Here is a 52,604-nt window from a genome sequence, read left to right on the forward strand (position 1 = left end):
AAGTGGTTATGGACATACAACAACGAACGGCCCAACATGGCCATCGGCGGCATAACGCCAAAACAGAAACTGGCTATGATAAGCATAGCCGCTTAAACGATTCTATTTATGCGGCCCTCTGAAAATGGGGGTATTACCGCAGTGTCAGAGCAAACTGACTTGTGTCGGCGTAGCGGGTTGCGTAGCGTCTGTGAATGAAAAACCTTTTCCGATATTTCAAGACTTCACCAGACATCATCCGCCTGGCGGTCATGATGTATATTCGTTTTCCTCTCTCGTTGCGGCAAGTCGAAGACCTGCTCCACGAACGGGGTATCGACATTAGCTATGAAACCGTTCGTTTTTGGTGGAATCGATTTGGTCTGATGTTTGCAGCCGAAATAAGAAAAAATCGGTCAGCATCTTTGCGGATCTCGCCTCAATGGAGATGGCATCTGGACGAGGTTTTCGTGCGGATCAACGGCGAAACCCATTACCTCTGGCGGGCCGTCGATCACGAAGGTGAAATCCTGGAATCATTTGTCACAAAAAAGCGGGACCACAAGGCTGCACTTAGGTTTTTGAAGAAAACGATGAAACGTTACGGTCGCCCGGAAATCTTCGTGACAGACAAGCTTCGATCATACCGGGCGGCAATGAAAGTGATCGGTAATGAGTCACGCCAAAAGACAGGGCGATGGCTTAACAACCGGGCCGAAAATTCACATCAACCTTTTCGGCGACGAGAGAAAGCGATGTCCAAGTTTCGAAGTCCCGCCACACTTCAGAAGTTCGCTTCGGTCCATGCCTCAATTCACAATCATTTCAATCAGGAACGTCATCTCCTTAATCGACAAAACTTCAAATTTAACCGCGCAACAGCCTTGGCAGAGTAGCGGTTGCTTGCGGTTTGAATATCAGCTCACCTATGTCTTCTCCGGTCTGTACACTTTCCTCTGACACAGCCGTTGTGGATGCCCTAGATAGGCCATAGGTCGTGCCTGCCGATAGTCTGTGCGGTTAACGTGACAATGCCGACGAGGTGTTTCTGAAGATTGGCGGCAAGCAAATGTACCTCTGGCGCGCAGTTGATAATGAAGGCGAAGTGCTGGATATCTTACTCCAATCGCGCCGCAATACAGCGGCAGCAACCAAGTTTCTCCGGCGCCTCATAAAGAGACATCAGGCAATACCACAGGTCGTCGTGACGGATAAGTGGCGGCCTTCAATGTCAGCTGTCCGAGATAATCTGCCGAGCGTGAGGCATCTGGTCGGAAAGCGCTTGAATAATCGCGCCGAAAACTCACATCAACCAACACGACGACGTGAACGAAAACAGCAACGCTTCAAGTCCGTAAAATCTGCGCAGCGTTTTCTCTCAACCTTCACCGCCTTCTATAACCACTTCAATATTCAACGGCACCTAGTTTCGAGAGCAACGATGAAGAAGTTTCGCGCCGATGCAAGCGCCGTATGGCTGGACGTAACTGCCACTGTGTGAGCTTGCAGCCGTATTGGAATTTCGTGCCTAGACCGCGGTTAACGTGACAATACCAATGTGACAATGCCTCACGAAGAACCTGCCGTCTCTTTGTAATTAGACTGGTCAGAACTCCGCCGAACCTGCAAGACAGTCGGCACGGCGACAAGCATAAACAAAGCCACCGTCAACATGACGAATTTTGGGTCACCCCGATCCAGCAACCAACCCAACAGCACTGGCATGGTCAGGGAACCCAAATCAAGGCCGGCATAAACGAAGCCGAAGACACGACCAGTCTTGTTGTGCGGTGTCACTTTACGGACGATCAAATCGCGGGATGGCGTCGTCAGACCGAGAAAAAATCCCGACACGATCATTAGCACCATCACGGTCAAGCCCGAAACGGTAACGGTGGCTACTGCGAACATAAACACGCTGGCCAGAAGCGTTCCCGTCATCGCCAAAATATGGTGGCGCGGCGTGCGGTCAGCAATTATCCCGCCAAGCAAAACACCAACGGCTGAGGCCACTAGAAAAGCCGTCAAGGCAGTTGTCGCAGAAACAAAAGACAAGCTGTGCAATTCCATTAAGCTCAATGCGCCGAAACTTTGAATACCGACGATGGCCATCGCGAAAAAGGTAAAGTAACAAAAACAAAGGACAATCGGCGCCGATGCCAGGAGCCGTAAATCGATTGCCAATGAATCAACTTTTGATCCATTTTGCCCGGTCTCCTCGGTAGGTTCGCTGGTTAAATCCTTACCGAAAAATAATAGCAAGGTCGCATAAACCAAACCGATTATGCCCGCAATGGCAACCCCCGTACGCCAATCGAAAAGTGCGGTTAACCCCACCACGACAGGAGGTGCCACAGCCCAACCCAGATTGCCGCACAGCGCATGAATTGCATAAGCGCGTCCCAGACGGTTGGCATCGATTTTCTGCGTTAAGATCGATAGATCGGCAGGATGGAAAACGCTAAGACCAATGCCTACGACAACCGCTAGCAGGATCATTGCTTCATAACTTTGCACTAAGGAAAACGCCAGAGTTGCGCCGCCGCAAAGCGCCAGTCCGCTGAGCAATATCTGTCGAGCCCCAAACCGGTCAACCAAGAATCCGGAAATCATCTGACAGATTCCGGACGCTGCAAACATCAACGTTATAATAAGGCCCAGGGCCGTGAACGACACATCGAACTCAATCTTCAAAATAGCGAAGATCGGCGGAAGGATCATTTGATAGAAATGACTGAATCCATGCGCGATGCTGACCATTGAGGCAACCTTGATGTCGTGGTTCATTTTCGACGTTGCGCCACTCATACCCAATCTCAAATTTGATTATTCCATCTTGTATTTATGCTCGTAAGTGCTTGTTTATCCTAAGATTAATTGAAACAACAAGAGTAAAAAAATACGCCGGCAGGATGATTGACCGATACTGACAAAACCCAATTGCTCGTTGCCGGCTTACGTCACACAGCGTCTAACTGGTGACGAAAGTAAGCGACGTTGGTAATAAGGCCGGGTAGTAGCCACTGGAACAGTCGACACACTTCAATGACTTCTTCAAGGTTGGCATCTTCTGCGGCGGCCTGGCGCAGGGCATCTGCGGAAAGATTGCCGGGATTGGGCAGGATTTCGGCGGCCAGTTCCGCGACCTGGTCGTGGCATGCTTGGCAGATAGCCTCATGCTCTGGCTTTCCAGCGATCTCTCTCAGGTCTGCCCAAGCCAGTGCGAAGTAGCTCGGCCAGCGGGCGAAGGCCCGATAATCTGTGTTGACGAAAGGCAGATTCAAAACCGCCTCGACGTCTTTATAAACAGCCCTTGTCGGATCATCGGCGTGGTGTGCTTCCATCAACAGGAAGGGGACATCGTAGTCGGGGGCGTGACGACCCTCAAAAAGAGCAGCCTCATTTCCACCCGTCTCATTTCCACCTGCCATGTCGCCAACTTCAAGCAGGTGGCGAACAATGGCGGCGATCAATACGTAAGGTTGGTTGCCGTGTGAGAACACCGTGTTCATCTCACGGATGTTATCAATTTCGCGCGGTGCGTAACCGATTTCCGTTAAGGGGGCTATGAGCGATCTTGGTTCCAGTTTGGCCGTTTGTTCTTCGACAAATTTCCTTAAGTCCTGTGACGCCTCAACGAAGGGGCGGCTTTCGCACAGGGGTCTCAAACCACGCCACAACTCCCCGAAAAAAGTTGGGTAATGTGCATATGCCATGGTGATAACGCCCATCCATGGCACCTGAAGGACCCGTTGGGTGTCCAGGTACCATTCTAGGCGCTGACCAGTGGCGAGGTATTCGGGAAGCGGGTGAATAGCCGGAATGGGATCGGGGCGAAAACGTTCAATACCGGTCATAGGGGACCTCACTTAAGATGTTGCAGAATATTCTTTCACGGCATCGGCCACCGCCTTGACGTTGGCCATCGGTGCGTTCAGGGGGACGGCGCATTCCGGGGCGATGATGTCGACACCGGCGTCGAGTACATTGTGAACTTCGCGACGTACATCTTCGGGCGTACCACCGAAGATGATGTCGGGGTTGTTGATGTTTCCGACAAGAACCATGTTGGCCTTGGCTTTCATCTCCGCCGGGTCGTTCTGACTTTCAAAATGAAAAGCAGTCTGGCCGTTGGCGTTGAAATATTCGATGCGATCCATGGTTTTTCCGCAGCAATGGAAAATCAGGGGGGCGCCGATGGCGGCTTCCATCTCGCTGTCGATGCTCTCAAGAAATTTTGGATAGGCATCAGGGCGAATAAGGTCGCCAGTGATGTGAGCGCCGTAACAAAGCGCATCGGCACCCGCTTCCACCTGGGCGCGACCGAAACGAATGGCGACTTCTTTCAGGCCATGCAGGATCGCGCTGACCATGTCCGGGTCTTTTATTGTCATCTTCAGGAAATGACTGAGGCCGAAACAGTGATAGGCCATCGACCAGGGGCCGTAGACCTTGCCGATAATGCCGACTTCGTCACCAACCTCGCGCTTCAGGATGCGGATCGCTTCAATGGGGGTGGTGATGGCGGGGTGTTCAAGGAAGTCATCGGGAATGACGATGTCGTCCGCGGTTTTCCAGATCGCTTGTTCGCACGCGGGCATATGGCCTTGATCGCCCCACCTAACGGGTACGCCCAGAGACTCGGCTTCGTGGGTGCCACCGGCGAACACCGGAAAGACAACGTCATATCCCAGTATTGTGTGTCCGGCCATGGCTAGGGCGGCCATTTTTTCAGCATCGTGATGGGCTTCGGGAAAATAAATGCCGAGCTTTTCCTGCAAGTCGGTGGTGATGATAGAAGTCGGATTGGCGATGGCCGGGCGATCTACGGGTTGGCGATTGAGGGCCGCAAGGAAACGTTGGCGTGGTGTCATGTCTTCAATTCCTTAAAGAAAATCTTCAATCGGTCTTGTCCCATTAACGAAGAGGGCCCCCTTGACCCATTGTCTGTCCCGGACTTAATATCTTAGACTAATATATCACAAGAACATCAGATTATCTTAGCGAGTTGTTTCAGGAGAAAAATAGTGACCGATGCACCCGCGCGCAAAAAACGCACGATAACCGAAATTCGCGCCTCCAAAACAACCGGCGAAAAGATGGTCTATATGTCCGTGCCCGATTACACCTCGGCCCAATGGGGCGAGATGGCGGGTATCGATGTCGCGGTGGTTGGCGACAGCTTGGCGATGATTGCCCACGGTCATGCAAACACGATCCCTGCGACCATGGATATGATGATCATGCACAGTCAGGCCGTGCGGCGTGGCGCACCAAACACTTTCGTTCTGGGGTGCATGCCTTATCAAAGCTACAACACGACTGAGCGCGCCCTGACCAATGCGACGCGCTTTATGCAGGACGCGGGTTGTGATGCGGTTAAACCACAGGGTGGTAAAAGCCAGGCTCATATTTTAAAGGCCTTAATTGATGCAGGCATCCCCACGGCCTCGCATATTGGGTTGACCCCGCACACGGTCGCCATGTTCGGTGGCTTCAAAATTCAGGGCAAAACATCCGAGGCGGCGATGAAAATTCTGGAAGATGCTTTGGCCATTCAGGATGCCGGATGTTTTATGCTGGAGTTCGAAGCCGTTCCCGGAAAAATTGCCAAACTGATATCCGAGCAGCTTGATATTCCGACCATCGGCATTGGTGCAGGCGTTGGTACCGACGGGCAAATTCTGCTCGGATACGATCTATTGGGCGTGTTTACTGATTTCAAACCGAAGTTCACCAAACGATACGCCAAACTGACCGAAGTTGCCGTTGGCGGCATCATGGAGTATGTCAAGGAGGTCAAGGAAGGAAGCTTCCCTGACGATGATCATACCTATGGTGTCGATGACAAGATTTTCGAGGAATTTGCGACTTTGGTGGAGAAGCGAAAACAGATATAAGAGTGGCAACTTTGACAACTGGATGAGTAAAGAATGTCTCCAAAATCGGCTCAACACAAGGCGGTTAGCGAAAAGATTGGTAGCCTGACAGACAAAGCCTATCAGGAATTGGAAGAGCGTATCGTTACGCTGCGCCTTCGTCCCGGTGAGGTGTTGTCGGAAACGGCTCTTTCAGAACAATTGGGAATTGGCCGCACACCGATCCGCGAAGCCCTGCAACGTTTGGCGCTCGAGGGACTGGTTGTCATCCTTCCGCGCAAGGGGATTTTGGTGTCCGACATCAATCCCGGTAAACAATTGCTGGTTCTTGAGGTGCGCCGGGAATTGGATGGCCTGATGGCACGAGCCGGTTCCGTGCGCCGAACCGAAGAAGAACGCGACCACTTCCTGGAAATCGCCGCCGGTATGGAGCAGGCTGCTTCGGAAAATGATGCTATTAAATTCATGCGTTACGATAATGAATATAACGTATTGGTCGCTACCGCCGCCCACAATGAATACGTTGTTAGGGCCATCGGCCTGATGAACTCCTTATCCAGACGGTTTTGGTATGTTCACTATAAGGAAACCGCTGATTTGCCTCATTGCGCCCGTTTGCATGCGGCCGTGGCGCGTTGCATTGCCGAAGGTGATACGGAAGGAGCTTCTGAAGCCTCTGACCGCCTGATCGATTATGTGGAAACCTTCACCCGTGCGACTGTCAATACCACGCCGGTGCGTTAACGTGTCGATCACCCTGGAGAACGTCAACCAAACTTTTCTAAGGGCTGGCCTAACCCCGCGCGGGGCCTTTCATCCAGGGCCGGATGACGGTGTGCCGGAAGTTGGCCCAGACCAACCCGCTTTGACCATCGTTCTGGCCGGTAATGCCGGACCCGACATGTGGGAAGCCTTTAGTGCGGCCCGGGATACATCTGTAACCCTGATGGATGATTGGTCACGCGATGTCTTTGAGCCTTTGGCGCATTCATTTCAGGCGTTGGCTGTCTATCCTTTTCAAAAACCATACCTGCCATTTCAAAGATGGGCGCAAAAGGCGGAACCGTGTCAGGCCTCGCCGCTGGGTATGTTTATCCATCCCGACCACGGACTATGGCATGGTTATCGAGGCGGTCTTGCTTTCGGCGAGCGCCTGGAATTACCGCCCGCAGATAATCGTCCCCGCGCCTGTGACAATTGCGAGGACCAATCCTGCCTGTCTAAGTGTCCTGTGAATGCATTCAGCTCAGCAGGATATGACGTGCCCGCCTGCATTCGCCACCTGAATTGTTCGGACGGTTCCGACTGCATGGAACTGGGGTGTCGGGCGCGCCGTGCGTGTCCTGAAGGGCAGGCGGCGCACTACCAGCCCGAGCAAGCACAATTTCATATGCGCGCATTTTTGAAATCTCACTTGAAAGATATCGCACCCGGCTGAGATGGTTTTCGGGGTGTTGAAATGCCATTGGGCCCATGGCCCTAAAAAAAATAGTGACTATTTGCCGTCTTCTCACTAATATATCACAAAAATATCAGCAGATAAGTCTGACACGCTTATGCATAACAGAAGTTCGGGGCGCATTGCACCGGGAGCGCAAGGCGGGTTAGGAGGCTTCCACGGCGCGGGGTGCGCCACGGTATTGCGCCGTTAGAGCGTATAAATCGGATCGAAAAAGGAGACCGAGATGTCCATTCAGGAAATTTACGATGCGGTAATGGAGTACGAGGAAGAAGACGTTGCCGAACTTGTGCAGGCGGAAGTCGATGCCGGTACAGACATCGAAAAAATTCTCAATGAAGGCATGATCAGCGCCTTGGACGTCATTGGAGAGAAATTCAGCGCCGGAACGCTTTTCGTGCCGGAAATGCTTATGGCAGCCGAGGCTGTGCAGGCCGGACTGGAAATCATCAGACCGCTATTGATCGATTCAAATGCCAAATCTGCCGGAACCGTGATCCTGGGAACGGTTAAGGGCGACCTTCACGATATCGGAAAGAACCTTGTCGGCATGATGTTCGAAGGCAGCGGTTTCAAATTGATTGACCTTGGCGTCGATGTCGATCCGGAACAATTTATCTCGGCAGCTCAGGAAAATGATGCTGACATCATCGCACTTTCCGCTTTGCTGACGACATCCATGCCCGAGATGGAAAAAGCTGTCGCGGCGATTGGCAAAGCCAATGAAAGCCGCAACATCAATGTCAAAATTCTGGTTGGTGGACCGCCGGTCAACGTAGAATTCGCTGATAGAATTGGTGCCGATGGCTATAGCATTGATGCCCCAACGGCGGTCGATGATGCCCGTGCCCTGATGGCGGCTGGAATTTAAACCCTAAGAAAGAAATGTAAGGAACAGGATTATGGCCTGGACACATCGCGAACGAATTCTGGCAGCTCTTAACCACGAAGAGCCGGATCGTGTACCGATCGATTTCGGGGGTGCCGAATTCACCTCAATCACAATTGCTGGTTATGAAAAATTAAAAAAATATATGGGCGTCGACAAACCAACAGACGTGATGTCGATCATTCACACCTGTGCCCATCCAGCCGAAGAAATTCTCAATAAGTTCGGCGTCGATACGCGCAATGTACAACCAAGTGCTTACGAAGGTGGCGTTGATCACTGGGTCGATGATAACACCTACTACGATACCTTTAACGTGAAGTGGAAGCGCACGGAAAAGGCCGTCGATCAGCACTTCTTGCATACGGATGGACCATTTCATGATGGCAAGCTGACCGTCGAGCAAGTCGAAGCTTATGATTGGCCCGATGGAAAGAACCCCGGATTGACCAAGGGCGTCAAGGAACGGGTTCAACACATCAAGGCCAACGGCGACCATGCTGTCTGCGTGTACATACCGGGTGGAATCATTCACCGCGGTTACGCCATGCGTGGATTTGAGTCTTACCTGAAAGATCTCTATAAAAGGCCGGAAGCCTTACAACGCATGATGGACAAGCTGTGTGATTTCTGGTGCGACAACGCGACAGAGATGATCAAGGCGGCCGGGCCTGAAAACGTCGACATTATCTACTTCGGCGAAGACTTGGGAACCCAGGACAGTTGCATGTTCGATCCCGGCACCATCTACGCGGAATATATGAAGCCGCGCCATCGTCGCATGATCGAGACGGTCAAAGGGCTGACCAATAACAAGGCCAAGGTCTGTTATCATTGTTGTGGTTCAGCCTATCACTTCATTCCGCATCTACTGGATGTTGGTATTGACGCCCTGAATCCGGTTCAGGTCACCGCCAAAAATATGGAACCCGAACGCCTTAAAGAAGAGTTTGGCGACCGTCTGACCTTCTGGGGTGGGATCAATACACAGGAAACCCTGCCTTTTGGAACCCCTGAAGAAGTCGTTGAAGAAACCAAGCGGATTATCAGCATCCTTGGCAAGGGTGGCGGATACATTTTGAACAGCGTCCATAACATTCAGGCGGAAGTGCCGCCTGAAAATATCGTCGCAATGTTCGAAACCGGCGTTAATCACCGTTATTAGTTTAGGTGTTGTCATGGAAAGCCCGGCCGACAGGCCATCGACCCTTGTGATTTGTTGTGGAGCGATCGCAAACGAGATCGTCACCATCGTCCGTGAAAACGGATGGGATCACATGAAGGTCGAATGCCTGCCTGCCAAGCTTCACAACGACCCCGGCGGTCTGCCCGAAGGCGTCCGCGCAAAAATCCATGCCGGCCGCGCCCGTGGTGAAGAAGTAATGGTGCTGTATAGCGATTGCGGCACCGGTGGCGGCATGGCCAAGGTACTTGAAGAAGAAGGCGTCGAGAATATTGGCGGGTCTCACTGTTATGAAATCTTCACGGGCTCCGAACAATTCAAACAATTGATGGAAGATGAACCGGGTAGTTTTTTCGTCACCGATTTCCTGGCCCGACATTTCGAGAAACTGGTGTTTAACGGCCTTGGTCTGGATCGCTTCCCCAAGTTGCGTAACGCCTATTTCGGCAAATACCGCAAGATGGTTTACCTGGTGCAACGCGAAAACACAGATACGCTGGCCCGTGCAGAAGCCGCAGCCGAAAGTGTTGGATTGGAATTGGAAGTTCGACACACCGGCTACGGTGGGTTTCAAAAATTCCTGGAAACCAAATAGCGGAGCCATAAATCATGTACATCATTCGCCGTTGGGCGACGCGAAATTCACGCCCTCTTGAAATCCTCTACCGGTTGACCGGCAGTGTCTTTCACGCGTTTGATCCTGTCTGGCACTTCATCGGCGCGGCTCGCCTGGAACGCCCCTTTGCCGCTATTGAGGGTTGGGCAAAGGGTGTGGTGTTCGATTGCAGTATGTGTGGTCGCTGTCAGTTATCCGTCACCGGTATGACGTGTGTGATGAATTGCCCAAAGACAATCCACAATGGCCCTTGCGGCGGTGTGCGGGCCAACGGTAATTGTGAAGTGAAGGCGGAAATGCGCTGCGTCTGGGTCGAGGCATGGGACGGCGCCCAGCGCATGCATCACGGTATGGCCATTCGCACGCCCCAACCACCCCGCGATCATGCCATAAAAGGAACATCGGCCTGGCTTCGCTTAAGTGCAGAAAACATGGAACGCCGGCGCGCCCTTGGCGAACAGGCCCGGGAAAGCGCATCATGATCAGTTCTGCTGCTGTGTTCTCTGCCTATCCCATACTGGATGACTATTCATCGGCTGGACGGCTGGAACGGGTCTTGCGTTCTGGTCGCTTTGCTGTCACCGCCGAACTAAACCCGCCTGACTCGGCCGATCCCGAAGATACATTCCGCCAGGCTCTGGTGTTATCGCACGCTTGTGACGCCATCAACGCCACCGATGCCTCGGGTGCAAACTGCCATATGTCCAGCATGGGCATCTGCGCCTTGCTGACCCGGGCCGGATATTCGCCGGTGCTGCAGATTTCATGCCGCGACCGAAATCGCATCGCCATTCAGGGCGATGTGCTGGGCGCGGCCGCAATGGGTGTGCACAACATCCTTTGCCTGTCAGGAGACGGCGTTGAATCCGGCGATCAACCGGGGGCGAAACCGGTTTTCGACCTGGACTCAACGTCACTGTTGAACACGGTTCGCGGCATGCGTGATGACTGCGTGTTCCTGTCAGGACGCAAAATCACCACACCCCCCAGTGTCTTTTTGGGCGCAGCAGCCAATCCCTTCGCACCACCTTATGACTGGCGACCGTTACGCTTGGCTAAAAAAATCGAGGCCGGGGCCCAATTTATTCAAACTCAATATTGCTACGACATCGACATGCTGGAACGCTACATGGCTGCCGTCAGGAAATTAGGCCTGCATGAGCAATGTTTCATTTTAGTTGGTGTGGGGCCCTTGGCATCGGCCAAGGCGGCGCGCTGGATCAGGGCTTATATTCCCGGCGTACATATTCCCGATGCAGTAATTGATCGCCTTGCCGGAGCCGAGGATCAAAAGCTTGAAGGCAAGCGGATCTGCATCGAGTTGATTCAGCAAATTCGCGAGATCGAAGGCGTGTCGGGTGTTCATGTCATGGCCTATCGGCAGGAACATCTGGTGACCGAAATCATCATGGAATCCGGGGTTTTGAAAAACCGAATAATCAACCAAGAGGCGGCTGATAGGGCCGATCAAATGAAGGAGGCTAGCGTAGCATCATGACCGAGACTGTACTGAGTTCACCAAACAAGGAAGTGGTGATCGGATTTGATCGACCTTTTGTCGTCATAGGTGAAAGGATCAACCCGACCGGCCGCAAGAAACTGGCTGCGGAAATTGCTGCAGGGGATTATTCCACTGTTGAAAGCGACGTTGCAGACCAGATGGCAGCGGGTGCTCATGTTCTGGACGTCAATGCGGGTGTCCCTGATGCCGATGAGCCCCAGATAATGACCGATATGATCAAGTTGGTGCAGGGACTGACAGATGCACCGTTGTGCATCGATTCATCGATGGTAGCGGCGCTGGAATCCGGCCTTGCCGCCTATGACGGAAAGGCGCTGATTAATTCAGTTACCGGGGAAGAAGAAAGCCTTGAAAGTGTTTTGCCGCTGGCCAAAAAACATGGAGCGGCAGTCGTTGCGATCTGCAACGACGAAGCGGGAATTTCCGAAGACCCGGACGTACGTTTCGCCGTCGCTCAAAAAATCAAACAACGGGCCATCGATCATGGCATTCCCGGAGGTGACGTGGTGGTTGATCCGCTGGTAATGCCAGTTGGGGCGGTTGGCAGTTCGGGGCGTTCGGTACTTTATTTGGTGCGTCGAATTCGTGAAGAACTGGAACTCAACACGATATGCGGCGCATCAAATGTCAGCTTTGGCTTGCCTGATCGGCAAGGCTTGAACGCTGCGTTCATGGCGATGCTGATTGGCGCCGGAATGACATCGGCCATTGTCAATCCAATGCACGAACAAGTCATGACAGGGATAACAGGCGGGGAAGTATTGGCTGGCCTTGATAACAGGTGTAAACGATGGATGAAGCGGTGCCGCGCCCTGAATCAAACACGGGCAGCGTAAACAAAGACGTTCTGGCGGTATTTCTGCCGTCGGGAAAGCGTGGCCGGTTTCCACTTGGGACACCGGTGCTCTCTGCAGCGCGTGTGCTGGGTGTAGATATTGATTCCATTTGTGGTGGCCGGGGTATTTGCGGCCGTTGTCAGATAGAGGTTGGAAAAGGGGAGTTCCCCAAATTCGGCATCGACTCGCGGCCGGAACATCTGACCCCGTGGACGTCGTTGGAAGAACACTATGCCGAGCGTCATCCTGTTTCCAGCGGGCGACGCTTGTCGTGCGCAACCCGCCTGACCGGAGATGCGGTGATTGACGTGCCAGCCGAAAGTCAGCTGCACAAGCAGATCATTCGCAAGGACGCAGAATCCAGAAGCGTTGAAATTGATCGGGTGGTGCGCTTGCACTATATCGATATGCCCGCACCAAGCCTGGACGACCAGCGAAGCGATGTAGCACGGGTTAAGGAGGCTCTTGATTCATCTTGGGGGCTAGAAGACCTGACAATTGCGCCCCATTTGTTGTTGGAGCTTTCTAAAATTTTGCGCCAGGGCGACTGGCAAGTAACAGTCGCGGTTCGAGAGGGAACGCAGGTTATCGCCATGTGGCCCGGTTTCCATGGCCACGCGTATGGTCTGGCCGTTGACATCGGCACGACGACCATAGCCGCTCATTTGAATGATTTGGAAACCGGCGAGGTTGTTTCATCCGCCGGTATCATGAACCCGCAAATTCGCTTTGGTGAAGACCTGATCAGCCGGGTTTCGTTCATCCAGCAGAACCCGGGCAGCCAAACGGACCTGATTGATACGGTTCGTCAGGCCGTTGATGAGCTGGCCCGTGAAACTGCAACGGATGTCGGTATTGATGTTTCGAGCATTATCGACATGACGGTGGTCGGCAATCCGATTATGCATCATATCTTCCTTGGTCTTGATCCCCAGCAACTGGGACAGGCCCCTTTCCCCCTGATCGTTAATGAAGCGGTGATAATATCCGTTAGCGAGTTAGGGCTTGAGGCGGTCAATAAGGGAGCCCAAGCTTACTTGTTACCCTGTATTGCGGGACACGTTGGAGCCGATACCGCCGGTGTGGTGCTGGCGGAGGCCCCGCATCAAAGTTCCGAAATGACATTGTTGATCGACGTCGGCACCAATGCCGAGATCGTCTTGGGTAACAAAGATCGTATTCTTGCCTGTTCCAGCCCGACCGGCCCGGCTTTCGAGGGAGCCCAGATCAGTTGCGGGCAACGTGCCGCACTAGGGGCCATCGAACGGGTGCGTATTGATTCCGATACTTTGTCGCCCAAGTTCCGCATTATTGGCAGCGATTTGTGGTCCGACGATCCTGGTTTTGTCGAGGCGACCGCAGATTTCGGAGTCACAGGCATCTGCGGTTCGGGCATCATTGAAGCGGTCGCTGAAATGTTCCTCGCTGGCCTTGTCACGCCCGCAGGCTTGATTGACGGCAAGCGGTTCCCCGATTGTCCGTGGCTCATGCCTGACGGTGAGGTTTATAGCTACAGATTGCATGAAGGTCACACTCCAGTGGTAATTTCGCAAACTGACATTCGCGCCATTCAACTGGCTAAGGCTGCACTATATGCCGGGGCCCGCCTTCTGATGGATACTCTTGGGGTGCAAACTCCGGACCGCATCGTTCTTGCCGGTGCCTTTGGCAGTTATATCGACCCAAAGCACGCCATGATCATCGGCATGATTCCCGATTGTCCCATTGAGCATGTTCGCGCAGCCGGTAACGCCGCTGGAACCGGTGCCCGCATCGCCCTGTTGAACCGTACGGCCCGCGCAGAGATCGAGGAATTGGTCAGGAATATCGAGAAAATTGAAACGGCCGTTGATCCCGGGTTTCAGGATTCTTTCGTGGCCGCCATGAGTTTACCCCATTCCAAACACCGCTTTTCATCTCTTGAGAAGTTGCTGGAACTGCCCGTTAAAAAGAAAACCAGTAAACGAACCGAGCGTCCCGCAGAGGACATATCTGATCAAGGGAAAATGAAATGACCACTCATCGCCAGCGTGTTCTTGATGCACTCAATCACAAGGAAACAGACCGGGTTCCGATTGACTTTGGTGGAACCTACACCACCACCTGTTTCTATGCCGTCTATGAGCGCCTGAAGGAAGAGCTGGGGATCGAGGGGCTGGAAACACAGATTTATTCAAAAACCCGCCGCCTGGCCATTCCAGATGAAGTTGTTTTGCAGCGCTTTGACATTGATACGCGATTTGTGGGTTTAAGCGCCTATGAAGGCGATCAACGGGAAATAGACGAGGACACCTATCTGGATGAATGGGGCACGACCTGGAAAAAGGCGAATGATGGACACTATCTGTACGTTGACGGGCCTTTTTTCGATCAGAAAAAGCCGAATCCGGCCTTGCTCGATACGGGCAATTGGCCTGATCCTGATAACCCCGGTTATTACAAAGGCTTGTTAGAGCGGGCGGAAAAACAACACGCCACCGGGGCCGCGGTCATTTTGAACATGCCCATTGGGGTTATTCACCAGGGGCAATTCCTGCGTGGTTTTGGTGATTGGTTAAAGGACCTGTACAAGAATCCTGCTTTCGCCCAGCGGACGTTTGACATTATCAGCGAGCGCTGGATTGCTGTGGCCGAAAATGCCCTCGACATTTGTGGTGATAACATCGACATCGTCTTTTTTGGCGATGATTTGGCTGGTCAGATGGCGCCTTTGTTCGATCCGGTGAAATACCGTGAACTGATAAAACCGTATCACGCGCGTATGATCGAGGCTGTGAAACGCAAGGCCGATGTCAAAGTTCTGTATCACAGTTGTGGTTCTGTAACCTCGTTGATTGATGATCTTGTTGATATTGGCGTCGATGCCATTAATCCGGTTCAGGTGGCGGCGGGGGATATGGAGCCTGCATCCCTGAAAAAGCGTTTTGGCGACCGAATTTCATTCTGGGGCGGTATTGATACGCAACATGTTTTGCCGTTTGGCAGCGCCGATGAGGTAAGCGCCGAGGTTGACCGCGTTATTGATATTTTGGGCGAGGGTGGCGGTTTCGTGCTGAACAGCGTCCACAATATCCAGAACGATATTCCCATCGCCAACATTATTGCCATGTTCGACACGGGCCGGGCCCATGGGCCTGCTGGCCATGAAGTGGGGTAAAAGACATTTTGGATTCCTTTACAAAACCCGGACATGCCATTAACATACTTGAGATATATCAGAGCGATTATAATCTGGTCAGGGAGTTGCCATGAAGACCTACTCGGGTTCGCGCACCATTGATGGCATCAAGGTTACTGTCGATGAACAGCCGCTCGACGAACGATATGACATTCACCGTTTTACCAATAGCGGGTTTGAGTGGACCTACGAAGGCGACTCACCTCATCAACTGGCTCTCGCTCTTCTTGCCGATCATCTGGATGACGATGCCAGGGCGCTGGAATTAAGCGAAGGACTGATGAAGGTGAAAATTTCTGATCTGGATAACGACTGGATACTTACGAGTGACGACATCGAGGAGTCATTAAAAAAACTGAATTGAATTCGATGATGCGAATTGTGCCCGCCGTGCGGTCTCGTGGACGGTGGTTATGAAAAATAATATCCGGATAACCGGAAAAATCGATCGCGGGACGCCCATAAGCCTTAACTGATAACAGGGAGTAACATTAGATGACGATGATTAAAAAAATAAACATGTTAGGCGCTGCTGCCGCAATGACAGTAGGCCTTTCATTATCCGGCAATGCGATTGCTGCCGAGACCAATTGGAAAATGGCGGCCAGTTGGGGTGGTGGGCCGCTGATGGAAATTGGCGCTCAGGCTTTTGCCGAAAAAGTCAAATTTCTGACGGATGGGCGTATTGAAATTAAAGTTTTCCCATCAGGTCAGCTTTCCAAAGGGCTTGAAGTTCGTGCAGCCGTCGCCAAAGGCGTTGCTGAAGTCGGTCATACCTGGATGGGTTACGATTGGGGCAAGGACAAAACCACCGTTCTGTTCGGCGGATATGCCGGTTCCATGGACAGTGAACGTATGCTGCACTGGATCTATGAAGGTGGCGGGCTGGAACTGCAACGCCAGTTCAATGAAGAAAAATTCGGTATTATTTCAATGCCTCTTTTCACCAGAACGGCTGAAGCTTTCCTTCATTCACGCAAACCCGTACGCACTCTGGACGATCTTAATGGCCTGAAGTTCCGCACCGCGGGTGCCTGGCTGGATATCTCCAAGGGCCTGGGCGCGGCACCGGTGACGATGCCGGGTGGCGAAGTTTACACCTCTTTGGAACGTGGCGCGATTGATGCCACCGAATGGGGTACGCTTTATGAAAACATGTCGACCGGTTTCCATAAAATTGCAAAATATGTGATCATCCCCGGTATCCATCAACCAACGGCTCCGTTCGAACTTGCGATCAACCCCAAAGCCTGGGGCAAGCTTTCAAAGCGTGATCAGGAACTGGTTTCCCTGGCCGCCAAGATGGTGACCTTCGAAAGCTGGACCCGTATCGGTCATGAAGACGCCAAGGCACTTGATTTCTATAAGAAGCAAGGCAACGAAATCATCGTTCTGGACGCTGCTGTACAGTCGAAAGCCAAGAAACTGGGTATCGCCTGGGCTCAAGAACAGGCCAAAAGCAACGCTTGGTTTGACAAGGTGCTGAAAAGCCAAATCGCTTTTGAAGAACTTTGGAAAGACGCTTCACACTACCGGAACGTGATTTCCGAGTAGTTTCGAAGATAAGTTGACCAGGGAGCACGTATACCGTGCTCCCTGTGTCTTATCTAGCTTCATTCTAGTGGCCCGTGCCGGATAATTCCGTCATCATTGTTACACCTTGAATGAGATTGTGTTTACTGGACGGAAAGCATTTCGCCATGGCGGCACTCGTGCGATTGATCGAACGAATTACCTGCAGCATGGGCATGTTGGTTGCCTGGGTCGTGTTCCCCTTAATTTTAGCCAGCTGTTACGAAGTCTTTGCTCGCTACCTTTTCAACGCACCGACCATCTGGGCCTTCGAGTTGGGCTATATGGCCATGGGCATCCATGCGCTGATTGGTGCGGCCTATACACTGCGCGAGCACGGCCATATTCGCATTGATGTTCTTTACTCGCGTTTTAATCCAAAGACACAGGCCATCATCGATACGTTCGGCTATGTGCTGCTGTTCATGCCGGTCGTATGTTGGGTCAGTTTCGGTTTGTGGGAATATTGGATCGAAGCTTATGTCCGCGATGAACACTCTGGTCAGTCAGCCTGGAACCCCATCATCTGGCCATTCCGGCTGGCATTCTTCACTGGTTTTTTTCTGTTGGCACTACAGGGCCTGGCTGAATTGATTAAATGTTTCCGATTTCTCACCGGGCGGACGACGGATTGGAAAGCCTGATGGGTGACTACCTCGCCTTACTAATGTTCCCCTGCCTTCTGGTTGCCTTGTTCATGGGCTTTCACGTGGCCTTTTCGATGATGGGTGTGGCTCTTGTCTTCGGCTTGGTAACATTTGACACGGCCGTGATTTTTCAGTTCGTACAGAAAATTGATGCGGTGGCGTCAAATTTTGTTCTTGCTGCTGTACCTCTATTTGTCTTCATGGGGGCGATGTTGGAGCGTTCCGGCATCGCCGAAAATCTGTTTGAAGCGATTCACCTCTGGACACGACGGCTTCCCGGCGGGTTGGCTATCGGCACCATTGTCATGTGTGTCATCTTTGCCGCCTCGACCGGCGTTATTGGCGCGACGGAAACTGTTGTCGGATTGCTCGCCATTCCAGTGATGATGAAATACCAATACGAAAAAGGACTGATATCCGGCACCATCTGCGCCGGTGGATCCCTTGGCACGATCATCCCGCCATCCGTTGTCGTCGTGATTTTAGGCCCGGTGGCCGATGTATCTGTTGGTGATTTATTCGTCGGTATGATCTTCCCCGGGTTGATTATGGCCGGTTGCTACGTCGCCTATATTCTGATCCGGTGTACGTTGAAACCGGAAGATGGTCCCAGACTGCCAAAGTCCGACGATGATCCACCGCTGATCGAAAAGCTGAGGGTTACCCTGTTTGCGTTGGCCCCACCGGTGGCCATGATCGCCGCTGTTCTAGGTTCCATTATGTTCGGTTTCGCCGCCCCGACTGAAGCCGCAGCACTCGGCGCTATGGGGGCTATGTTGTTGGCCATCATTTACAAGAAATTCAGCCTCGCTATTTTGAACGAAGCCGTGCAGAAGACTTTAAAGGTCACTTGCATGATTATCCTTATCCTGTTGGGTGGAAACATGTTTGCCGGTGTGTTCGTGGCTACCGGTGGGGTTTCTGTTGCCGAGGAGATAATCAGAAACGCTAATTTGACTCCCTGGCTGACATTGGCCGTGTTTTTGGGAATTTGCTTTGTTGCAGGCTTTGTCCTCGACTGGATATCGGTGCTGCTTATTTTTATTCCGGTGTTTATTCCAATCATCAAAGTACTTGGTTATGACCCGGTCTGGTTCTGCGTTATGTTCCTGGTGGTTATTCAGACCAGCTATCTGACACCACCGATGGCACCGGCGATCTTCTATCTGCGCGGGATCAGCCCACCAGAAATCACCCTGCCGCACATGTTTAAGGGCGTCGTGCCCTTCATCATCCTGCAGCTTATAGTTCTTGTAATTGTCGGCTGGTTCCCACAGTTAGTATTGTGGCTACCGGCACAATTATTGGGCTTCAGATAGCCTATTCTTTTCCTTTTGTGAAGGAGACTAAACATGACCCCTGAAGAAGTTCTGGCCACTGAACCCAAGGTGCTGACCCAGGCCCAACGCGAGTCATACTTCGAAGATGGCTATCTTGTGTTGGAGAGGTTCCTATCGGACGAATGGCTGGAGAAACTGCGCGCCGCCACCGACGAAGTGATCGAGGAAAGCCGCGCTATCACGGAGTCTGACGCCAAATGGGATTTGGAACCGGAACATAGCGCCGATGCGCCACGGCTGCGTCGATTATCGAGCCCGAATGATCATCACCAGACGTATTGGAACTATGCTTCGAATTCCCAGGTGCCGGATGTCATTGCCGACCTGGTCGGACCGGACGTCAAGTTCCACCATTCGAAGCTGAACTTTAAATGGGCCCAGGGAGGCGAAGAAGTGAAGTGGCATCAGGACATTCAGTTCTGGCCTCATACCAACTACAGCCCTTGTACGGTTGGGACCTATATGTACGATTGTGGGCTGGAGCAGGGGCCGTTGATGGTTTTGCCCGGAGCTCACGAAGGGCCGCTGTACAATCAATACAACGCGAACGGGGATTGGATCGGCTGTCTAAACCCGGAAGACGTTGACAAACTTGATCAGAAAAAAGCGCTGGAACTGGATGGCCCCGCGGGTTCGTTGACCATTCATAATTGCCGTATGCCCCATGCCTCAAAGCCGAACCATTCTGATATAGGGCGGCCGCTTTTGCTCAACATCTATTCTGCCGCCGATGCCATGCCCTACATGCCAAACGCAATGTATTCCAAATATGATCAGGAAATTGTGCGAGGGCAGGCGGCCCGCTGGGCCCATCATGATCCGCGCCCCTGTCAATTGCCGCCAGATTGGTCGAAGGGCTATACCTCGATCTTCGCTGTGCAACAGGAAGAAGACTGGAGTGATAAAGCAGCCAGGTAATTGGCCTGTATTCAAGGTTTTATCAACCCGTTTAACCGCAAATTTACGGCTTGGAATTATTTCAAATAGTTGACAGGAGGAGCCCCCCTGATGTATTCCTGATATATCAGTTCAATTGAGGCATCCCGTGACTTTGGGGGTCATAGGAAAGTGAGCAATAGGAGCCCTCTCACGATGATGAACGAACGACAGGCTGGGTTTAGAAAAGAATACCGTTCGCGAATTGCCGGTTGGTATAACGGCTACATCCACGTTGTGATTATCTACGCCATCGGATTGACGGCATTCTACATTTATACACAGCACATTGATAACGTCCTTTGGTGGGAATGGCTGACCATTCCGGTCGTGGTTACCCTGTGCAATATGTTCGAATGGTTCTTGCACATGCATGTCATGCACCGGCCGATCAATGTTACGGGCCTGCGGGCGATTTATGTGCGCCACACGCTAAACCATCACCAGTTTTTCACAGACCGTGAAATGCGCTTCCAGAACGAGAAAGACTGGCGAGTCACTTTTTTCCCGCCCTATGCGATGGTTGTGTTTATCTTGATGTCGACTCCAGGAGGCCTGCTTCTGGGGTATCTGATTTCGCCCAACGTTGGCTGGCTGGTCATGTGCTCGACAACGGCTGTGTACCTGACTTACGAGTTCATGCACTTCTGCTGTCATGTCGATGAGAACGCTTTCGTTCGCAATTGCCCGCTGGTCAACACGATCCGCCGCCATCACACGGCCCACCATAACGACCGCCTGATGATGGAGGTCAACATGAACCTGTCCCTACCGATTTCAGATTGGATGTTTGGCACCTCGGACCTGGATCGCGGATTGTTGGGACACATGTTCAATGGCTATTCGACAAAGTATTTGAAGAGCGATCTTAAAAGCGTTCCTGGAACTCCTTTTGATGGGGCCTCCGGGCCCATCCCGGCGGAGTGACCCCGCATGCCTAGTGGCATCAAAGCAATCCTTTCGCTGATCGTGCTTATCGTTGGTGGGGTTATTTATTGGTATGACAGCCAATCCGGCAACGAGCAATTGGGTTTGGTCAGTGTCGGTCTATCAGTCTTCATGGTGCTTGCAATGTGGATATTCCCGGAAACAGGAAGCCGCAAAGGAAGTAAGTAAAAAATTATCCTCCCCTAACTTGATGCCGCCGGCAGGACAATCATCCTGCTGGTGGATTTTTTTTGCTCCTGTTGGTTCAATTTCAATTGTTAAATATCAGTGGTCGGATAGTTGAAAACTGAAATTCTCAAATGAAAAAGACCAGTCTGCTTTTACCCCTATAGCAGACCTTATTCAGCAAAGTTCTAAACGGCCGCTATTAGCCAAAAGCGGCTGTATAGAGAAATCTAATATTTTGTATCCTGTGGGACTGATGGGGGCGTTTTGGCGCATCGCTATGCCGTTAGGTGGGAGCCGTCCACGGCATCAGGAGCGGAATGTTTGAGCGTTGTCGTACGCGGCAACTAGGTTGTTGCAATTGGAACATTTCTTGTTGCCGTACACGACAAGAATAGATGAGCAAACCAAATGCTGAGATACCCAAAGTAGAATCTGATCGGGTCGTCAAGCGTCATCCCCTGGGGTACCCTCTTAGTATAAAGCCCTCTATATGACCACAAGGAGAGAGAGCATTCTCATTTCTTAACAAGCCCGTGAATCCGTGAATAATAACCGGCCAGATCATTGCCAAATACTTATTATTAGAGTTGACAGATGTAATTTGTAACCATTACAAGCTATTATAGATAAAGGGGTTTGATTCTTGCCACGCCTATTTGTGAAATCCTCCAAAGCATCTCTTCACCTATGCAGTGCCGTCATGGCTTGCTCTGTGGCTGTCTGTCTGTCTACAAGCCTGCAAGCTGAGACCCTGCCGGAGTTGCTTCCAGAGTTTCTCGGCAATCACAATCTGATCATGGCAGCAAAGTCTGACGTCACGGCTGCCAAAGAGACGGCACTGGCCGCCAAAGGCGGCTGGTACCCGGCCTTAAGCGTGACAGTAACGGGTGGCAGTGAACGCCAAAACAAGCCAACCGGAACCGATCCTGCCAACATGGTCTCCCGGGAAGCCGATTTTACCATCACCCAACGTCTTTGGGACGGCGGTGCCACTAACAGTGCCGTTCGCACAGCTAACCTGTCTCAACTACAGTCTGAAGCAATTCTGACGTCAACCAAGTCGAGCCTTCTTTTAAGGGGCTTCACTGCCTATATGAATGTTATTCGCGCAGCCGAAGGCCTTGATTATGCCAAACGCTCCGAAGCCAATATCAAAAAGCAAACCGAACTTGAGGATGCGCTGGTTCAACGCGGCGCCGGTTTAACAACAGATGTCTTACAGGCAAAAGTTCAGTTTGCCGGTGCCCAGGCACGCAGGGTTCGTGCCGAAGGTGGCTTGGCTGTCGCCAAAAATGCCTACCGCGGGGTCTTTCTTAAAAACCCAGGGCCCGCAGACACTTTGCTCAAGCCGAAGTTACCCGTTGACCTCGTCCCGGCCACCGTTGAAGAAGCCGTCAAGCTAGCCATTAGCAACAATGCCTTTCTGGTTGCCAATAACATCACCAGTGAGATCGCCATGGAGGCCGTAAACGCCACCAGGGCAAGCAGCTACAGGCCAACGATTGACGGCATCGTCGATTGGAAACATAAAAAAGATGTCAGCGCCACAGCAGGTTACCAACAAGAAGTGTTTGCCAAAGTGCAATTAAGCTTCCCCTTCAACTTGGGCTTCACTGCCACCAACACCTTAAAGGCAACATCAAAGGCACACGACGCTGCCAACTATCGTTACGCGGACGCCAAGACCTCGATCGAAGAAGCCACCCGCAATGCTTGGGAACAACTACTAACAGCAAAACTCAATGCCGATATGCTTGGCAACCAAGCCAATATTGCCGCCGAGTTCCTGGTGTTTGCCCGTAAAGAACGCACCCTTGGTCGACGTTCACTCCTTGATGTCTTAGGGGGAGAGACGGCGCTGATTAATTCTAGCTCTGACGCCGCCTCCGCTGAGATTGATATCGCCGTCGCCAGCATGACCCTGCTTGATGCCATGGGTGAACTCAATGAAGAGGCGCTTTCTCGTTAACACTGGCCCTCTTTTAAATGTAGGCGATCTCTGACTGGCTCTTCTTAGTTCAACCGGAACAATATTAAAGAATTTTGATTTTCTTATTGGAATGTCTAGTATATGTGACAGCTTGATGTACACGACAATAAATCTACTGCCGACCTAAAGTTTGAACTTTAAGCCTTAAGTGGAAGTATAGTTTTTGGTCCAGTCAGCGACCCTATCAAATCAGGTGGACACAGGCAGCATCCAAGTGCTGCAGGCTTACAATGGCGAAACCTTAACCATCCCAGGCGATTCCTGGCTCCTCAAAGCAGACTTCACCCCACAAGGCAGCGATCTTTTACTAACCGGCCCTGACGGATCTCAAGTTTTGATCCGTGATTACTTTAATCTAGATATCCCCCCAGATTTGATGACGGACGCCGGCGGTGTGATCCCGGCACAGCTTGCTTTAAAGCTTGCTGGCCCTGCTGCACCCGGACAGTTTGCCTTACTTGAGAACGGCCCTTTTGCAGAGCTGGCCCAGGCAGCTGAATCCATTGGCCGGGTTGAGGCAACAGATGGTGTGGTTGAAGCGATCCGTGTTGACGGCACCAAGGTCGAACTAGCCAAGGGCGACGACATCTTCCAAGGTGACACGCTGGTAACGGCCAAGGGCGCCGCCATTGGTATTACCTTCGTCGACGACACCACCTTCTCTCTGGGTGAAGAAGGCCGCATGGTCATTGACGAGATGGTCTATGACGCAGACACCCAGTCGGCGATGCATTATGTCGATCTGCCTAATTTTACCGAGCAATATCAGTATATTATCTAGCAAAACGAGATAGTTATTTATCAACTGAAAAATAAATTGCCACGTTCCTTGCCGCTATTGATGTCGCCAATCACCTATTCCCGCTGTCATAACCAAACCAAAAACGAAAACGGCATCATCTAAGCCGTTCCCGTAATCACGTATTTTCCTCTCTCGCTACAACTCGTGAAGTTGCAGCAGTAGCAAGAGAGGCCACGATGACAAAGAACCACACATTCCCGAATTCAAAGTGCATCCCTGACGCTTCGGGCATTTCTCCCACCTTCATCAGCATGAACAAGTTATCAAAACGGCTCGACCGTGCTGAATCAACACTTTACCGCTGGTCTGCCGAGGGGTTGTTTCCCGCCAGCGTCAAGGTCGGCCCTCATGCAAGTGCATGGCGAGTTGCCGAGGTTGAAGAATGGGAACGAGACCCTCCGAGCTGGCGCAAAAGCCATGCCGTGGTGGCTTTAACATAAATGCCTGGTTCTCCCCTCCCCCAAAAACCCCTCGTTTAGTGGTCGGCACGAAAATGCCCCCGCACTGCACCAACAGATACGAGGGCAATAGTAAAGACGTGATAGATGAACTTAGTCGAAAAGCCCTCTAATTTCAATCCTGACCAGCCTCTAACTAAGGCTGATAGCCACTCCCCGACAGTTATGCCTGTGGCAACTGGACGCCGCCCGACGACCAAGACCATTGGCAAAAATGCTGATGGTGTTTTGGCGGTAATTCAAGGATTTGAGAAGCAATGGAAATGGCGGCTGTCGTTTCGAGATGTTCCTGACATCCAATCTCTGTTCGAGGTGCTGGAAGAGGATAGCAAAAACCCAAAAGCCGCAGTTGTGCGAGGCGCGTTGCGCGGCCATGTGGACCCTGACGGCATTATCCACTTGCGGAAGGATGTCTCCAGATGGGGCGACACAGCGCATTTTGAGGAATGTCCGCGCAATTGGTTGATGATTGACATCGACAAGCAACCGCTCGACGGCATTGACCTGATAAATACTCCTGTAAAAACCGTCAAACGTGCTATCGGCAAGTTTTTACCTGATTGTTATCAGGATGTCAGTTTTGTGTGGCAACTGTCATCGAGTGCGGGGCTTAAAGATGATGGCCTCCTGAGCATCCATATCTGGTTCATTCTGGACAGGCCCGTCTGGCAAGATGAGTTGAAGACGTACCATGTGCTAAAAGCACCCGCCGTTGATCCACGCCCCTTCCAAACTGTTCAAGTTCACTATATTGCCGCCCCTATCTTCGAGGATGGCATTAAAGATCATCTTTCAAAGCGAATAGGACTGGTCAGGCTGGATAAGGCCGAGGTTTCGTTACCCGTGTTGCCGCCGGAGGCTGTTGCGTCAGCTTATAGAACCATCGGCAAAGGGCCGACAGGGTCAGTTCACGGATTTGAAGAAAAACTCAAATTCCTGGGCGACGGCGAAGGGCTATCTCGCTTTCACGATGTTCTTATCGCGGCGGCCTCTAGTTATGTCTACGGAAAATTCGAGTGGGAAATCGACACTGAATGGCTCAAGGCGCGTTTACGGGATGCCATTAATAATGCTCCGAAGCATGCAGGTCGAACCAACATTCCTCACTACCTGAGCGACGGCTATCTCGACCAAAACATCGACACGGCGATGAGTAAGTTCTGCCAAGCCGTCACGACGCCAAAATATCCAACCCCGACTATGACACCAGAAGAGGCACGGGGTGAAATAAAGGCGCACATGTGGGACGCCGCTGACCAGCATTTCGAAGCGTTGGCCGAATGGGAGCGGGTGAACAAGCATTACCAAACCGAGTATCAAAAGACCTTTGAAAAGCTGGAAGCTGTTGCAAAAAAATCCGCTAAGAGAAAAGGCGTCGAATATGACCCAGCAGCGGGCGAAGCAGAAATTCGTGGATTGGTTTGGCGAGATTTGGAATTCGGCGAGCTGGATGCGCCCGGCCAGCTGCCTAAAGCAGTATTAAGTTTGGCCGTCGGTGTTGGTCTTGGCAAAACCGAACAGGCGTTCAAGCTGATTAAATACATCCGTGATACGGCTCTGGTCTTGCTCAAGGCCGATAAGAGCGCCGCCGAGGCTAACAAGCTGTCAGATACCACCCGAATTGCCTATCAGCGTCTCACCAGGGCCGTGTTGGCAGTACCGACGCACAAGTTAGCGGATGAGGCTGTCGAACGTGCGCGAGGGGCTGGGCTGTCAGCAGGGCCGTTTCGAGGCCGGTTGTACGAGGATAAGGAAACCGGCGAACATCCTATGTGCGAAGAGGTTGACAGTGTCCAGCGGTGTGTTGACGCTGGTCTCCCGGTGGAGGCGTCAATGTGTCGGACGCCATACCAAAAGTGTGAGTTCTTCTTTACCTGTGGGTACTATGACCAATTGCACGTGTTGAGCGGTTGCGATGTCGTTGTCGTTCCGCACAAGTCGCTGTTCCACCTGATGCAGGCTATCAATTCGCGGGGATTGCTGATCATTGATGAGCAGTTTGCTTTTGATGGGGAGCAGCCGCGTCGGGCGTTGCGGATGTCGGAACTCAGGAAGAATAAGGATGAGGTTTATGCAAAAGAGGTTCTTGGCAAATTGCGTCCTGATGAAAAGTTGACCAAAAAGCTGCATCAGTATCGTGAAATTGCAGCTGCCGCGGTTATCGAAAGCCCTGACGGGAATTTGAGTGGTCGGTCAATGTGGGAACTCTCAGCTAGCGAGGTTGCCGAGGCCATTCGGCTTGAATGGCAAACGGTTGTTCGTTCGCCGGTCTATCCAGGGATGCCCCGAGGGAAACTCCTCGCAGTGTTAGGCTCTGCGGCTGCGTTGAAGCGGATGAGGTTGCGGGTTGATTTCTGGAAGGCACTTCTGGCGCTGGTTAGCAGTGATTGGAAACAAAAATCCGGTTGGTTGGTTCGAGACACCAACGCAGATGGTGACGCCATCGTTCGCGTCGGTGGACGGGCGTCGATTAAGGATGGTTGGTTTGACGGTTTAGCCGTTTGTCTGGACGCGACATCGTCACCTGAATTGGTGCAATTGTATTTCCCTAAGCATGAGATCGTCGCGCCGCCTGCTATTGAGGCTATTCAGCCCAATGTGACGGTGATGCAAACCATCGACAAAGCATTCTCGGCGTCCATGTGTATCCCTGTCGAGGGCTTGGAGCCTGACGAGCTTAAACGTCGTGAGAACCGCGCCAGGGAGGTGTATCGGTTCATTCTGTTGCGGGCGTCCGAGTTTCGCGATCAAGGGGCTGATGGCATCGACGTGTTGGTTATCTGCCAGCAAGCCCTAGAGCAGTATCTTCTGGATTTAGGTTTGCCTGACAACGTCGAGGTTGCCCACTTTAACGCGACACGCGGAATTGACCGCTGGGGCGATGTCAGGTGTTTGATGTTGATTGGGCGCACATTGCCGCCGCCAGTTGATGTTGAGGTGCTGACGGAGAACCTGACCGGCTGGGCCGTTGAGAAGGTCAGAGACGGCAACTGGTATCCCCGTCAATCGGCTGGCGTTGATGTTGGTAACGGCGTCGGATTGTCGGTCCAGGGCGAGCAACATTCTGACCCGATGGTCGAGGCCGTGCGCTGGCAGATATGCGAGGCTGAGTTAATCCAATGCGGAGGTCGTGGCCGCGGCGTTAATCGGTCGGCGGAGACGCCCTTGCAACTGGATGTTCTGAGCAATGTCTGTTTGCCGATGGAAGTGAGCCAGCCAGTGCGCTGGGATGATAACGCGCCGGGCCGGATTGAGGAGATGGTGGCCCTTGGGCTTTTACCTGACGGACCCGCAGCCGCAGCCATTATTTACTCTGATTTATGGCCGACACTGAAAACGGTAAAGATGGCAGCCAGAAACGCACGGGCAAAATGCCCAAAGGCCAATATGCTCAATGAAAACTCAAAAGATCAGCTAAATGGCCTCAGTTCCCTATTAAATATATATAGTAGGGATTTGAGGCCATTTAGCAGCAAAGCGACGACCTCTCCACTGGTCGGTTCAATTGAGACCCTTGTTAATGTGTGGGGTTTGAAGCCTCTAGCCTTCGGCGCTCTGTCGAGAATGGTATTCGCCCAGGCCAGGGTCGAACGACCCGACAAACGGGCATTGAAGTTCAAGTTCCTGTTTGATCCTCATCTCATCCATGACCCTGAAAGCTGGCTTTCTGAGCGTACAGGCTTGAGTGTTGCGGTTGAGATATTCCCCATAGACGTTGCATCGCAGGCAGATAGTAGTTCTCAAACTACAAAATATAATAATGTTGCGGTTACGACTTACGAGGCAACGCCTCAATAAAAAGCGCCAATTCTTTATAAAAAATATATGCGAGCAGTCCGATACTCTCTACCACACGTACAACTCAAGGCGGCAATCGCCGATGCCGCCCCGACCGGCACCCCCGGCCTCGACTTTTCCTGATCTTAACAAACGACTTTTACGCTCAGGTAGTCAGTTATCTACTTCCTGTTACATGCACAACCAACATTGACAATTGTCACACGCATCCTATATCTTGATCTCACACCGATATAGGAGCCATCGCCATGAAACGGTATGTGACTTACAAGCGCGTCAGCACCAAGGAACAGGGCAAGAGCGGTTTGGGCTTGAGCGCCCAAGAGCGCGACATAAAGCTGTTCCTCGACAACTACAGCGAGGAACCTTGGGAGATCGTCGGTGACTTTGTTGAGGTGGAGACTGGAACCAACGCCGACCGGCCAATTCTGAAAGAAGCCATTGCCCTGGCGAAGAAACACAAAGCGACATTGCTGGTCGCCAAGCTGGATCGCCTGAGCCGAAAGGTGTCGTTCATATCCACATTGATGGACGACAAGGCATTGAAATTAACCGTCGCCAGCATGCCAACCGCTGACAAGTTTTCGCTTCACATATACGCAGCCCTGGCGGAGCAGGAGCGTGATTTCATATCTATTAGAACCAAAGGCGCACTGGCAGAAGCCAAGGCCCGTGGCGTCAAGCTGGGTGGCCTACGCGACAAGACAATGAAACGAAATATCGCCCTGAAAAAGAACGCCCAGGACCGTGCGGAAAAACTGCGGAACCTAGTCGAGCCAATGGTCAAGGATGATATGTCGCTCAGGGACATGGCAAAGGCGCTTAACGAGGCTGGCATTGTGACGGCCAGGGGCGGAGCGTGGGGTGCCGTTCAAGTTTCACGGTTAGTGAGCCGATTAGCCTGATGACATGATATAACTAGTAAGTTTCATTACGCGTTGAGAACCTACTCCTACGGAGGCTAGAAAGTGGCCAAACTAACATCTGAAATTCTTGATGAAATCAAAGCATCGTTTGAACGAGTTGGCGGGGAAGCCTATTTGGACGAGTTGGCAATGCGCGATCCGCCAACTTTTTGCCGGCTCTTGGGCCTTGTCGTCCAATCAGAAATCAAAGCTGAGATGGCAACGAAAATCAATCACTTCAACCTGGGCGGTGAGATGGCCAAGGCAAATTTTCGGTTGGCCAAACCGGAAGATGACAAATGACCAATATTGATCTGCACCCTGTCCGCAACAATCCGGACCTGCCGAACTTCTTCAAGCTGCACATCATCAAACGCATAGACGAACAAAACGGCCAGTACGGTCTGGCCTGGAAGCTCATCCGCCGTTACCGTGAAGGAAAATACTGCTTGGCTGAAAAGGCTGGAGGGAAACTATGCCTCAATACCGCCAAAGTTCCAGGTGACGGCCCCCGTGGGCGTTGCGGTTGGCATGGTGGCACTGGGAACACTGGGCCAAAGACAGTGGCTGGGAAAAAACGGATAGGTGATGCTCAGAGATTGAGGTGGGCTAGGTATCGGCGTGCCGATAGGATTGAAAAGGCAGCGACATAGAACCAGCAGTCCATGAGGCCGTGAGCTTACGATCCTAAGGATTTGCCGGCCCCGTTGGGGCCGATCAAGCCGGTGATCGTACCCTTGCGGATATCAAAACTGGTTCCATCGACGGCGCGCACGCCGCCCAAATGAAGCGCGACATCTTTCAAGTTAATCATGAAAGTAGGCTAGCATTTAATTATCCCTGTGCAAAACAGGGAAATGTCTAAAAAGACATGAAATTTGGGAGAAATGTTCTTTTTATTCGCCTGGTTCTGCGCAGAAAAAAACCCATTGTCCGCCTGTCGCCTAATGGGGTGATTAAACGTAACCTGTGATGTCAGCTGATGTAATAGTTGCATCAAGATCGGCGATTTCCAGAACGGTCGCGACTGCTGCATCGCTACCGTCGGCGTCATAGCGCACGATGCCAGTGTCTGTATCTTGGAAGAAAAATACTGCCGCCCCGTTTGAAGTCGTCAATCCAGAACCACTCGCGAAAGAGCCTGCGCTTAGCAGGACGCCGCCACCGTCGAAGAGTCCTGCAGCGTCACCTATGTAGCTGCTTGCTTCGAAAGCCAGAGCATCGGTAGAGGAGTCCCAACCGGTGATGGTTTCAAATGTTCCGGCTAGAGTTGAAGCATCCGCATATTGAATCGTGTGGTTCCCCGTTCCGTTCAGGGCATAGGTGTCGCCGACACCGGCACTCTCGGTAATTGTTACATTCGCTGCTCCGGTGATTGTCAGGCCATCAGCGCCACTGGCCGTCGTAATGTTATCGACATTGGATACCGTGATGCCCGAACCTGCGGCGGTGCTTAGTATCAGGGTATCGGTGCCGGCGCTGCCAGTGACCGTATTCACATCGGTCATGTCGGCACCATCAACCGTCAGCGAATTACCACTGGAATGGAAGACAATCGTCTCGACCGCGCTAAGAGTTGTATTTGCCAGACTGTAGGTACCCGTTTCCCCAAGAGTCAGGGTATCAGTGTTCGCACCACCGGTGATGGCCGTGATTTCGCTTGATGAGTCCAGCTGTGAGGCTGCGACTGTCAGGTTATCGCCACCGGACCCGAGTTGGATTTCAACACTGGCGGTAAAAGTTTTCATATCGGATGTCAGGTCAAGGGTTGTACTTGAATCGGCCAGTTGCAGGATATCAGTTGAAGCGCTGCCGGTGATCGTGGTGATATCGACCATGTCGTTTGTATCCACTGTCAGTGTATTACCCGAGCTGTTGAAGACGATCGTTTCGATGTCCGTTACTGCTGTGTTGGCCAAGGTAAATGCACCCGAAGCACCCAAGGTCAGTATGTCGGTCCCGGAGCCCCCGGTGATTACTGTAAGTTCCGTTGCCGAGTCGAGTTGAGCAGCGGCTACTGTCAGGTTATCGCCACCGGTTCCAAGCTGAATGCCGACGGCGCCGGTGATGGCCTTAGATCCGATTGTAAGATCAAGGGCGGTGCTGGCATCGGACAGTTGTAGTAAGTCTGTTCCAGAGTTTCCGGTTAGTGTAGTGACGTCAGCCATGTCGGCCGTATCCACGGTCACCGTGTTTCCACCGGAATTAAAAATGATCGTTTCAATGGTTGTCATGGTTACGGCGGCAAAAGTGTATGCGCCAGAAGTATTCAAGGTCAGAGAATCAGTATTTGCACCACCAGTAAGGGTATATAATTTAGCAGTTGAACCGAGCACAATGTTGTCATCGCCGGTACCGCCTTCCAGGGTGTTCAGGCTGCCGGAATTGAAGTTGATTTCGTCGTCGCCCTTCGATCCGATGAAATGGCCGATATCCCAGATCATGTTGTTCAAGGAAGTCGCTGAATTGTTAACTACGGCACTGGTCTCGGTCTCGGTGACGTTGCTGCTGCCATTCCAATAGGTCGATGTGTAACCGGCAATGGTGGCGCTGACGCCGGTGGTGCCTTGGCCGGTGAACATGGCTGAATAGCTAAACGTGTTGATGCCGTCGTCGGGAATGCCGTCACCTGAAGGCTTTCCACCGGTTCCATCATCCTGATTATCTGTATTGGTAATGCCGCCGATCAGCAGGCCGTCAAACGAGGCCGCAATATTAAAGGTGTCACCGCCGCCCTTGCCGAAGACGATAATGCCGTCCATTCCGCCCGTACCTGACGTTATATCATTCAGGGTGAATACATCATTGCCGGAGCCCCCGGCAACGACATATCCGACATCTCCGACATCCAATGACGGCATGACGATAATATCGCCTTGATCATCTGCCTCAGTCGCCGCCGACGGATCGACCTCGGTTTGGGCGGAATAATCCCCCTGAAGGGAGGGAACGTCATCATCGGCGAAAAGGTACTGGCTGACATTGGTGAAATCGATGGTCGAGGCCGTCCCACCTGGGTCTCCAACGTCTCCTCCATAACTGGTATCCAAGTTATAGGTGGTGCCCGACGCGGTCCATACTTCAACATTGCCCTTTGTCGCATCGCTTCCGTTGATGGTGAATTTTAGGACGGTGCTGTCCAGGCCATCAAAGGCCATCTGGTTGGAACCGCCGGCATCGGTGATGACATCGTCGCTGCCCAGTGCCGCCTTGGCGAAATAGAAGTTTGTATTCAGGCTGGTGCCAGCGAAATTGTCGATCGACGATGTCCCGGTGAAAAATTCGGCAAAGTCGGTCTGGGTGACAACCTGTTGCTGCTCCTGATTATCATCATGGATAATATCAAAGGTCTGTCCCAGGTCGAAGAATTCGCCCAGCAGCGGATCGAAGACATCGCCGCCGAACGGATCGCCATAGGGGTCGCCGAAGTAATCTCCACCGCCTCCGCCGTATAAAGTATCACCATAGAAACCGCCGCCGCCGTCATCGTAGAAGCCACCGCCATCATAGAAGTCGCCACCGCCGCCGAAGAAATCGCCACCGCCGCCGAAGAAGTCGCCGCCTCCACCAAAGAAGTCACCGCCGCCGTCATTGAAGCCCCCGCCATCGTTCGTGCCACTGCTATCGTTTGTGCCGCCGCCATCAAACGTGCCGCCGCCATCCGGTGCATTGGGGTCGCCACCAAAACCATCCTGTGCATTGGGGTCGTCACCGGGACCGGGACCGCCGGGGCCAGGACCACCGTCATCGAAGCCATCATCGCCACCAAATTGGTCCTCAGTCGCCTGCATCGCCAGCGCCATCGCCTCTTCTGGGCTGGCGCCTGCGGCCAGGGCGTCATTGAAGGCCTGCTCTGCCACTGCCCGTTCCTCGGCTATATCTTCCGGGCTGTCGCCTTCTGCCGCTAATTGGGCGGCTGCGGCGTCTGCTGCAGCTTCAAAAACTTCTTCCGCCGACGCGCCTTCGGCGATGGCCTGACGGGCGGCTTCCTCTGCCGCCGCGGTTATGGCGTCGTCGTCACCTTCGGGGCCAACCGCTTCCGGGCCTTCACCTTCGCCTTCGCCGCCTTCGCCACCATCGGCCTGTTGTTCGCCGTCTGGTGGGGCGTCGCCATCACCGGCCTGAGGCTCGCCGTCGGGTGGTCCCTCGCCATCGGGCGGTGCGTCACCCTCGGCACCGGGGGGAGGCCCGCCGCCGAACTGCGCGAACGCCTCGCTCTGGGCCTGCATTTCGTTGGCGGCGTGTTCTGCTTCGGCCTGCGCCACTTGGGCTTCGGCTTCAGCCGCTTGCGCCTCGGCTTCCGCCGCTTCGGCTTCTGCTACCTGGGCTTCGGCCTCGGCGATCTGAGCTTCGGCCTCGGCCGCCTTGGTTTCCGCTTCCTCCTGGGCCGCCTGGGCTTCGGCTTCCGCCGCTTCCGCCGCCGCTATGGCTTCTTCGTCGCCAGCCGCTTCGGCTTCCGCCCGCGCCGTCTCGGCTTCCTCAAGCGCTGCATCGGCTTCGTTCTGTGCATCCTGGGCTTCGGCTGCCGCCGCTTCCGCCTCGGCTTCCGCAGCCTCGGCTTCCGCACCTGCCTGTTCGGCCTCTGCGGCGGCCTGTTCGGCTTCCTGGGCATTTTCAACCGCGTCGTTGGTCGCTTTGGCGGCCACCGTCGTTGCCTGCATGGTCAGGGTTGAACCAAAATTCTGCTGAATCTGTTGCGGGCTGAACACCACCGGTGGTGGCGGGGCCTGGAAGGAACTGGTCATTTGTACCGTCGCGCCGACACTGCTCAATGTCACCGTACCGCCCTGGTTGGTGACCGACAACTGGCCCACAGACTGGACGCCCTGAGCATCGGTTTCGGGCAGCAGCGAGATAGTGTTTTCGGCCCCTTCCTGGGCCGCCCGTCCGGCGACCTTGGTGCCGCGAATGCCGATGGTGGCCACCGGGGTGGTTACCGTCATTCCGTCGGGGCTCGTCTTGGCGATCTGGCCGCTGACAAACGAGAACACGCCCTGGACCAGATTGGCGCTGAACTGGCCTTCCTGGGTCCCCGGGTCATAAACCATCTCGTCGATGACCATGCGGCCTTCTTCGCCCAGCGAAAACGTCGTGTCATCGCTGAAGGTAATACCAATCGCCGCGCCCTTGGCGGTGACCAGGGTGTCGCCCTGGAAAATATCGTCGCCCTTGGCCAGGGACACCTTGGAACCGTCAATGCGAATGGCCTCGACCAGACCATCGGTGGCTTCGACCCGACCGATGGATTCGGCGGCCTGGGCCAGTTCGGCAAAGGGACCGTTCTGTAACAGGGCGTACTGCCCCGGCGCGCTGGGACCGGCCAGACTGATGGCCAGGTCGGCGGGGATGATGCCACCGGCCTCGGTGATCAGGTCGGGCGGAGTGTCAAGATTGAAAAAGTCGCGGATCAGAATTTGTGAGCCGTCCGGGCCGGTCAGCAGCAGATCGAAACCCTGGGGCGAGAAATCAGCCTTCAGCAGCCAGGCGTCACCGGGAATGGTTATTGTACCGCCATTGTCAGCCTGCAAGACCTGGACCGAACCAACCTCGGGTGTGTCGAAGATCGAACCATCATCAGAGGTGTCAAATAAAGCGGTGGATTGTGCCATGACTGGTGCCTGTATGTTTTCTCAGTTTCTACCGAACGGTAAGCATAATCTGTTTTAGGTACCGACATCAACTCTTATGGACATTAGCTTCAGTGCTGGAATCTTATTAAAAAATAAGTTTGAAAGCACTGCCCCGGTGTAGCGGTAGTTGGCGGAACTGCGCGCGCATTGCGCTGGCTACTATTCTTTCCAGTCGTTGAGGTAGTAACTTGCCAGCCTCTTCCCGTTCATCTGCCCTTTGACTTTCTCTCCCTCAACAGATTCAATTAATTCGTTGAGGTAAGCCACAAACCCCTCCTCATCGCCGTCAACAATCCCGTTGTTTTTTTCATAAATCCATGCGGCTGTTATGACGATATCCATACGGGACAGAGTTTTGTTACCCTCATGGCTCATGACGATCACTGATTTGCCGGCAATTCCTTTCGCTCCTAGTCGCTTTTTATATGAAGCAGCATCGCCCTGTTCAACGATCCCGATGTTGTTGATAGCTGCTCTAAGACGGTCTATGGCAGTTCTTTCGGCGTGTTTGATGCCTTCTGCCGCTCTTAAGAGATTGAAAATTTCCTCCGGGATGTTTTCGAGGTATGCGTCGAGCGCTTTAAGTTTCTTCTCAACTTTTGAGGGTTTCATTGGATTGGGCTGTTCGCGAAGCCATTTGTTATACCAAACAAGAATTTCTGAATTGGTTGAGAAGTCGTCTTTGTCACCACCATCAGGGCAAAATAAAGAGAGGTCACTCTGGCCAGGCCTGAATGGGGGAATGTCGCTCACACGATTTTCTCCTCGTTATTAGAAGAAGCAACGAGTTCACCAAGCCAGACGGCCCAGCGATCCATAGCATGGCGTTTTTCTGGCAGGTAACCCCAGCGGTCATAATGCCTGGACCCCACGTCTGTCATTGCGTGTCCCTGGATTCGATTTCGGATTTCCAGATCGACACCGATGGACCCCGCCAGCGTCTTCCATGTGCGACGCAGGTCTCTCGGGGTGAAACTGACGATTTTTAACTTCACACATAGACGAGCCACGGCACCATTGAAGCCGCCGTGGCCTCGCGGTCCCCGCCCACTTCTGCCAGGAAAAAGCCATTTAGATCGACCGGAAATCATTTTAATGCATTTTAATATATCAATGTGGAGCTTGGAGAGAGGAACAATGTGCGGTTCACTCTCCGTATTTCGAGTCTTGCCGCGTCTGTCGGGTGGCATCGCCCAGATTTTCTCATCAAAGTCGAACTCGCTCCACTCAGCATGCAACACCTCTTGAACACGCTGTCCAGAGGCGAGTAGAAACTTAACGGCCAAGGCTGTGTGAAGGGTTACCTCGCCCGCACCCAGTCCCTTCCAAACGGCTTTCACCTCATCCCGTGAAAGGGCGCGATTTCCCACGCTCTCTTTCACAATCCTCTTAGTCAACGCAACAGGATTGAACTGCAGACCAAATTCGGGGAGTTTGCCGTGCCATTGCGCCATGCCCTTTGCGTGGATGCCGAATTCAAAAGCCGCCCTAAGATACGATCTGACACGGTTGGCCTGCTTAAAGGCACCCCTATCAGCGACGACCTTAAGAACGTCCAGTATATCGTCGAATCCTACATCAGCGACCCGCTTGGCACCGATAATTGGCCGAATATCCTTCTCGAAGCATCTAGCAGTCTCTCCCGCTGAAACTTTCCCGTCCATCTGGAGATTCTGAATGTAAAATCGAAATAGATCGGCCACAGACCCGAGATTCTCGGTTTCCTTTTGGGCTTTCTCTTCAACGGGGTCAGCACCGCCATCAACGACCATGCGGGCTGCACGTGCCCTTTCCCTAGCTGCCTTGAGGGACACGCCGGGGTATTTGCCGAGGCCGATCTGCCTACGCCGTCCCGTAGTCGGGGAGGTGTAAGAGATGAAAAAGCTAATTGAACCGTTCGGGGCAACTGTCGCGCCGAATCCTTTTGATGCGGCGTCTCCGCTTACGTCGCGAATACGGTAAACTGTTTTTTTCGGCTTTGCAGTTTTCAAGCTTCGTTCTGACAGGGCCATTGATGACTATTCCATTTGCCGCAATAATTGCTACGTTGTGCATGAGATCCAATGATATTTCCTGAGAAGCATGATAGTCTGTGAGAATTGTATTTTGCAAGTTAATTGGCTAAATATATAAGGTTATCGAGTAATTTCCGAGACTCTACGCGGGCCTTGAGAATAGATACGTTCCCGACACCCAGGAAGGGGCGTTTAGCGCCAATCTTGTTCAGGGTGTCTTCTCCTTTGTCAGTGGCGAGATCGCCAAGACCGGCGCTGATGCCATGACGGTGACGACACCTGTCGCCACTATTGGTATTCGTGGCACCAAGGTCGCCGGCCGGGCCGCCCAGGAAGGAGCCCAGAACACGATTTCACTACTCCCTGAGACGGACGCCCAGGGTAACCAGTCTGTTGGTCAACTGGCCATATCCAATCAATCCGGTGGCCCGCCGGTGGTGATGAGCGTGGCCGGGGCAACGGTACAGATGACCAGCGCCTTCCAGCCGCCGCCCCCGCCGGTGGTATTTAGTCAACAACAGATCCAGGAAAACTTCGGCTCTACCCTGACCATGCAAGCCAACACGGTCGCCGCCAAGGCGACCAATGATGCTGCAGAGGGTGCAGCGGCTGCTGACCAGGCAGAAGCTGATGCCCAGGCGGCCGGTGAGGAAGCCGACGCGGCTGAAGCTGAAGCGGCAGCGGCCGAGGCTGATGCTGAGGCGGCCCAAGCGGAAGCCGAGGCTGCAGCCGCAGAAGCAGAAACAGCAGCGGCTGAAGCGGAGGCCGCCATTGCCGAGGCTGAAGCGGCTGGCGATGAAGCGGCTCTAGCTGAAGCCGAAGCGCAAGCCGCAGAAGCCGAAGCTCTGGCAGGAGAAGCTGAAACAGCCCAGGCAGAAGCTGAAGCCCAAGCCGCGGAAGCGGAAGCTCAGGTAGCGGCGGCTGAAGTCGCTCAGGCGGAAGCGGAGACTGCACAAGCGGAAGCGGAAACAGCGGCAGCAGAGGCAGAGACGACTGCAGCAGAAGCCGAGCACGCTAATAGCGAAGTGCAGGCTCAGGCTCAGGCTCAGGCCTTTGCCCAGTTTGGTGGACCACCTCCCCCGGGAGCTGATGGCGACGCACCCCCGGATGGCGAGGCACCTGCGGACGGTGAAGCCCCGCCCGATGGCGGGCAACAAGGTGATGGCGGTGACGGAAACCCCGATGGCGAACAGCAGGCAGGTGATGGGCAAGGCGACGCCGTTGACCAGGCAGCTGAGGAAGCCGCCCGCGAGGCTATTGCAGAAGGCGCTTCGGCAGAGGAAGTCTTTGCCGCTGCCGCAGACGCTGCTGCCGCGCAGTTAGCCGCAGAGGGCGATAGCCCCGAAGATATCGCTGCTGAACGGGCTGTAGCGGAACAAGCATTCAATGACGCCCTTGCTAGTGGTGCCAGCCCCGAAGAAGCGATGGCGGCAGCCATGCAGGCGACGGAAGACCAGTTTGGCGATAATTTCAACGACGGCGGCGGCGACCCCAATCAACAAGGCGGAAACTTTGGCGGCGATCCAAACGCCCCTGACGGCGGTTTCGGCGGCGATCCCAACGCACCGGGGGGCACTGGCGGCGATCCCAATGCGCCGGGCGGTTTTGACGGTGGTGGCAATACGGGTGGTGGCGACGGCACGAACTTTGGCGGCGGCGACCCATTCTTTGGTGGTGGCGACCCCTTCTTCGGTGGTGGTGACCCCTTCTTCGGCGGCGGCGACCCGTTTGGTGGTGGCGATCCGTTTGGCGGTGGTGACCCATTCTTTGGCGGTGGCGGCGACCCGTTCTTCGATGGCGGCAACAATCTTTATGGCGGTGCCGGGGATGATTTCTTCAACGATCCCTTCGGCGGCGACACCTTCGATCCGCTGATCGGTGAAATTTTCGACCTGGGAAATGTTTTTGACATTATCGATCACGGCGATGACCCCAACGCGCCACCCCCACAAGAAGTTGAATCCCAATCGTCGTTTACCGATCAGGTAACCTTTACCACTGGCGATGACACGGAAGAGGGAACTTCTGAAAATACCAATTTTTATTATTCCTATGCCTCCCTCGGCGGGGTCGACACCATCACCGACCTTGGCGGCAGCAATCAGATGTCGTTCGACGCGCTTGATAACATCAAGATAAAAGTAACCACAGACGCCACCACCCTGGGCACTGGAACGGTCGATATATGGAATGGCTTTAGCGCCGCCGAAGGTTCCGCACCAGCCACCGGCTCCCCACCTAACCAGACCATCACATTCTCGGATGTCACCCAGTATCTGTTCGCAGATTCCACTGTTTCCTCCCTTACCGGCGGTTATTCCAGCCAGAGCTCAGCGGATTTATCGGCAACACCGACAGACGCTGATTCCGGGGACATCATCGTCATGCCCGCACTTGAAACGAATGATATTGGCTACGTCATTGCCGGCACCAGCAGTGGCGACACTATCAACCTGTCCCAAAGCATGGACGGAGCCATCGTCTTTGGTAAGGGCGGTGGCGATACCTTTAATATTTCAGTGAACATGGATGCTCTTCTGATTGGCGGAATTACGGGGACAGACAATGTTGATGACGGAACCGGGGCGGGGGTTGCCAACGATGGGATACCTGATGATGGCATTAACCTCTTTGACTATAGCTCGTTGATTAGTGGCACGACGACCACCGGCATTGCTGCGACACTGTTCAGTTTCTATGACAGTTTTGACGAGAAGTATGAAACCACGGCTCTTGTATCTGGCGGCTCCGGACTTTTAAACAACAACCTTTGGGATGTTGGTTCCTTCACCGCAACGGATGGTGTTGATACGATCAATCTTTATGGTGCAAGACTAAATACTCTTAACGGAGGGACCGGGGTCGATACGATAACAGGGGATGCCAACACACGAATAATGACCCTTGATGCCGGTGCCGGAGATGACATCGTAAGCCTGTATACCAATACCTTTGTGGATACGACGGCTTCTACCGTCAAGGCCACCATCTCAGGTGGCGCTGATTCAGATACTTTAAATCTCCTTGGTGGAGGCACGCTGACAGTCTCTCAGCTGGCTAATGTGTCAGGCTGGGAAACCTGGTCGCTGGGAACAAATGCGGCATATAACATAACCCTTGGCGCCAACAATGATCCAACCAGTGGGGCACTGACAATCAGCGCCACGAGCGTAACAAGTGCAGCCGTAACAATTGATGCATCTGCTGAAACAAGTACCAGTATATCCTACTTTGGGGGTGGAGGTGTCGACACCATCACCGGTGGTCAAGGCGCTGATGCCATGGTCGGTGGAACAGGTGCCGATGTTTATATGTCCAGAGCATCCGGAACCGACAACTCCAACGCTACAGCGTCAAACCTGGATGCCATCCATATAGATGTTTCTCAAGGTGACGTCCTTGATATATCTGCCTTCACCGCCATTACCGAAGCGGAAATGGATGCCGACACCTTTACTGTCACCGACGATGGCGCCGAGACCTTTGCCGATTCTCTGGCATTAACACTCGCCGACGCAGGAGACGTATCCTTCTTCACCTCCGGGGGTGAGGCTTTCCTCGTTATTGAAGATGGAACCAACCTTAACCAGTTTAACGCCGGTGAGGACTTCATCATAAAGATGGTTCAAAGCAACGGCAGCACGGCTTCCATCTTCACCAATATCTCGAGCCTGGCCGACGCCAACATATTGGGCTTTGGTTTTACGGCCACGGCTTCCAGCGCCACCTTAACCCTGACTGGCGATCCTGGCGGGGCCATCATTGTCGATATGACACAAACTGTGTTTGCAAGTGTGTTTTCCGGTGGGGCCACCCCGGTACTAAGTGGCACCTTTACCAATGGCACGACGATACACTTAAATGCTCAAGCCATGTCCTCCTCCGTCACCCTGACCACGGTGACAACGTCTTCAGCCATTACAGTTGATACGGGTACCGGCACCACCACCATCACCGGTGCCGCCACGGGTGGCGTTACCATCGATGCCTCCAGCACTTCCAACGGTGCGGCCCTGACACTTGGTGGCTCACAAGACTATGTTGTTACGGGCCTCATTGGGGACATAGGAACCAACAGTAACACCGGTACTTTGAATGTGACGACTGGTGACGCTTCCGATAACACGATAGCCATTGCTGCCGGCTCTCAGGGTATGACGCTGAAAGCCACAACATCGGGCGACACAGTTTCAATCGATGCGGCTGGCACGGACGAGGCATCATCGTTCACGATTACTGCTGGCAGTGCTGCCAATGTCGCTGTCGCAAACCTGAAAAGCGACTTTAATGCTGCTAATCTCAGTGGTTCTCTTACAATTGCGTCAACCACGGACCTTGCTGACAATGCTCTTACGGTTACTGCTGGTAGCGGTAACTTGGCTTTTACCACTAGCCTGGGTTCTGACACGATCACTATAAACGCCGCCGCCATGACGGGTGCCCAAACAATCACCCTCACCGGCAACACCTTTACAGATTTTGTCGTCACCAATTTCAACTCAACTGGACTTTTGGATGCATCCGCCGCTCAAGATGGTTTGACGATCACGGGTTCAGGAGGTACGGGAGATCGCAGTTACACAGTAGGCGACTTGTCAGCCACGACCTCGATTACCACATCCGCTACAGGTGCCGTGACGGTTAATGCCTTAGCGGCAAACCATGGCAATAGTGGAAATGGTAACTTTACCCTGACGGCGGCGAGTGCATCTTCCAAAACAATGAACATCACGGGTGATGGCACCATTTACACTACAACGGTAGATACATACGTAATTGGAGATGACAGCACTGACACACGCACTATTAACCTCAATGTCGATTCCTCTTCCATTATAACCGCCTCATCTGCCAGTGACGCTATTAGTTTTGTCACCGGATCAACCACTTTTACCGGAACGCTTACTGGAGATGCAAATGCCAGTGACAACATTTGGCTAAGTGACGGCGCTAACATCTCAGGTGCCACCCTTAACAATATTGTAGATTTAACGGTGTTCCAGAATTCCACCGTTACCATGACGGCTGTGCAACATGAGGCCTTCACCGGTACCATCACAGGGGCCGGAGCCGAAACCATAAATATTACTGGCGATGGCAATGTGTCTGCGAAATCTGTTTTTGGCACTTATGTCATAGGAGATTCAAGCACTGACGCTCGTCAGGTTACCCTTACCTCCACCTCGTATACAACCACCGCAAACTCAACCACCGACGCCGTGACCTTCCTCGTAAGTGGGTCTTTTACCCGAGATATTGTTGGAGAAGGGACGGTGAACGATGTTCTTTCATTGGCAAATGGCGCGTCACTGAGCACTGGTGTCGCTCTTACTGAGATCGAAGATCTGACCATAGCCACTGGAGGCACGGTTACCATCCAAAATACCCACCATGCCGGCTTCACAGGGGCCATCACCGCCGCAGGAACTGAGACATTGCATGTTGATGGTGGGGGTTCACTTTCGACCCTGGCTAATATTGAGAATTACGTTCTGGATTCCGATTCAGGGTGGGGCACATTGACAGTAGCTAACAACGCTAACAATATTTCCATTGACGCGACAGCCCTTGGCACGACCACATTTGCGGTCAATGCCAATGCAGAAACCAACAACGTTGTAACCCTCACGATGGATAGCGACACGCTGTACAATGAGTTGGGGGCGTATGCACTTACAGGTGGCCAGGGATCCAGTGATGTTCTTATTTTTGATGGAGCTTTAGATGCTACATCAGTAAGCGCGGCTGACATGGGTGGCGTTACCGGGTTTGAGACATTAAAATTTACCGACGGATATAGTTCGGTTATTAACCTTGCGGACATCAACAACGGCTCGACACAACTTACTATTGATGCGTCTTTACTTACGACGAGCCGGGCGAGCGTTAACGGCCAACTCGATACCAATGGAACTTTCGTATTTGTTGGAGGTACTCAAAACGATGTTTTCGTGGGGGGTGCCGGGGATGATACATTCACTGGCGGCGCAGGGGCTGACTATCTGAGTGGACAGGCTGGCGCAAATACCTTCATATACACAGCGACGACGCAATCTACATCCACAAGCATCGACGAAATTATTTCTTTTAATGTTGGTGTCAGTGCCTCTGTCATTGATTTAAGTGGAATTGCCGGAATAACCGAAGCGGAGCTCGACTCCGGCGGCGGCTATACCTTCGATAGTACGGTGCACTCAGACCTGGCAACCGCATTAGGAGATGCAACGTTCATCACTAATAATTTGACGACCGCGGGTGATATTACTTCATTTGTCACAGGCGACAGTAAAAGGTATTTGGTTATAGAAAGTGGCGATGCTGCCGGCTATGACAGTGGTAATGATATTGTATTTGAAACAAGCGCTAGTCTGACCGGGTTTGTCGACGCCAATATTCTTGGAGCCTAATTATTTCTTTTACCATTTCTTTAGGCGATAAGAGCAATCCCGTAATTTCTTAAATAATGGATATCACAATTACATCCCCTAAAGCGCGACCCAGCATCCATGTTTAAAAACCTTGAAACCTTAGACGCAGAAAATCATAAGAACTTGCGCTTCGCGCCAGCAAATGATTTCAGCTTCGCAGCCGAACTTTCCTCTGCACCGCTAAGCGCGTCTGAAGTAATGGAAGCAGCACGCGCCTTTCCCATTGTATTTACCACCGATGGCCCGTTGCTTCCGATGGCATTGATGTCAGTCGAAGAAGGTAAAAACGTCTTCATAAATGAAAACGGCGAATGGCAGGCTTCCTATGTGCCTGCACATATTCGTCGCTACCCGTTTATTCTTGGCGACACGGACACGCCAGAAAATTTCACGATCTTATTCGCACCTGACGCACCACATTTTAATGGCGACAACGATGGTAGCCAGCCTTTGTTTTCCGAAAACGGTGAAAAGAGTGAGACATTAACAAAGATAATTGAGTTTCTGACCATCCTTCAAAACGAAATTGCCGCCACCGAGAAATTGCTTGCTCCACTGGTTGAAACCGGAGTGTTGACCACACAACAGGTTGAACTAACCAATGCCAAAGGGGGGAAAGTAACAATTGCCGGTATGCGGGCCGTTGATCGCGAGAAACTCATTGAGCAAGATGATGTTACGCTCGCCGCGTGGGTTCGAAACGGCCTGATGGCCATCATTGATGCACACCTATCCTCAGTTAAAAACCTCAGTGTCATCGCTGATCGTCAAGGAATCGGTAAGGATTAAAACCAATCCATCGTCGGGTAGTCGTGCGTATACATCCAATGATTTTGAGGGTGCATCATTGATCCTGGAGATACCCTCCAGAACGATGTGAACACCGCCCTGACGTTTGAAAGGTCCGTCGTCACGTGGCAAATCCTTATTTTGTCGCATCGCAAATAGATGCTAGCGTGCCCGGCATGATTACCAGCACATGTGGCAGAAGTATCAAGCAGGTGATGAACCTGGAATAATAGATGTTACAGGAGATGAATGAACTCAAGAGTGTTCTCGATCTTAATTCGGTTTTGGGGACTATATAGCACATTACAGGGAGGGAGCTATAAAACCTCCCAAAATCTTCTCTTTAACAGCATATTCCCGAAAAATTCAAAGGCTTGCCCCGGACTAAATAGGACTGTAGTGGGTGTTAGCCATGAAATATCTTTGAAAAATGTGTAATATCGCCGTTATCAGCGTTACCGCAGTTATGGGGGAAGGGCGAGAGACCCATAGCTTCCCTAGAAAGGAAGAGGACATCATCATCTCAGCCCAACACAACCACGTCATCAGCTACGACAATCTTAGTGGTCTTCACTACAGCATGTCTGATGCCTTCTGTCGGGCAGCTTGTTAGCCTCAAGATTGAATGATAGCTCTAAAAATGCCGATGATTTTAGCAACTCGAAATCCGATCTCACGACAAAGAAATAATAATGACTAAGAACAATTTTTCAATTAATCGAAATGTAACCATCAGGGGCCATCGAACAAGCCTTCGAATGGATTCCGGGACCTGGGACGCCCTAGGAGAAATATGCCGGCGGGAGGGAAAAACAGTCCATCAGGTCTGCACCATGATTGAAGAGCGGCGAAAAGTATCAAACCGAACTGCTGCGGTTCGCGAATTTATCATTGATTATTATCGGCGGGCGGCCACTGAATCGGGACATAAGAAAGCAGGTCATGGAAGCAGGTTTTGAGTGTTATATGACCAAGCCAATGAACGTGGTTGAAATAACAGGTGCGATCCGTAAGGCGTTGGAAAAATAACGGCTAAAATCAATCCTCTTGGGAGTGTCAAAATGTCTGTTAAGGGTCATTTCCGGACCTTTTCATCAGCTCCTAATCACTTCCGCTTTACCCCATAAAAGCGGACATTTTGTCCATTTTGCTCTTGTTCGGTAAAGGTGGTTGCGTGCCCCCGCAACCAGCGTTACTTGCACCTCTGAGGCATCCCCTCGGAGGTGTTTGTTTTTGTGGGTTTTGGGCTTGTCATTTCCAAGGGTAAGTAGGGCGGCCAGTTCCCCATAAAGTTCAATCTTGAGTTCGCCATCTTTCGGAACCAACCGGACGGCTTCAATAAGGTTACGAATGGCCTCAGTTGCTTCAGCAAGCGAGTTCTCTTTATTGAGCGTCTCAATAAGATTAGTGACTTTATCGCGGTAGATGTCGGCCAGATTTGGATGAAGCCGCGGCTTTGGAGCCGGAACATGGTTGAGCTGTTCTGTTAATTCTGTTTTGCGGGCCTCCAGCTTGGCCATCTCATCCTTTACAGTGTCTCCCCGAACCCCAGCTTTGATTGCGTAAATGATACGGGCCATGTCACGTTCAATTCGTGATAGGTCTTTTTGTAAACTATCTCGGGCCTGATCTTCTGTCGCCGCAAGCCGGTTAAATTCACGGTTAAACTCTGCAACAAACTCTTTGTATGCATCCGGGTGCATCAACTGATCTTTAAGGCCGCCTAGAACGGTTTCCTCAATGGTATCCCGGCGGATAGTCAGGAGATTGTCACAGGTGCCTTTATTGCGGGCAGTGGAGCAGCCGTAGTGATGTTGACTGATTTTTGAAAATCCACCACCACAACTTCCGCATTTCAATAGCCCAGACAATAAATAGCGTGGCCGCCTTGCACGTTCCGATCTTACGCCATTGGTTTTGGTGCTAACTCGGCGATGAGTAGATGACTGCCTTTCTTTGACACGATCCCAGAGGTTTTGATCAACGATCCTGAGAAGGGGAACCCCTTCAATGACCCATTGCTCTTCTGGGTTGGGTCGTGCCTGACGTTTTCCGGTGTTTGGGTCCTTGATAAAATGCTGCCGGTTCCAAACCAATTTTCCAACGTAAAGTTCGTTGTTAAGTATTCCAGTCCCACGCCGCCAGTTGCCGTGGATTGTGGATGGCCCCCAAGTGTTTCCGCGTGGACCTCCTACGCCTTCAGCATTGAGATCGTGAGCAATGGCTCTTGGGGAACGGCCAGAGACAAATTCCTCGAATATGCGAATGATAATTCGTGTTTCTTCGCTGTTGATTTTCCTATCACCTCTGATTGGCGTGCCGTCAGCAGCCATCTTTCTGATGACCGAATATCCATAGGAATTGCCGCCACCTGATTTGCCCTGGCGGATGCGACCTTCAAGGCCACGTCTGGTTTTGTGGGCGAGATCCTTGAGGAACAGTGCGTTCATGGTTCCTTTAAGACCGACGTGCAGTTCGTTTATCTCTCCTTCGGACAGAGTGATGAGTTTAACGCCTGCAAAGGTGAGTTGCTTGTACAGGCCAGCAATATCTTCCTGATCACGGCTGAGCCTATCCATGGCTTCAGCTATAACGATCTCGAATTTTCCAGCACGCGCATCCATCATCATCCGCTGATAGCCAGCACGAAGAGTACTGGCGCCGCTGATGGCCTGATCGGAATAAACTTCAATTACCTTCCAGCCTTCGGCGTCCGCACGTTTCCGGCATTGGTGGACTTGATCGTCAATGGAGGCAGATGACTGTAGATCGCTAGAGTATCTGGCGTAGATGGCAGCACGTGTCATTAAACTTTCCTATTCTGGTAGGGGTCGCCGTATTCGGATTTAAGCTGACTGCGGAGCTCATGGATTGAGCTTCTATATCTGTCTCCCGCAATAGCCTGGTTTGCTTGGATGTAATGGTCTTCGGTTGTAGCTGGATTGATATGACCGAGAAGGGAAGAGGCAATGCCGACATTCTCAGGCGTCATGTCTACGATCCAGGACGCTGCTATATCTCTGAACAGATGTGGATTTATAGATGTGCCGAAGGCGGCTTGGGTTGCGGCGATAACGCAGCCATAGACACCTCTGTTTCGCATCGGTGCGCCTTTGATACCTATCCAAAACGCGTCTATAACGGGGTCCTTGAGCAGGATTGGACGCCAGACTTCAAGCCAGGCATCAACATAGGGCGTGAGTTCGGTAGGCAGGGTGAGCGTCAGGTAGCGATCAGTTTTCACTTCTGAAGGTTCAAAGTCGAGTTGATAACGGTCTTCCACCTTGATCAGGTGTTTGCCAATGCGGATCATGACCAAATTACGTAGCCGTATGGGGCAGTGAACGAGCAAGGCAACCATCAGGGTGTTCCTGTAAGTCAGCGCTTCCTTTGTATCTTTGAGCCACCCATTGTTTAATTTGTCCAATTGGCCGAAGGCCCATTTGGCAATGATTGCCGGTGATTGCATACGCGCTCGTTTGTCACGGCTGGGCTTGCCAAGAAGGTTTAGCTTGGAGATAAGAATGTATAACCATTCCCAATCTTCATCTGGCGCAAATGATCGCAGCGCTTGCCAAAGCGACAGGGTGTAGCTCAAAACGGTACAAGGTTGAACTTGTTCCTGAAGGCAGGCCACGTAGGCGTAAACGGCATCGCGGTGTGCCCGCTCAGACGGGGTAATATCGCGGTTCATGCGATCAGTTGATATTAAGAAACTTAGCCATCGGCCATAGCTCTTGCGAACCCGCATTCGCGTCGAGGGACGCCACAGCGCACTGTTGCGAAGATTCTCATCAAGAACACTGCCTTGGGCCGTTACATTATGCCAAAGTTCCTGATCAACCTCAGGCCATTCGTGAACGTGGAGACACCGTTTAGAGATATTGTCCGTCATGCTGCGTTACTCCCGCCATCATCATTATCGTTGCGGACCTTCCTGACTGATTTTTGATAATGGTCCAGGGCGCTCTTCTGTTCGAACTGGGAGTAGGAACGCATGACGGTGCTGATTTTGTCACCCAGTACATGACTAATGGTCGCGGCATCGCCAGCACAAATGAGATTATGGAATTTACTGGCAAGACTTCTGAACAGGTGAGCATTGACCGTGAGCCCTGTTTCTTGAAAACAATGGCGTTTGATTTGTTGGGAGAGTTCGCCTGGATTACGGTATGTACCATCCATCTTTGGAAACACGGCTGTCGTGGGGTTGGGACATAAGCTCGGTCGTGTGCGATCAATGTAATCACGCACAAACTCAGCAGCGGCGCCATTCAGTTCGTAGCGAAGCGGTTTGTCGTTTTTTACCTCGTCAGCGGGAATGTCAATAATTAGTCGAAGGGATCGCCGTTCTTTGATCCAACGAAGGTGTCGATCTGTATCGAGGTTTGCCAGGTTGCGGATGCGCATGGGGCAAAGGATAAGTATCTCGATTGCGGCGGCCGTTTGAAATAATAAAGCGGCACTTCTGGGTTTTGGCCCAGGCTTCTCTGATAAACGGGAAAGTCGTGCGGGCAGGCCCAGTAATAGTGCAATGTTTCGCCTGTCTTCAAATTGGGCGAGTCGTTCCATGTTCCCCTTCCTGTAGCGGTCTGCCTTCTGGTCAAGCTTTGAGCAAATCCGTTGAAGTTGCTTTAGATGTTCATCAGTAATTTTAACGTGGTGCTTGGCGATCGCCTTAATGCCACTTGCCAGAGTAAAGTTAGCTTCCATGACGGCTCCGTCTTGCCGATCCAACATGAATTGCAGGCCACGTTTGAAATTATCCAACTCAACGACGAAAGCGAGGGAAGTAACGTCGCTGATGGAAACGCCACTTCTAACAATGGCAGATGCCATCATCCGTATCTGGAACCTGCGGTGTTTTATGGTTGCAGGCTCGCAAGGGCGTATAGGGGCGTCTTCATCGAACAGGTCTTTAAGAGCGAGGCGATCACACCACTTGTCGACATCAGCTAAGAAACTTGCCGGAAACTGTTCCAGAGGAATAGTCCATGGTTCTCGTTTGCGTTTCCGAGTCAGTTTCTGAGTTGGCCAGTCAGGAACAGCGTCTCGCATCCTGTTCCAAACTAAAACAGCTTCGCGGGCAACCTTGCTTGGGTCTTTTTGCAGGGTCTCTTCAATGAGGGTCGTTTCAAATTCAGCGACCGTGTTATCCGTAACGGTTTTAGGAGTTAAGTCACGCTCGCTACAGAACCTGAAAAACCGGGAAAGTTTGTATCCCATCATCCGATCCGGAATTGCCTGGTACAAATGGTCAAACTCTGGCGTCATCTTTGGAAACGCGGCCAGACGTTTATTGTTACCGACAGTCAACTTAAGGGCTGCCATGACGGCGCTTTTGACATTCTGGAAATGCTTTTCGCTGACCCTGAGTTGTCGGGGATGGATTTGACGTAATCGTTGGCGCAGCCATTCGGTGTTTGCGGGAATGAGCGCGACATCTTTTTCAATAAACCGGGCCATCGATCTCAGTGCCGAGATCAAATCGCGCCGACGTGTTTTGCTCAGTTCTTCTAAGTTCTGAATTGCTGTGATTACCTCAGCGAATGTTTTTGCTGAGTTCTTGCTTAGATCTTTCTTTTTACTCATCGGGATGACTCCTTCTTGGTCAATTATGGACACGGGTGGACACGGGAGCAAACCAGTGCCGATTCGGGAGACCGTAGCACAAAAAACGGTCACGAATAGCTGCACGCCGTTCTCCCGACAACCCTGTAAGACATTGAAAATATTGGACATATGTGGACATCTCTGTTCACCAGTTCAGGTGTTCGCGGATGAACAAATCCAGGTCTCTCGGGCGGATGCGCCACTGTGCACCGAGCTTGGCTGCCGGTAGTGTTTTGGCATCAATCCAGCGGCGAACTGTTTTCTCGGAAACGCGGCAGATGGTGGCGATATCCTTAATTATCAGTAGGTGTTCTAATGGTGGTGCCATTGGATCTATCCTTATCAAGTTGATTTGGAGAGGGTAGAGTTGCCTTACTTGTCTTTACGGCTTCAACGGCTGCTTGACGAGCCAGCAAACGAGCAATATCTCGAAGTACGTTTGCACCTCGTTCTTTAGCTTCTACTCGTTGATTGATCTCACCGGGCACCGATTGCCATCCTCTTCCATTGAATTGGAGGATTATGGCAGTTTGGAGCTGGCGTTATTACGGACGATGTATTCTTAAGATTTGCGTGATTTAACCGTCCGTTGACATTAGGTCAATTACGGTATCGATGAGATCGCGGGGCAATGGTTTCCCATTAATCACCTCGGAAATCTGACTGCACCATCGATAAAAAGGGCTTGTTCGCCCAGTTTCTTTGTAACCATGGCTATCACCCGTTTTTCCAGGAATATTGCCTGTAGCTGAATGCCATATGGCAACGAGTTCTCTGATTAAGTATTCAGCAAATGGGTCAGGTCGGCCTTTAGGGGAAAAATGCCTTGAAATACCGGGGATGTCGCTGAGTTTGTTTAAGTCCCCATGGGAGGTATCGACCAAATATCCATTTTTGCTGTGCATGGCTTTGGCAATAACATCAATGTCGATAATCTTACTGAGGTGTGCTTTCAGTTTATATAAATCTCCACCTTGACGATGCATGCCCTTATGGATGATATCTTGAATGTGGAAATTAGCGTTGCCTAGTTCATCATCAAATTTTGATGCGATTTTGGAAATTCGTTCTATCGTGCTGCTCATCTCGGACAGCGTCGGTGGAAGTCCATGTTCAATCTGTCCAAGATAGTTTCCAACGGCTGTTATAACACTACTCCATATAGCGTCAGGATTTATTAGCTTCGCACCTTTAGCGGTGTGTTTTTCTATCTGTTCAAGTAAAACAACTTTATGCTCGTTCAGATTTACAAGAGTTTCTTCCTCAGGGGATTGAGGGGGACATCCATCCTTAGGTAAATGGACTCTTCGAAATTGCCCCGGCCCTGATATGCTCATCCGTCCTTTTGGCATCGTGTGGCTCGCTATAATTGAACTCAGTATTATAATAACTCAGATGTATACTAAATGTAACTTCTGGCAATGCTATGCTCATGGAGTAAATCTTCGACGTTGCACAGTGAAAGTGGAAACCTGACGTACATCATCACAGCCAGGTTGATGACCTCGGGTGATGTTTTGAAATAGCGGAATGCCTCTCATTCTTGCCGGAACGAAAGGTTGCGATGCTACCGCAGCTTAACCTATACGCCGACAGATGAGTTGCTCTTACAACTTGAATTCACGTTTGATTAAAATTATAAATCTTACATATAATTTCTGTAAAGATATAAAGAAATTTGAGGAAAGGGATTCCGTTCATGACAATGAGAGGAATAACGTATGTAATTGTATTGATTTCGACATGTGTTCTATCAATCTCAAGTGGTATTGCTCAAAACACAGCACCCAGTCAAGCAGCCAAGGTTTCACTTTCTGGCTTTGTCAATAATGCTTTGGCATCAATGGGACTTCCGGAAGGAACCAAAATTCCAGGGCTTAGCAATGCCGATGATCTGCAATTGGAAAATGTTACTCAGGTCAGCTCGAACGTAACCACAGCTAAGGTCTCTATCCGGAAAATCCCGTTTGATATCACAAGTTATAAGCCGACAGGGAAGACGTCTGAGTTAATTGTCATTGGTGCAGATGGTCTTGAATTACACAAAATCATTCCCGGCCTCGACGGGACTCCTCTTGGCGCATTGGGAAAAATGGAAAGTGCTGCCTTTGTGTATGTGCCTAAGGAGCTTGCCGGAGTTCAGTTTGGTCTTGCATCAAATTCAGACGGATCTTCACCTGTTCCTCAAATTGTCAAAAATATTCTGGGACCAAATTCTCGCGGTGTAAATTTAAGTGAGGGTATGAACTTCCTGGCCTCCGCCTCACTACAAAATTTTCCTGGCGAGATTAAAACTCTATTCAGATCTGCTGGTCTTACAATAGGCAAAAAAATCATACTCAGCGGCACGGTCAGTCGGAATATATTCAAAAAATCCTTTAATAAAACCCCCATTACCGCAGGCAATACCAATCTGGCCAGCGCGTCTCAAATGAAAAACAAGATAAATGCCTTGATTGCAGACTACGGCAAGGATTTCCTGTCAGAGCTAAAGATCAGAGGTAATTTACAATCTGACATTAAGGCCGGACTGCTGGATATAAAGGATAGCAAGTACGTAATTCAAGGAGCAGAGGAATCAAAGAGTATTTCCTTTGGTATATCAGCTGATACGGCATCCATTGCAAAATTGGCTTTTCAGAAAGTCCTGATAAGCTATGACCCTGAAAAAAGACAGGTTATCTCTGAAGGTTCCATTGAGCCTGACACCTTATCAAAAGTGTTCGATTTTGGCGGTCTCAAACTTGATAAAATTGATCTGGCTTCAGTTAATTCTTCCGGTGATTGGCAGTTCATACTAAATGCTTCCGGAGATTTGAATGGAAAACAGATTTCTGCCGTTTTTGAGAATTCAAAATCGAAGGAAAATCAGTTTGAATTACAGGCGACACTAACGGGCGGCACCAAAGGCATTACGGCGACAGACGTTGTCGGCCGCAAGGTTCCGGGTTTTGACGAGGTTGCGTTGAGCAAGGTTGTGGTCTCTCGCGGTCGTCTTGTTGCTGATCTTTTGTTTGGCTCCAA

General features: G+C 51.9%; 42 protein-coding genes and 2 pseudogenes. 31 read left to right on the forward strand and 13 right to left on the reverse strand.

What is annotated here, in order from left to right:
• Positions 1-194: 194 nt before the first annotated feature.
• Complete coding sequence (locus HOL66_05265; protein MBT5243632.1) at positions 195-875, forward strand: IS6 family transposase; 681 nt, start codon at positions 195-197, stop codon at positions 873-875.
• 146 nt (positions 876-1,021) lie between these two features.
• Positions 1,022-1,480, forward strand: a complete 459-nt coding sequence (locus tag HOL66_05270; protein ID MBT5243633.1) for an IS6 family transposase — start codon at positions 1,022-1,024, stop codon at positions 1,478-1,480.
• A 68-nt stretch (positions 1,481-1,548) separates the two neighbouring features.
• On the opposite strand, the gene HOL66_05275 is transcribed toward HOL66_05270, so the two are convergent.
• The 3 genes from HOL66_05275 to HOL66_05285 all read right to left on the reverse strand — a co-directional run bounded on the left by HOL66_05275 (position 1,549) and on the right by HOL66_05285 (position 4,853).
• Positions 1,549-2,787 carry an MFS transporter gene (locus HOL66_05275; GenBank protein ID MBT5243634.1) on the reverse strand — a complete coding sequence of 413 codons (1,239 nt, stop codon included), beginning with the start codon at positions 2,785-2,787 and terminating at the stop codon, positions 1,549-1,551.
• 152 nt (positions 2,788-2,939) lie between these two features.
• On the reverse strand, positions 2,940-3,836 hold the full coding sequence (locus tag HOL66_05280; GenBank protein MBT5243635.1) for a hypothetical protein: 897 nt from the start codon (positions 3,834-3,836) through the stop codon (positions 2,940-2,942).
• A gap of 12 nt (positions 3,837-3,848) precedes the next feature.
• Positions 3,849-4,853, reverse strand: coding sequence for an MtaA/CmuA family methyltransferase (locus HOL66_05285; GenBank protein MBT5243636.1), 1,005 nt, complete (start codon positions 4,851-4,853; stop codon positions 3,849-3,851).
• A 153-nt stretch (positions 4,854-5,006) separates the two neighbouring features.
• Here HOL66_05285 and panB point away from each other — a divergent pair, with 153 nt between their 5' ends.
• The 25 genes from panB to HOL66_05410 all read left to right on the forward strand — a co-directional run bounded on the left by panB (position 5,007) and on the right by HOL66_05410 (position 29,758).
• On the forward strand, positions 5,007-5,879 hold the full coding sequence (gene panB / locus HOL66_05290) for a 3-methyl-2-oxobutanoate hydroxymethyltransferase (protein ID MBT5243637.1): 873 nt from the start codon (positions 5,007-5,009) through the stop codon (positions 5,877-5,879).
• Positions 5,880-5,912: 33 nt separating this feature from the next.
• Complete coding sequence (locus HOL66_05295) at positions 5,913-6,602, forward strand: GntR family transcriptional regulator (protein MBT5243638.1); 690 nt, start codon at positions 5,913-5,915, stop codon at positions 6,600-6,602.
• Position 6,603: 1 nt separating this feature from the next.
• Positions 6,604-7,296, forward strand: a complete 693-nt coding sequence (locus HOL66_05300; GenBank protein MBT5243639.1) for a 4Fe-4S dicluster domain-containing protein — start codon at positions 6,604-6,606, stop codon at positions 7,294-7,296.
• Positions 7,297-7,543: 247 nt separating this feature from the next.
• Positions 7,544-8,188, forward strand: coding sequence for a corrinoid protein (locus HOL66_05305; protein MBT5243640.1), 645 nt, complete (start codon positions 7,544-7,546; stop codon positions 8,186-8,188).
• 31 nt (positions 8,189-8,219) lie between these two features.
• Positions 8,220-9,371: a hypothetical protein gene (locus HOL66_05310; protein MBT5243641.1), complete on the forward strand. Its 1,152-nt coding sequence runs from the start codon at positions 8,220-8,222 to the stop codon at positions 9,369-9,371.
• Positions 9,372-9,384: 13 nt separating this feature from the next.
• Positions 9,385-9,984, forward strand: a complete 600-nt coding sequence (locus HOL66_05315) for a DUF1638 domain-containing protein (GenBank protein ID MBT5243642.1) — start codon at positions 9,385-9,387, stop codon at positions 9,982-9,984.
• 14 nt (positions 9,985-9,998) lie between these two features.
• The gene (locus tag HOL66_05320; GenBank protein MBT5243643.1) at positions 9,999-10,487 is read left to right on the forward strand and encodes a hypothetical protein; all 489 of its coding nucleotides are present in this window, start codon (positions 9,999-10,001) and stop codon (positions 10,485-10,487) included.
• On the forward strand, positions 10,484-11,503 hold the full coding sequence (locus HOL66_05325; GenBank protein MBT5243644.1) for a methylenetetrahydrofolate reductase: 1,020 nt from the start codon (positions 10,484-10,486) through the stop codon (positions 11,501-11,503). Before HOL66_05320 ends, HOL66_05325 begins: the two co-directional genes overlap by 4 nt.
• Complete coding sequence (locus HOL66_05330) at positions 11,500-12,363, forward strand: dihydropteroate synthase (protein ID MBT5243645.1); 864 nt, start codon at positions 11,500-11,502, stop codon at positions 12,361-12,363. The genes HOL66_05325 and HOL66_05330 overlap by 4 nt, the downstream gene beginning before the upstream one ends.
• Positions 12,318-14,378: a DUF4445 domain-containing protein gene (locus HOL66_05335; GenBank protein ID MBT5243646.1), complete on the forward strand. Its 2,061-nt coding sequence runs from the start codon at positions 12,318-12,320 to the stop codon at positions 14,376-14,378. Before HOL66_05330 ends, HOL66_05335 begins: the two co-directional genes overlap by 46 nt.
• A complete protein-coding gene (locus tag HOL66_05340) occupies positions 14,375-15,520 on the forward strand; it encodes a hypothetical protein (GenBank protein MBT5243647.1) in 1,146 nt (381 codons plus the stop codon). Before HOL66_05335 ends, HOL66_05340 begins: the two co-directional genes overlap by 4 nt.
• Before the next feature lie 91 nt (positions 15,521-15,611).
• Positions 15,612-15,905: a hypothetical protein gene (locus HOL66_05345; protein MBT5243648.1), complete on the forward strand. Its 294-nt coding sequence runs from the start codon at positions 15,612-15,614 to the stop codon at positions 15,903-15,905.
• A gap of 137 nt (positions 15,906-16,042) precedes the next feature.
• Positions 16,043-17,095, forward strand: a complete 1,053-nt coding sequence (gene dctP, locus HOL66_05350; GenBank protein MBT5243649.1) for a TRAP transporter substrate-binding protein DctP — start codon at positions 16,043-16,045, stop codon at positions 17,093-17,095.
• A gap of 146 nt (positions 17,096-17,241) precedes the next feature.
• Positions 17,242-17,757, forward strand: coding sequence for a TRAP transporter small permease subunit (locus HOL66_05355; protein ID MBT5243650.1), 516 nt, complete (start codon positions 17,242-17,244; stop codon positions 17,755-17,757).
• Positions 17,757-19,079, forward strand: a complete 1,323-nt coding sequence (locus HOL66_05360) for a TRAP transporter large permease subunit (GenBank protein ID MBT5243651.1) — start codon at positions 17,757-17,759, stop codon at positions 19,077-19,079. The genes HOL66_05355 and HOL66_05360 overlap by 1 nt, the downstream gene beginning before the upstream one ends.
• Before the next feature lie 33 nt (positions 19,080-19,112).
• Entirely contained in the window at positions 19,113-20,018 is a 906-nt protein-coding gene (locus HOL66_05365) for a phytanoyl-CoA dioxygenase family protein (protein MBT5243652.1), read from the forward strand.
• 174 nt (positions 20,019-20,192) lie between these two features.
• A complete protein-coding gene (locus HOL66_05370) occupies positions 20,193-20,963 on the forward strand; it encodes a fatty acid hydroxylase family protein (protein ID MBT5243653.1) in 771 nt (256 codons plus the stop codon).
• 6 nt (positions 20,964-20,969) lie between these two features.
• Positions 20,970-21,152: a hypothetical protein gene (locus tag HOL66_05375; protein ID MBT5243654.1), complete on the forward strand. Its 183-nt coding sequence runs from the start codon at positions 20,970-20,972 to the stop codon at positions 21,150-21,152.
• A 712-nt stretch (positions 21,153-21,864) separates the two neighbouring features.
• Positions 21,865-23,121 (forward strand): TolC family protein, encoded by a 1,257-nt coding sequence (locus HOL66_05380; protein ID MBT5243655.1) that lies wholly within the window; start codon positions 21,865-21,867, stop codon positions 23,119-23,121.
• A 397-nt stretch (positions 23,122-23,518) separates the two neighbouring features.
• Positions 23,519-23,923 (forward strand): hypothetical protein, encoded by a 405-nt coding sequence (locus tag HOL66_05385; protein MBT5243656.1) that lies wholly within the window; start codon positions 23,519-23,521, stop codon positions 23,921-23,923.
• 197 nt (positions 23,924-24,120) lie between these two features.
• The gene (locus tag HOL66_05390) at positions 24,121-24,384 is read left to right on the forward strand and encodes an AlpA family phage regulatory protein (protein MBT5243657.1); all 264 of its coding nucleotides are present in this window, start codon (positions 24,121-24,123) and stop codon (positions 24,382-24,384) included.
• A gap of 105 nt (positions 24,385-24,489) precedes the next feature.
• The gene (locus tag HOL66_05395; protein ID MBT5243658.1) at positions 24,490-28,200 is read left to right on the forward strand and encodes a hypothetical protein; all 3,711 of its coding nucleotides are present in this window, start codon (positions 24,490-24,492) and stop codon (positions 28,198-28,200) included.
• Positions 28,201-28,448: 248 nt separating this feature from the next.
• A complete protein-coding gene (locus HOL66_05400) occupies positions 28,449-29,105 on the forward strand; it encodes a recombinase family protein (protein MBT5243659.1) in 657 nt (218 codons plus the stop codon).
• Between the two features lie 63 nt (positions 29,106-29,168).
• Positions 29,169-29,408: a hypothetical protein gene (locus tag HOL66_05405; protein ID MBT5243660.1), complete on the forward strand. Its 240-nt coding sequence runs from the start codon at positions 29,169-29,171 to the stop codon at positions 29,406-29,408.
• Positions 29,405-29,758, forward strand: coding sequence for a hypothetical protein (locus tag HOL66_05410; protein MBT5243661.1), 354 nt, complete (start codon positions 29,405-29,407; stop codon positions 29,756-29,758). The genes HOL66_05405 and HOL66_05410 overlap by 4 nt, the downstream gene beginning before the upstream one ends.
• 38 nt (positions 29,759-29,796) lie before the next feature.
• On the opposite strand, the pseudogene HOL66_05415 reads toward HOL66_05410, so the two are convergent.
• The 4 genes and pseudogenes from HOL66_05415 to HOL66_05430 form a co-directional block, all read right to left on the reverse strand.
• A pseudogene (locus HOL66_05415) lies at positions 29,797-29,919 on the reverse strand (ATP-binding cassette domain-containing protein).
• 142 nt (positions 29,920-30,061) lie between these two features.
• Positions 30,062-34,714 carry a hypothetical protein gene (locus HOL66_05420; GenBank protein MBT5243662.1) on the reverse strand — a complete coding sequence of 1,551 codons (4,653 nt, stop codon included), beginning with the start codon at positions 34,712-34,714 and terminating at the stop codon, positions 30,062-30,064.
• A 180-nt stretch (positions 34,715-34,894) separates the two neighbouring features.
• On the reverse strand, positions 34,895-35,488 hold the full coding sequence (locus HOL66_05425) for a hypothetical protein (protein ID MBT5243663.1): 594 nt from the start codon (positions 35,486-35,488) through the stop codon (positions 34,895-34,897).
• A complete protein-coding gene (locus HOL66_05430; GenBank protein MBT5243664.1) occupies positions 35,485-36,747 on the reverse strand; it encodes an integrase arm-type DNA-binding domain-containing protein in 1,263 nt (420 codons plus the stop codon). Before HOL66_05430 ends, HOL66_05425 begins: the two co-directional genes overlap by 4 nt.
• A 266-nt stretch (positions 36,748-37,013) precedes the next feature.
• Between HOL66_05430 and HOL66_05435 the strand changes: the two genes are divergently transcribed.
• The 3 genes from HOL66_05435 (at position 37,014) to HOL66_05445 (ending at position 44,926) form a co-directional block, all read left to right on the forward strand.
• Positions 37,014-43,157: a hypothetical protein gene (locus HOL66_05435; protein ID MBT5243665.1), complete on the forward strand. Its 6,144-nt coding sequence runs from the start codon at positions 37,014-37,016 to the stop codon at positions 43,155-43,157.
• Between the two features lie 99 nt (positions 43,158-43,256).
• On the forward strand, positions 43,257-43,967 hold the full coding sequence (locus tag HOL66_05440; protein MBT5243666.1) for a SapC family protein: 711 nt from the start codon (positions 43,257-43,259) through the stop codon (positions 43,965-43,967).
• 692 nt (positions 43,968-44,659) lie between these two features.
• Positions 44,660-44,926 (forward strand): hypothetical protein, encoded by a 267-nt coding sequence (locus tag HOL66_05445; GenBank protein ID MBT5243667.1) that lies wholly within the window; start codon positions 44,660-44,662, stop codon positions 44,924-44,926.
• Between the two features lie 135 nt (positions 44,927-45,061).
• On the opposite strand, the gene HOL66_05450 is transcribed toward HOL66_05445, so the two are convergent.
• The 6 genes and pseudogenes from HOL66_05450 to HOL66_05475 all read right to left on the reverse strand — a co-directional run bounded on the left by HOL66_05450 (position 45,062) and on the right by HOL66_05475 (position 51,081).
• Complete coding sequence (locus tag HOL66_05450) at positions 45,062-46,774, reverse strand: recombinase family protein (GenBank protein MBT5243668.1); 1,713 nt, start codon at positions 46,772-46,774, stop codon at positions 45,062-45,064.
• Complete coding sequence (locus HOL66_05455) at positions 46,774-47,862, reverse strand: tyrosine-type recombinase/integrase (protein ID MBT5243669.1); 1,089 nt, start codon at positions 47,860-47,862, stop codon at positions 46,774-46,776. The genes HOL66_05450 and HOL66_05455 overlap by 1 nt, the downstream gene beginning before the upstream one ends.
• Positions 47,859-49,559, reverse strand: coding sequence for a hypothetical protein (locus HOL66_05460; GenBank protein ID MBT5243670.1), 1,701 nt, complete (start codon positions 49,557-49,559; stop codon positions 47,859-47,861). Before HOL66_05460 ends, HOL66_05455 begins: the two co-directional genes overlap by 4 nt.
• A gap of 166 nt (positions 49,560-49,725) precedes the next feature.
• Positions 49,726-49,908, reverse strand: a complete 183-nt coding sequence (locus tag HOL66_05465; GenBank protein MBT5243671.1) for a helix-turn-helix domain-containing protein — start codon at positions 49,906-49,908, stop codon at positions 49,726-49,728.
• 250 nt (positions 49,909-50,158) lie between these two features.
• Positions 50,159-50,917 (reverse strand): hypothetical protein, encoded by a 759-nt coding sequence (locus HOL66_05470; GenBank protein ID MBT5243672.1) that lies wholly within the window; start codon positions 50,915-50,917, stop codon positions 50,159-50,161.
• 92 nt (positions 50,918-51,009) lie between these two features.
• Positions 51,010-51,081 (reverse strand): annotated as a pseudogene (locus HOL66_05475) (IS6 family transposase).
• Between the two features lie 198 nt (positions 51,082-51,279).
• Between HOL66_05475 and HOL66_05480 the strand changes: the two are divergent.
• Positions 51,280-52,604: hypothetical protein (locus HOL66_05480; GenBank protein ID MBT5243673.1), on the forward strand; the 1,325-nt coding region annotated here is incomplete at its 3' end.

Source organism: Rhodospirillaceae bacterium (assembly GCA_018662005.1).
Lineage (GTDB): Bacteria > Pseudomonadota > Alphaproteobacteria > Rhodospirillales > JABHCV01 > JACNJU01.

Coding starts and splice junctions, on each gene's coding strand:
- HOL66_05385 (MBT5243656.1), top strand. CDS start 23,519: ATGACGGACGCCGGCGGTGTGATCCCGGCACAGCTTGCTTTAAAGCTT.
- HOL66_05355 (MBT5243650.1), top strand. CDS start 17,242: ATGGCGGCACTCGTGCGATTGATCGAACGAATTACCTGCAGCATGGGC.
- HOL66_05280 (MBT5243635.1), bottom strand. CDS start 3,836: ATGACCGGTATTGAACGTTTTCGCCCCGATCCCATTCCGGCTATTCAC.
- HOL66_05470 (MBT5243672.1), bottom strand. CDS start 50,917: ATGAGCATATCAGGGCCGGGGCAATTTCGAAGAGTCCATTTACCTAAG.
- HOL66_05265 (MBT5243632.1), top strand. CDS start 195: ATGAAAAACCTTTTCCGATATTTCAAGACTTCACCAGACATCATCCGC.
- HOL66_05440 (MBT5243666.1), top strand. CDS start 43,257: ATGTTTAAAAACCTTGAAACCTTAGACGCAGAAAATCATAAGAACTTG.
- HOL66_05315 (MBT5243642.1), top strand. CDS start 9,385: ATGGAAAGCCCGGCCGACAGGCCATCGACCCTTGTGATTTGTTGTGGA.
- HOL66_05445 (MBT5243667.1), top strand. CDS start 44,660: ATGACTAAGAACAATTTTTCAATTAATCGAAATGTAACCATCAGGGGC.
- HOL66_05330 (MBT5243645.1), top strand. CDS start 11,500: ATGACCGAGACTGTACTGAGTTCACCAAACAAGGAAGTGGTGATCGGA.
- dctP (MBT5243649.1), top strand. CDS start 16,043: ATGATTAAAAAAATAAACATGTTAGGCGCTGCTGCCGCAATGACAGTA.
- HOL66_05285 (MBT5243636.1), bottom strand. CDS start 4,853: ATGACACCACGCCAACGTTTCCTTGCGGCCCTCAATCGCCAACCCGTA.
- HOL66_05325 (MBT5243644.1), top strand. CDS start 10,484: ATGATCAGTTCTGCTGCTGTGTTCTCTGCCTATCCCATACTGGATGAC.
- HOL66_05340 (MBT5243647.1), top strand. CDS start 14,375: ATGACCACTCATCGCCAGCGTGTTCTTGATGCACTCAATCACAAGGAA.
- HOL66_05400 (MBT5243659.1), top strand. CDS start 28,449: ATGAAACGGTATGTGACTTACAAGCGCGTCAGCACCAAGGAACAGGGC.
- HOL66_05395 (MBT5243658.1), top strand. CDS start 24,490: ATGAACTTAGTCGAAAAGCCCTCTAATTTCAATCCTGACCAGCCTCTA.
- HOL66_05310 (MBT5243641.1), top strand. CDS start 8,220: ATGGCCTGGACACATCGCGAACGAATTCTGGCAGCTCTTAACCACGAA.
- HOL66_05410 (MBT5243661.1), top strand. CDS start 29,405: ATGACCAATATTGATCTGCACCCTGTCCGCAACAATCCGGACCTGCCG.
- HOL66_05320 (MBT5243643.1), top strand. CDS start 9,999: ATGTACATCATTCGCCGTTGGGCGACGCGAAATTCACGCCCTCTTGAA.
- HOL66_05465 (MBT5243671.1), bottom strand. CDS start 49,908: ATGGCACCACCATTAGAACACCTACTGATAATTAAGGATATCGCCACC.
- HOL66_05360 (MBT5243651.1), top strand. CDS start 17,757: ATGGGTGACTACCTCGCCTTACTAATGTTCCCCTGCCTTCTGGTTGCC.
- HOL66_05345 (MBT5243648.1), top strand. CDS start 15,612: ATGAAGACCTACTCGGGTTCGCGCACCATTGATGGCATCAAGGTTACT.
- HOL66_05455 (MBT5243669.1), bottom strand. CDS start 47,862: ATGACGGACAATATCTCTAAACGGTGTCTCCACGTTCACGAATGGCCT.
- HOL66_05275 (MBT5243634.1), bottom strand. CDS start 2,787: ATGAGTGGCGCAACGTCGAAAATGAACCACGACATCAAGGTTGCCTCA.
- HOL66_05295 (MBT5243638.1), top strand. CDS start 5,913: ATGTCTCCAAAATCGGCTCAACACAAGGCGGTTAGCGAAAAGATTGGT.
- HOL66_05305 (MBT5243640.1), top strand. CDS start 7,544: ATGTCCATTCAGGAAATTTACGATGCGGTAATGGAGTACGAGGAAGAA.
- HOL66_05430 (MBT5243664.1), bottom strand. CDS start 36,747: ATGGCCCTGTCAGAACGAAGCTTGAAAACTGCAAAGCCGAAAAAAACA.
- HOL66_05460 (MBT5243670.1), bottom strand. CDS start 49,559: ATGAGTAAAAAGAAAGATCTAAGCAAGAACTCAGCAAAAACATTCGCT.
- HOL66_05375 (MBT5243654.1), top strand. CDS start 20,970: ATGCCTAGTGGCATCAAAGCAATCCTTTCGCTGATCGTGCTTATCGTT.
- HOL66_05420 (MBT5243662.1), bottom strand. CDS start 34,714: ATGGCACAATCCACCGCTTTATTTGACACCTCTGATGATGGTTCGATC.
- HOL66_05335 (MBT5243646.1), top strand. CDS start 12,318: ATGGATGAAGCGGTGCCGCGCCCTGAATCAAACACGGGCAGCGTAAAC.
- HOL66_05370 (MBT5243653.1), top strand. CDS start 20,193: ATGATGAACGAACGACAGGCTGGGTTTAGAAAAGAATACCGTTCGCGA.
- HOL66_05435 (MBT5243665.1), top strand. CDS start 37,014: ATGACGGTGACGACACCTGTCGCCACTATTGGTATTCGTGGCACCAAG.
- HOL66_05450 (MBT5243668.1), bottom strand. CDS start 46,774: ATGACACGTGCTGCCATCTACGCCAGATACTCTAGCGATCTACAGTCA.
- HOL66_05390 (MBT5243657.1), top strand. CDS start 24,121: ATGACAAAGAACCACACATTCCCGAATTCAAAGTGCATCCCTGACGCT.
- HOL66_05365 (MBT5243652.1), top strand. CDS start 19,113: ATGACCCCTGAAGAAGTTCTGGCCACTGAACCCAAGGTGCTGACCCAG.